This is a genomic window from Streptomyces sp. NPDC003691 (genome assembly GCF_053981115.1).
Window position 1 is genome coordinate 1 of the sequence record NZ_JBSFNQ010000063.1, and the last position, 43,853, is coordinate 43,853.

The following is a 43,853-nucleotide window of genomic DNA, read 5'->3' on the forward strand; positions in this document are numbered from 1 at the left end:
GTGGGTCAACCGGCGCTTCGCCTCCGGCCCCATGGGGACGGGCCCGTCGCGGCGGGGAGTGGTGGTGGAGTGCATCGTCTGCCCTTCCTCAGGCATCCGGCCGCCGCCGTCCCGTGGGGGGTCAGTGCGCGGAGCCGCCCGCCTGGTAGGCGTCCAGATGCTCACCGATGAGCGCGAGGATCTGCGGCACGCAGTCGTTGAGGTAGAAGTGCCCGCCGGGGAAGACCCGGAAGTCGAAGGCGCCCTTCGTGTGCTCCTCCCAGGCCCGGGCCTCCTCGATGGTCGACTTGGGGTCGGAGTCGCCGATCAGCGCCGTCACCGGGCAGGTCAGCTCACGCCCCGGACCGGGGTTGTAGGTCTCCGCGGCCCGGTAGTCGTTGCGGATCGCCGGAAGGATCATCCGCAGCACCTCCTCGTCGCCCAGGAGCGAGGTGTTGGTGCCGCTCAGCGCTTTGATCTCGGCTATCAGCCCGTCGTCGTCCCGCTGGTGCACGGTCTCCGCACGGAACCGGGACGGTGCCCGCCGGCCGGACACGAACACACCCGTCGGCACCACGCCCGCGGCCTCCAGCCGCAGCGCGACCTCGTAGCTCAGCGAGGCGCCCATGCTGTGGCCGAACACGGCCAGCGGCCGGTCCGTCCAGGGCAGTACCGCCTGGACGACGACATCGGCCAGCTCCTCGATCGTCCCGATACCGGGCTCGGCGAGCCGGTCCTGACGGCCCGGGTACTGGATCGCGATGACATCGGTCTTCGGCGACAGCGCCCGGGACACCGGGAAGAAGTAGCTGGCCGACCCGCCGGCGTGCGGCAGACAGAGCAGACGGGTCCGCGCGTCCGGCGCAGGGTGGTAACGCCGCACCCAGAGGTCGGAGGTGGAGGACATGGTCGAGGAGGTCCTTTCGCTCTGCGTCCGCCCCGCGGCGGAGTGCGCGCCGTGGACGGCGCCGGTCCGGCGCCGCCCCCGCGGGGGGAAGAGATCGCTGAACACCCCCCTCTCCCCAAACTGCCAGGCACGCAACCGCCCCGACAACCCCTGCCTTCCCCTAAGAAGTACCCTCCGGCGTGGCCCCCTGCGTGCCGCCCCCCTTGACGGCGAAGCCGTCCAGCAGCCCCGGCACCGCCTCGTCGGCGAAGCGCAGGCCCTCCGGCATCAGCACGTCCTTCACGTCGTACGCGCCCCGGCCGCCCGCCGTGGTGGCGGTGACCTTGCAGAGGCCCGAACGCCGGTGCCACGCCCACTGGGTGACCTTCCAGCCGATCACCCCGTCCCGGCGCAGCGCGATCGTCCGCCGCTTCATGGAACCGTGCCGGGTGACCAGATAGCGGCCGGTGATGCCGTGCCCGAGATTCCGGGCCGCGTCGAACGCGAACAGCGCCCCCGCGACATACACCACCAGCGCCGTGATCCAGCCGATGTGGATCAGCACGTCCGTCAGCAGCACCCCCAGGAAGACCAGCAGGCCCCCCAGGCCGGTACCGATGAAGAACGCCCACCGGAGCCGTCGCGACAGCGCGTGCCGGGTGTGCGGTACCAGCCGTACGGCGGCCGTCGGGTCCTCCTCCTCGCGCAGCACCGCCGCGGCCACCCGGTGCGCGTCCGCGATCGGGGCCGGGGGCAGCAGCGCACTGGTGTTGTAGATGCTGACCTCCTCCTCGACCGTGCCCGACCCGGTCGCCACCGCATAGGTGTACGCGCCGCCGCCCCAGCGCAGCAGCAGCGGCTCGGCGATCTCCACCCCGCGCAGCCGCTCCTCCTCCAGGGTCACCGACCGGGTGACGAAGAGCCCGCGGGCCGCCCGCAGCGCACCGTTGGGCTCCCGCAGCAGCCGGAAGTCCCACCACATCTCCACATAGAGGCCGAGTGAACCGACGGCCCCCACCAGCAGCACACCGAGAACACCCGCGGTGATCACGGGCAGCAGGTCGACCGTGCTCAGCCAGGAGAACAACTGCGGGATCAGTACGGTGTCGGGCTCGGCGCCGACGATGTCCAGCACCTCGTACGTGCCGCCCACCGCGCTCAACCCCAGGACCAGCGCCCACACCGAGAGGGGGGCGAACCGCAGCCACTTCCAGTCGATCACGGCCAGAGTGTCCCGGTCCTCGGCGGCGAGTGCAGTACGGCGTACCAGGTCCCGGCGCAGTACCTCCGAGTCCCGGACGTCCAGCGCGTCCAGGACGAGCACGGAGTTGTCCGTGGCACTGACCCGGTGCCCGGTGCCGACCTTGAGGGCCGAGATCCGGAACATCCGGTGCACCGGATTGGCCGAAATATCGACGCTGCGGACCCGGTGGCGCGGGATGGAGCGATGACTGCGGATCAGGACACCGGTCCGCAGCTCCAGCTTCTCCGGGGTGAGCCGGTAGCTGGTCTTGAACCAGCGGAACGCCTCGTACACCACGACGGCGAGCACGGGTACCGGCACCGAGACATGCAGCCACCAGGGCGCGTTGCGCCACCACATCACCGCGGCGGCGGTCACGACGATCAGTCCGCACCAGGTACCGGTCGCGCCGATGATCCGGGGGTTCAGTTTCCGCCAGGGGGGTTCGCCGCCCGTGGCCGGTACCGCGGTTTCCCGCTGCTCGTCCCGCTCGCCGCGTTCGCCGTTCTCGCTCGGTTCGTCCTGCCCGGCCGTGCTCTCGGGAGCGTCCGGGAGGTCGGCCCGGCCCGGGGCGCTCATGTCGCGTCCCCGGGGGTGGCCTGGGTGATCAGGGTCAGCTCCTCCGCCAGATCACGGGCCTGCTCATGCGCCAGACCGTCGATCCGCACCGCCCCGGCGGCGGACGCGGTGGTGACGATCAGCGTGGCCAGGCCGAACATCTGCTGGATGGGACCGCGTACGGTGTCGACCGTCTGGATCCGGGACAGGGGCGCGATCCGCCACTGCTGCCATACCCAGCCCGCCCGGGTGAAGACCGCGTCGCCGGTGGTCTCCCAGCGGTGCACGCGGTAGCGCCAGAACGGCATGACGGCCGTGTACAGCAGGCCCGGCACCCCGATGACGGCCGCCGAGAACAGCAGCCAGAAGCGGGCCGGGGTGATCAGCACCCCGAGCAGAACCAGGATCAGCACCGGCGGGAGCACGGTCACCAGCGCCTGTACGGCCCACCAGCCGATCGACCGCCGGTCCACCGTATGACTGGGCGGGCGCAGTTCCAGCCGGACCCCTGAAGGGCCGCCGGCGGGTGGTGAGGGGGATTCGGTCGTCGCGGATTCGGCCATCGTCAGCTCCGGGAACAGGTCGAACGGTCGGGCGATTGGGGGGACTCCACCGCGGAACGGCAGACCCGTGCGGCGCACGGACCGTCACAGAGGCCTTCCCCGGCGGTGGAGCGGGCTCGCATATGGCTATCACACCTATCACGGCACCCCTGTCCTCCTTGCCCCGCGGCCCAGGTTTCGATCTTCGTTGCGGCGGACCCCAGTTGGGGCTCCCACCGGCGGCAATGCCCCTCTGACTAGGGCGTATAGGGGGACGGCTAGGGGTTGGCCGGGACTGGGGCGGCTCGTAGCGTGCGAGTCGGTCGCATAGCACGGCGGATGCCGGAGCCGCGAGAAAACCACCCTTCGAACGGAGGTCCCAGTGGCTCACGTATCGCCAGTTGAGGCGTGGTCGGGAGCTGGGTGCACCATCGCGGTCGTGGGGGTGGCGTGCCGGTTGCCGTCCGCCCCCGACCCCGCCGGCTACTGGGCCCTGCTCCGCGACGGTACGAGCGCCATCGGCGACGCGCCCGCCGACCGCTGGGACTCCGCCGCGCCCGCTGCCCGGGGCGGCTTTCTGTCCGGCGTGGACCGTTTCGACCCGGCCTTCTTCGGGATCTCCGCGCGCGAGGCCATGGCCATGGACCCGCAGCAGCGACTCGTCCTCGAACTGGCCTGGGAGGCCCTGGAATCCACCGGGACCGCACCGGAGAGCCTCGCGGGCAGCCGGACCGGAGTCTTCATGGGCGCGATCTGGGACGACTACGCCGGTCTCGCCCACCGCCACGGCTCCACCGCCCTCAACGCCCACAGCCTCACCGGCCTCCAGCGCGGCGTCATCGCCAACCGCGTCTCCTACACCTTCGGCCTGCGCGGCCCCAGCCTGACCGTCGACTCCGGACAGTCGTCCTCGCTGGTCGCCGTCCACCAGGCCGTCGAGAGCCTGCGCAGCGGCGAGTCCGCCCTCGCCCTGGCGGGCGGCGTCAATCTGATCCTCGCCCCCCAGAGCACGGCGGCCCCGGCCCGCTTCGGCGGACTCTCCCCGGACGGTCTCTGCTACACCTTCGACGCCCGCGCCAACGGCTATGTCCGCGGCGAGGGCGGCGGTGTCGTCGTTCTGAAGACCCTGGACGCGGCGCGCGCCGACGGCGACCGGGTGCTGGCCGTGATCCGCGGCAGCGCGGTCAACAACGACGGCGGCGGCGAGAGCATCGGCGCGCCGCAGCAGTCGGCACAGGAAGACGTCATCCGTCTCGCCCACGAGCGGGCCGGAGTCACCCCCGACGAGGTGCAGTACGTCGAACTGCACGGCACCGGCACCAAGGCGGGGGACGCCGTCGAGGCCGCCGCCCTCGGCGCGGCCCTGGGCAACCGGCGCAGTGCGCCGCTTCCGGTCGGCTCGGCCAAGACCAACGTCGGCCACACCGAAGGCGCCGCGGGCATCACCGGCCTCATCAAGACGGTGCTCGCCATCCACCACCGGATGCTTCCCGCCACGCTGAACCACAAGACCCCCGGGGTACCGCTCGCCGAGCTGAACCTGACCGTCGTGACCGAACCCACCCCCTGGGGCGAGCCGGACGCACCCCTGGTGGCGGGCGTGTCCTCGTTCGGCGTCGGCGGCACCAACTGCCATGTGGTGCTCTCCTCGGTCCCGGCGGACTCGGTGCAGTCGGTGCAGTCGGAGCCGGTGGTGGCGCGGGTGGTGTTGCCGGTGGTTCCGGTGGTGGTGTCGGCGGGTTCGGCGGAGGGTCTGCGGGCTCAGGCGTCGCGGTTGCTGGAGCCGGTGGCTTCCGGTGCCGGGCTGCTGGACCTCGCCTATTCGCTGGGGACGACGCGGTCGGCGCTGGAGCACCGTGCGGTGCTGACGGTGGCGGACCGGGAGGAGCTGGTCGCGGAGCTGTCGGCGCTGGCCGAGGGCCGGTCGGGAGCGGTGCGCGGCACGGCCGGGCAGGGGCGGCTGGCGTTCCTGTTCAGCGGTCAGGGGAGTCAGCGGCTGGGGATGGGCCGGGAGTTGTACGAAACCTTCCCGGTGTACGCGGGGGCTTTCGATGCGGTGTGTGAGCGGTTCGAGCTGCCGCTGAGGGATGTGGTGTTCGGTGAAGGCGCCGAGAGGCTGAACCGTACGGAGTTCACGCAGGCGGCGTTGTTCGCGGTCGAGGTGGCGTTGTTCCGGCTGGTGGAGTCGTGGGGTGTGCGGCCGGACTTCCTGGCGGGTCATTCGGTGGGTGAGATCGCGGCCGCGCACGTGGCCGGGGTGTTGTCGCTGGAGGACGCGTGCACGCTGGTGGCCGCTCGCGGCAGGCTGATGCAGGCACTCCCCGAGGGCGGCGCGATGGTCGCCGTGGAAGCCTCGGAGGAGGAGGTACACCCGCACCTCACCGAAAACGGCGGTGTGGATATCGCGGCGGTCAACGGGCCGCGTTCGCTGGTCCTGTCGGGTGACGAGGACGCGGTTCTCGCGCTGGCCGGGCTGTGGAAGAACAAGCGCCTGCGGGTCAGCCACGCCTTCCACTCGCATCTGATGGACCCGATGCTGGCCGAGTTCCGCACGGTCGCGGAATCCCTGTCGTACAAGCCGACCGCTGTGCCCATCGCCGGTCAGCCCGTCCAAGTTGATGCCGAGTACTGGGTACGCCATGTCCGGGACGCGGTCCGTTTCCACGACGCCCTGGAGCAGCTCCGTACGGAAGGTGTCACGTCCTTCCTGGAGATCGGCCCCGACGGCATCCTGTCGGTCCTCGCCGACGGCGGTGTCCCGCTGCTGCGGCGCGACCGCCCCGAGGCCGGGTCCGCGGTCACCGCGCTGGCCCGCCTCCACACCACCGGCACCCCCGTCGACTGGGCCGCGTTCTTCGCGGGCACCGGCGCCCGCCGCGTCGACCTGCCCACCTACGCCTTCCAGCGCGAGCGCTACTGGTTCGACTCCGCGCCCGTTCCGTCGCGGCCCCGTGAGACCGCCGCTCAGCGCCTGTCCCGGCGCGAAGCCCTCGAACTCGTCCGTGCCAGGACCGCCGAGGTCCTCGGAGTCGAAAGCCCGGCCGCCGTTCCCACCGGCAAGACCTTCCGCAGCCTCGGTTTCACGTCCCTCATGGGCGTCGACCTCTGCGGACTCCTCGACCCCGTGCGCGCACTGCGCCTGCCGTCCTCCCTGATCTTCGACCACCCCACCCCCGAGGCCGTCGCCGAACTGCTCGCCGCCCGCGGCGGTGAATCCGCCGCGGAGCCCGCGCCGGAACCCGAGACGCCGGCCGGTGCCGATGAGCCGGTGGCGATTGTGGCGATGGCTTGCCGGCTTCCGGGTGGGGTGCGTTCGGCGGAGGATTTGTGGGAGTTGGTGGCGGGGGAGCGGGATGCCATTGGTGGGTTTCCGTCGGACCGTGGCTGGGATCTGGGGGAGCTTTATCACCCGGATCCGGATCGGGCGGGGACGACGTATGCGCGTGAGGGTGGTTTCCTTTACGACGCGGCGGAGTTCGATGCGGAGTTCTTCGGTATTTCACCGCGTGAGGCGCTGGCGATGGATCCGCAGCAGCGGTTGCTGCTGGAGACGTCGTGGGAGGCGTTCGAGCACGCCGGTCTCGACCCGGCGTCGCTGCGCGGCAGCCGTACCGGCGTCTTCGTCGGTGCCATGTCGCAGGAGTACGGCCCCCGGTTGCAGGACGCCCCCGACACACTGGGCGGCTATCTGCTGACCGGTACGACGGCCTCCGTGGCCTCCGGCCGGCTGGCGTACACCTTCGGCTTCGAGGGCCCGGCCGTCACGGTGGACACGGCGTGCTCGTCTTCGCTGGTGGCACTGCACTACGCGGTCCAGGCGCTGCGCCGGGGAGAGTGCGCGATGGCGCTGGCCGCCGGGATGGCGGTCATGGCCACCCCGGGGCTGCTGGTCGAATTCTCGCGGCAGCGCGGTCTCGCGGCCGACGGCCGGTGCAAGGCGTTCGCCGAGTCCGCGGACGGCACGGCGTGGGCCGAGGGTGTGGGCGTCCTGGTGCTGGAGAAGCTGTCGGACGCGCGCCGCAACGGTCACCAGGTGCTGGCGGTTGTACGCGGCTCCGCGGTGAATCAGGACGGTGCGTCGAACGGTCTGACCGCGCCGAACGGGCCTTCGCAGCAGCGGGTGATCCGCCAGGCCCTGGCGAACGCCGGTCTGGCGACGGCCGATGTCGATGTCGTGGAAGCCCATGGCACGGGTACGGCGCTGGGTGACCCCATCGAGGCACAGGCTCTTATCGCCACCTACGGCCAGGACCGCTCCCAGGACCGGCCGCTCCGCCTGGGCTCGCTGAAGTCCAATATCGGCCACACGCAGGCGGCGGCCGGTGTCGCGGGTGTCATCAAGATGGTGATGGCGATGCGGCACGGCGTGCTGCCCAAGACGCTGCATGTCGACAAGCCCTCGTCGCATGTGGACTGGTCGGCGGGTGCGGTGGAACTCCTGACGGAGGCACGGGACTGGACGGCTGAGGGTCCGCGCCGAGCCGCCGTCTCCTCCTTCGGTATCAGTGGCACCAACGCCCACGCCATCATCGAGGAAGTGCCTCGGGCCGAGAGCGAGCGTGCGGAGCCGGTGGTGCCGCCGATGGTTCCCATGGTGGTGTCGGCGGGCAGTACAGCGGCCTTGCGGGAGCAGGCGGAGCGGCTGCTGGGGGTGGATGCGCCGCTTGCGGATCTGGCGTTTTCGGCGGCGGTGTCGCGGGCCGCGCTGGAGCAGCGGGCTGTGGTGGTGGGCCGGGATTCGGAGGAGGTCCGGTCCGGGCTGCGGGCGCTGGCCGATGGGGTGTCGTCGGCGGGTGTCGTACAGGGCACTGCGGTGCCGGGGCGGCTGGCGTTCCTGTTCAGCGGTCAGGGCAGCCAGCGGCTCGGTATGGGCCGGGAGTTGTACGACACGTACCCGGTGTACGCGGGGGCCTTCGACGCCGTCTGCGACCGGTTCGAGCTGCCGCTGAAGGACGTGGTTTTCGGTGATGATGCCGACCGGCTGAACCGGACCGAGTTCACCCAGGCCGCGCTGTTCGCGGTCGAGGTGGCGCTGTACCGGCTGGTGGAGTCCTGGGGCGTCCGCCCCGACTTCCTGGCGGGCCACTCCGTCGGCGAGATCGCGGCGGCCCATATCGCCGGAGTGCTGTCCCTGGACGACGCGTGCACCCTGGTGGCCACCCGCGGCCGCCTGATGCAGGCCCTGCCCGAGGGTGGCGCGATGGTCGCCGTCGAGGCCTCGGAAGAGGACGTACGCCCGTATCTCACAGAGGGCGTGGACATCGCGGCGGTCAACGGCCCCCGGGCGATCGTGCTGTCGGGTGACCAGGACGCGGTTCTCGCGATCGCCTCGCGGTGGAAGAACAAGCGCCTGCGCGTCAGCCACGCCTTTCACTCGCACCTGATGGACCCCATGCTGGACGAGTTCCGCACGGTCGCCGAAGGGCTCTCGTACGCACCTGCCGATGTACCGATCGCCGGTCAGCCCGTCCAGGTCGACGCCGAGTACTGGGTACGGCACGTCCGGGACGCGGTCCGTTTCCACGACGCCCTGGAGCAGCTCCGTACGGAAGGTGTGACGTCCTTCCTGGAGATCGGCCCGGACAGCATCCTCTCCGCCCTCGCCGACGGCGGCGTCCCGCTGCTGCGGCGCGACCGCCCCGAAGCCGAGTCCGTGGTCACCGCGCTGGCCCGCCTCCACACCACCGGCACCCCCGTCGACTGGTCCGCGTTCTTCACGGGCACCGGCGCCCGCCGCACCGACCTGCCCACCTACGCCTTCCAGCGGCAGCGCTACTGGCTGAACCCGGCCCCCCGGCCCGTGGCCGACGAAGCGGACGCCCTCCGCTACAAGGTGTTGTGGCAGCCGGTCGAGGAGCGGCCCGCCGCACCGCTGTCCGGCACCTGGCTCGTTGTCGGCGAGCCCGGACCGTACGCCGCCGCGCTCGCCGCGGCCGGCGCCCGCGTCGTCACCGCGCCCGGGGACGGCGTCACGGCGGTACTGGCCGTCGACCCCGAGCCCGCGACCGTCACCGGCCTGCTGCGTGACACGTCCGGCGCGCGCATCTGGTGTCTCACCCACGGAGCCTGGGCGGCCGAGCCCCGTAAGGCCGCCGTCTGGGGCCTCGGCCTCGGCGCCGCCGTCGAACACCCCCGCCGGTGGGGCGGTCTGGTCGATATCGAAGGCCCCGTGGACGCCCGGACGCTCAGCCGTCTCCTCGCCGCCCTCGCGGGCGACGAGGACCAGGTGTCCATCCGGAGCACGGGAACGTACGGCAGACGTCTCGCCCGGGCGGGTGCGCCCCGGCCGGGCGCCTGGAGCCCGAGCGGTACCGCCCTGGTGACCGGCGGTACGGGCGCGCTCGGCGCGCATGTCGCCCGCTGGCTGGCCGCCGAGGGCGCCGAGCGCGTCGTGCTCGTCGGCAGACGGGGCGCGGACGCGCCGGGCGCGGCGGAGCTGGCCGCCGAACTCGGCTCCACCGTGACCTTTGCCGCCTGCGACACCACCGACCGCGAAGCCCTGGCCCGGCTCGTCGACGGGATCCCCGACCTGGGCGTCGTCGTCCATGCCGCGGGCGTCTCCGACACGGGCCCGATCGCGGAACTCACCGCTGAGCGCATCGATGCCGTACTGGCACCGAAGGCGGACACCGCCTGGTACCTCCATGAACTGACCCGCGACCGCGAGCTGTCGGCCTTTGTGATGTTCTCCTCGGGCGCGGGCATCTGGGGCAGCGGCGGACAGGGCGCCTACGGTGCCGCCAACGCCGTACTCGACGCACTCGCCGCCCACCGCCGGGCGCAGGGTCTGCCCGCCACGACCGTCGCGTGGGGTGCCTGGCAGGGCGCCGGAATGGCCGCCGATATCGCCGGAACCGACCGCTGGCAGCGGATGGGACTGCCGCCGTTCGAGCCCGGACTCGCGATCACCGCGCTGGGCCGGGCACTGGCGGCCGGGGAGTCCGCGGTCACCGTGGCCGATGTCGTATGGGAACGCTTCCTGCCCGCGTTCACCACCGCCCGCCCCAGCAGGCTGCTGTCCGCCTTCGCCCCGGCCGGGCCCGGCCCCGCGGCGGCGGACACCGCGTCCGGCGGGGACCCGGCCGGACTCGCCGGACGGCTCGCGGGGCTGCCCGAGGCGGAGCGGCACGCTCTGCTGCTCGGCCTGGTCCGCGAACACGCCGCCGCGGTCCTGGGACACGGCGCCGCCGACGCGATCCCCGCGGAACGCAGCTTCCGCGACCTGGGATTCGACTCGCTGGCCGCGGTCGAACTGACCGGACGGCTGGCCACCGCGGCCGGACTCCGGCTGCTCCCCAGCGCCGTCTTCGACCACCCGACTCCGATGGCCTTCGCGTCCTTCCTGCGCGAACAGGCACTCGGCACCACGGGCAAGGCCCTCGGCGCGGCCGCCGTCACCGCTTCCGGCTCCGGCTCCGAATCGGGCTCCGAGGACGGTGAGCCGGTGGCGATTGTGGCGATGGCTTGCCGGCTTCCGGGTGGGGTGCGTTCGGCGGAGGATTTGTGGGAGCTGGTGGCGGGGGAGCGGGATGCCATTGGTGGGTTTCCGTCGGACCGTGGGTGGGATCTGGGGGAGCTTTATCATCCGGATCCGGATCGGGCGGGGACGACGTATGCGCGTGAGGGTGGTTTCCTTTACGACGCGGCGGAGTTCGATGCGGAGTTCTTCGGTATTTCGCCGCGTGAGGCGCTGGCGATGGATCCGCAGCAGCGGTTGCTGCTGGAGACGTCGTGGGAGGCGTTCGAGCACGCCGGTCTCGACCCGGCGTCGCTGCGCGGCAGCCGTACCGGCGTCTTCGTCGGAATCTCCCCGCAGCAGTACGGGCCGCGCCTCCACGAGGCCCCGGCCGCGCTGGCGGGCTATCTGCTGACCGGCACGACCACCAGCGTGGCGTCCGGCCGGCTCTCCTACACCTACAACTTCGAAGGCCCCGCGCTCACGGTCGACACGGCGTGCTCGTCGTCGCTGGTGGCCACGCACTACGCGGCCCGTTCGCTGCGCTCCGGCGAGTGCTCCCTCGCGCTCGTCGGCGGTGTGACCGTGATGCCCGTGCCGGGACCGTTCGTCGAGTTCTCGCGGCAGCGCGGGCTTGCCGCGGACGGCCGGTGCAAGCCGTTCGCCGCCGCGGCCGACGGCACCGCGTGGGCCGAGGGCGTGGGCGTCCTGGTGCTGGAGAAGCTGTCGGACGCGCGCCGCAACGGGCACCCCGTACTGGCGGTCATCCGCGGCAGCGCGGTCAACCAGGACGGCGCGTCGAACGGCCTGACCGCGCCCAACGGCCTCGCCCAGCAGCGGGTGATCCGCCAGGCCCTGGCCAACGCCGGTCTGGCGGCGGCCGATGTCGACGCCGTCGAGGCGCACGGCACCGGCACGGCACTGGGTGACCCCATCGAGGCGCAGGCCCTGCTCGCCACCTACGGCCAGGACCGGCCGGAGGACCGGCCGCTCCGGCTGGGCTCGCTCAAGTCCCAGATCGGTCATGCCCAGGCGGCGGCCGGTGTCGCGGGTGTCATCAAGATGGTCATGGCGATGCGGAACGGCGTACTGCCGCGGACCCTGCACATCGACGAGCCGTCGCCGCATGTGGACTGGACGGCGGGCGCGGTGGAACTCCTCACCGAGGCACGGCCGTGGGAGGTGGCACGGCCCCGCAGGGCAGGCGTTTCTGCCTTCGGCGTCAGCGGAACGAACGCGCATCTGATTCTCGAAGAGGCCCCCGGGAACCCGTTGCCGGGACCCGAGACCGGACCCGAGGGGCCCGCGGCCGAGGGGTCCGCCGAGAAGACCCCGGCTGTGGCCCCGCTGATAGGCCCGGTACCGCTGGTGCTCTCCGCCCGTGGCGGAGCCGCGCTGCGGGACCAGGCACGACGGCTGATGTCCACGGTCGGCTCGGGTGCCGGGCTCACGGACATCGCGCACTCGCTCACGGCCCTGCGGGCCACGCACGACCACCGGGCGGTGGTCGTCGGCGCGGACGCCGGGGACCTGGCCGGGAAGCTGCGGGCGCTGGCCGACGGCGCGGAGACCACCGGTGTAGTGCACGGCACCGTTTCCGGTTCCGGAAAGCCGGTGTTCGTGTTCCCGGGGCAGGGTTCGCAGTGGGTGGGGATGGCTGCGGGGCTGTGGGAGTCGTCTCCCGCGTTCCGGGAGTCGATGACGGCTTGTGGTGAGGCGTTGAAGCCGTTTGTCGACTGGGAGCTTGAGGCGGTCCTCGGTGACGAGGAGGCCCTGAAGCGGGTCGATGTGGTCCAGCCGGTGTTGTGGGCCGTGATGGTGTCGCTGGCCGCTGTGTGGCGGTCGTGTGGGGTGGAGCCCGCCGCGGTGGTGGGGCATTCCCAGGGTGAGATCGCGGCTGCGGTGGTGGCGGGTGGTCTGTCGCTGGAGGACGGCGCCCGGGTCGTGGCCCTGCGCAGTCGGGCGATCATCAAGCTGGCGGGTCTGGGCGGGATGGTGTCCGTCCCGTTGTCCTTCACCGAGGTCGAAGAGCGGGTGGCCCGCTTCGAGGGCGTGTCCGTCGCCGCGGTCAACGGGCCGAACAGTGTGGTCGTGTCGGGTGATACGGCCGGTCTGGACGCGCTCCTCGCCGCCTGCGAGGCGGAGGGTGTACGGGCCCGGCGCATCGCCGTGGACTACGCCTCGCACTCCGCGCATGTCGAGGTGATCCGCGACGAGGTCCTGACTGCCCTGGGCCCCGCGGCTCCGCGCTCCTGCTCGGTGCCGTACTACTCCGCTCTGACCGGGAGCCGTATTGATACGTCGGGTCTGGATGCGGAGTACTGGTACGAGAACCTGCGGCGTACGGTGCGTTTCGAGGATGCGGTACGGGCGCTCCTGGCCGACGGTCACGGTGTGTTCGTCGAGTCCTCCGCGCACCCCGTCCTGGTCGTCGGGGTTCAGGAGACCATTGACGACCTGGGCTCGGACGCGGTCACGGTCGGTACCCTGCGCCGCAACGACGGCGGACCCGAGCGGCTGCTCGCCTCCCTTGCCGAAGCCTGGACCCATGGCGTCGGTGTCGACTGGCAGCGGCTGTTCCCCGAGGGACGCCGTACAGCCCTCCCCACCTACGCCTTCCAGCGCGAGCGCTACTGGCTCGACCCGGCCCCCGCCACCGCCGACAACGCCTTCTGGGATGCCGTCGAAAGCGGCGAACTCGCCATCGACGACGGTGCCCGGCAGGCCGTCCTCGGCTGGCGGGAGGGCCGCACCCGCCGCGCCGCCCTCGACTCCTGGCGCTACCGCGTCGACTGGAAGCCGCTGCCCGAGCCCGCCCGGGCCGAGCTGGCCGGTACCTGGCTGCTTGCCGTACCCGCCGGTCACGAGGACCACGAGACCACCCGCTTCGTCCGGCGTACCGTCACCGGACACGGCGGGACCTGCGTCGCGGTCACCGTCGACCCCGGCACCCCGGCCGGGACGCTCGCCCTCGCCCTGGACGACGACGGCGCCCGCGGGGTGATCTCGCTGCTGGCACTCGCCGGGGGACACCACGCCGGACAGCCCGTCGTACCGCGCGCCGTCGCCGACACCCTTGCTCTGGCCCAGGCGGCCCGCGCGCCCCTGTGGATCGTCACCACCGACCGTGACGACCCCGTGCAGGCGCAGGTCTGGGCGCTCGGCCGGGTCGCCGGACTGGAGCACGCCGAGCGCTGGGGCGGCCTTGTCGACCTGGCGGCCGGCCTCGACGACCGTACCGGCGCCCGGTTCGCGGCCGTACTCACCGGTGACGAGGACCAGGTCGCCGTGGCGGCCGACGGGATCCTCGGCAGGCGGCTGGTCCGCGCGCCCCTCGACGCCTCGGCCCCTGTCCGCGAGTGGCGGCCCCGCGGCACGGTCCTGGTGACCGGCGGCACGGGTGCGCTCGGCGGCCGGGTCGCCCGCTGGCTGGCCGCCGACGGAGCCGCACATCTGGTACTCGTCAGCCGCGGCGGCCCGGACGCCCCCGGCGCCGGTGAACTCGCCGCGGACCTGCGGGACCTCGGTGCCGAGGTGACGGTCGAAGCGTGCGACACCGCGGACCGGGAGGCCCTGGGCGCCCTGCTGGAGAAGCTGCCCGACCTCACGGCCGTCGTCCACGCCGCCGGGACGGCCCCCATCGCCCCCCTGGCGGAGACCGGGCCCGCGGAACTCGCCGAGGCCGCCCGGGCCAAGGTGCTGGGCGCCGTCAACCTCGACGAACTCCTCGGCGACCGGGAACTGGACGCCTTTGTGATGTTCTCCTCCGGGGCCGGTGTCTGGGGCAGCAGCGGACTCGCCGCCTACGGCCCGGCCAACGCCCATCTGGACGCACTCGCCCACCGGCGCCGCGCCCGCGGGCTGACCGCGACCTCCGTGGCCTGGGGCACCTGGGACGGCGGTATGGCCGCCGGCGAGACCGGGGAACTGCTGCACCGGCGCGGGATCCCCGCCATGGACCCGGAGCTCGCCCTGTCGGCCCTGCGGGCGGTCCTGGACCGCGACGAGACCGCGATTGTGGTCGCCGATATCGACTGGGCCAGGTTCGCCCCCCTCTTCACCCTGGCGCGGCACCGTCCGCTCATCGCCGACCTGCCCGAAGTCCGTGAACTGTCCGGCACCGGACCCGAAGCGGCCGCCGCGCCCCACGGAACCGCCGGAGCCGCCGAGTCGGGGGATGGTACGGGCGGACTGGCCGGGCGGCTGGCGGAGCTGCCGGCCGCCGAGGGGCTGAACCTCCTGGTGGAACTGGTCCGCTCCCACGCCGCCGCCGTGCTCGGGCACGCCACCACGGCCTCCGTGGAGCCGGACCGGGCACTGAAGGAGCTGGGCTTCGACTCGCTGACCGCCGTCGAACTCCGGAACCGCCTCAACACCGCCACCGGACTGAGGCTGCGCCCGACGATCGTGTTCGACCATCCGTCGCCGACGGCGCTCGCCGCCCATCTGCACGGCGAGCTGAAGCCCGCCGAAGCACCGGTGGAGGAGCGGCTCCTCGCCGACCTGGACCGGATGGAGGCCGGGCTCCGCGAGCCCATGGACGAGCGGCTCCGGGCCGAGATCGGCGCCCGGCTGCGGGACCTGCTGGCCGGGATCGGGACGGCGGACGCCCGCGGCGACGACCTGGAGTCGGCATCCGACGACGAACTGTTCGAGTTGCTCGACGACGAGCTCGGAATTGCGTGACGGTGAGGAGCCGAGCACACATGGAGAACGAGGCCAAACTCCGCGACTACCTCAAGCGGGCCACGGCGGACCTGCGCCAGACCCGCCGGCGCCTGCGTGAGCTGGAGGACCGGGGTCGCGAGCCCGTCGCGGTCGTCGGCATGGCATGCCGGTTCCCCGGTGGCGTCCGCACGCCCGACGACCTGTGGCGGCTGCTGGTCGACGAGGTGGACACGGTCAGCGGATTCCCCGCCGACCGCGGCTGGGACGTCGGGAACCTGGTCCACCCCGACCCGGACCACCCCGGCACGTCCACCGCCGCGGGCGGCTCGTTCCTGGACGGCGTCGGCGAGTTCGACGCGGGCTTCTTCGGCATCTCGCCCCGCGAAGCGCTGGCGATGGACCCCCAGCACCGGCTGCTGCTGGAAACCTCCTGGGAGGCGCTCGAAGGAGCCGGTATCGACCCGGCGGGCCTGCGGGGCAGCGATACCGGTGTCTACGTCGGCACCTACTACCAGGGCTACGGCTCCGACGCCTACTACGGAGCGGGCGGCAGCGCGATGCCCGAGTCCGTCGGCGGACACCTCACGATGGGGGGACTGGCGGCAGCCGCGTCCGGCCGGATCTCGTACGCCTTCGGCTTCGAAGGCCCCGCGGTCAGCATGGACACCGCCTGCTCCTCCTCCTCGGTCGCGGTCCACACCGCGATCCGCGCACTGCGCTCCGGCGAGTGCTCGCTCGCCCTGATCGGCGGCGCCGCGATCAACGCCACCCCCGCCGGGTTCATCGACTTCAGCCGGATGCGGGCGCTCTCCGACGACGGCCGGTGCAAGCCGTTCGCCGCCGCCGCCGACGGCACCGGCTGGGGCGAGGGCATCGGCGTACTCCTCGTGGAGCGGCTCTCCGACGCCCGCCGCAACGGGCACCCCGTGCTCGCCGTGATCCGCGGCACCGCGATCGGCCAGGACGGCGCGTCGAACGGCCTGACCGCGCCCAACGGCCTGGCCCAGCAGCGGGTCATCCGGCAGGCGCTGTCCGACGCCGGGCTGACCGCGGCCGATGTGGACGCCGTCGAGGCGCACGGCACGGGTACGACGCTGGGCGACCCCATCGAGGCCGAGGCGCTCCTCGCGACCTACGGCCAGGAGCGCTCCGAGGGCCGCCCGCTCTGGCTGGGCTCCATCAAGTCCAACATCGGCCACACGCAGGGCGCTTCCGGTATCGCGGGCGTCATCAAGGCGGTCCTGGCGCTGCGGCACGGAGTGCTGCCCAGGACCCTGCACATCGACGAGCCCAGCCCGCATGTGGACTGGACGACCGGCGCGGTGGAACTGCTGGCCGAGGCACGCCCGTGGCCCGAGACGGGGCGGCCCCGGCGGGCCGGGGTCTCCTCCTTCGGCGGCGCCGGGACGATCTCGCACCTGGTGCTGGAGCAGGCGCCGGAGGAGGACGAGCCGGCGGAGGCCGCAACGGGCGTCTCGCCCCTGGCACTGTCGGCCGGGGTGGTGCCGTGGGTGCTGTCGGGCCGTTCGGCGGAGGCCGTACGGGAGCAGGCCGGACGCCTGGCACCGGCGGTCGCGGGGCTGCCCGCGGCCGACGTCGGTACGACGCTCGCGTCGCGGTCGGTGTTCGAGCACCGGGCGGTGTTCTGGGGCGAGGGACTGGCGGCACTGGCGGCGGGACAGCCGTCGGGTGCGGTGGTCTCGGGTTCGGTGGTGCCGGGTGCGGGGAAGCCGGTGTTCGTGTTCCCGGGGCAGGGTTCGCAGTGGGTGGGGATGGCTGCGGGGCTGTGGGAGACCTCTCCTTCCTTCCGTGAGTCCATGACGGCTTGTGGTGAGGCGTTGAAGCCGTTTGTCGACTGGGAGCTTGAGGCGGTCCTCGGTGATGAGGAGGCCTTGAAGCGGGTCGATGTGGTGCAGCCGGTGCTGTGGGCGGTGATGGTGTCGCTGGCCGCTGTGTGGCGGTCGTGTGGTGTGGAGCCTGCCGCGGTGGTGGGTCATTCCCAGGGTGAGATCGCGGCTGCTGTGGTGGCGGGTGGTCTGTCGCTGGAGGACGGCGCCCGGGTTGTCGCGCTGCGCAGTCGGGCGATCATCAAGCTGGCGGGCCGCGGCGGGATGGTGTCCGTCCCGCTGTCCATCACCGATGTGGAGAAGCGCGTCAGCGGATTCGACGGTGTCTCCATTGCCGCGGTCAACGGGCCCAACAGCGTGGTCGTGTCCGGCGATACGGCCGGTCTGGACGCGCTCCTCGCCGCCTGCGAGGCAGAGGGTGTACGGGCCCGGCGCATCGCCGTGGACTACGCCTCGCACTCCGCGCATGTCGAGGTGATCCGGGACGAGGTGCTGAGCGCCCTGGGCCCCGTGGCTCCGCGCTCCTGCTCGGTGCCGTACTACTCCGCTCTGACCGGGGCCCGTATTGATACGTCGGGTCTGGATGCGGAGTACTGGTACGAGAACCTGCGGCGCACGGTGCGTTTCGAGGATGTCGTACGGGCGCTCCTGGCCGACGGTCACGGCGTGTTCGTGGAGTCCTCCGCGCACCCGGTCCTCGTCGTTGGGGTCCAGGAGACCATTGACGACCTGGGCTCGGACGCGGTCACGGTCGGTACCCTGCGCCGCAACGACGGCGGACCCGAGCGCCTGCTCGCCTCCCTCGCCGAAGCCTGGACCCACGGTGTCGGTGTCGACTGGCAGCGGCTGTTCCCCGAGGGCCGCCGTACCGCCCTCCCCACCTACGCCTTCCAGCGCGAGCGCTACTGGCTCGACCCGACCCCCGCCGGGACGGGGGATCTCGGCGCCCTCGGACTCGAAGCGACCGGGCATCCCCTGCTGGGCGCGGTGATCACCCCGGCCGACAGCGACGGCGCCGTCGTCCTCACCGGCCGGCTCCAGCCGTCCGCCCAGCCCTGGCTGGCCGAGCACATCGTCGGGGGTACGGCCCTGCTGCCCGGCACCGTGCTGCTCGATCTCGCCCTGCACGCGGGCGGAGTGACGGGCTGCGACCTCGTCGAGGAGCTGACTCTGGAGAGCCCGCTGGTGCTGCCCGAGCACGGCGGGGTCCGGATCCAGGTCACCGTCGGCGCCGCCGATTCCGCCGGGCGCCGCCCTCTCGCCCTGTACTCGCGTACCGAGGACGATACGGACTGGATCCGCCGCTGCGGCGGCACCCTGGCCTCCGGCGGCCCGCTCGCCGACCCCACCTCCGCGGCCGGGCTGGCCGTCTGGCCGCCCGCGGACGCCGAACCCCTGCCGGTCGACGGCCTCTACGAGCGGCTGGCGGACCAGGGCGTCGACTACGGGCCCGCCTTCCGCGGGCTGCACGCAGCCTGGCGGCGCGGCGACGACCTGTTCGCCGAGATCGCCGAACCCGCCACCGCCGTGTCCTCCGTACCGTCCGGCCCCGCCGGGAACGCCGGTTACAGCCTGCACCCCGTGCTGCTCGCCGCCGCGCTGAACACCCTCGCCGCCGACGGCGGCGAGGACGGCACTACCCGGATGCCGTTCCTGTGGTCCGGCGCCCGGCTGCACTCCCGGCGCGACGGGGGCCTCCGGGTCCGTCTCTCGCCCGCGGGCGACGACGCGGTGTCGCTGTTCGTCGCCGACGCGACCGGCATGCCCGTCGCCACCGTCGAATCGCTGCTGCTGCGCCCGGTCGCCGCGGCGGGCACCGGTGCCCTGGAGTCCCTCTACCGCATCGACTGGACCACCCTCGACGCGGCCGCGGAGCCCGTAGCGGCACCGGCCGGACAGTGGGCGGTGCTCGGGCCCGACGACGGGAAGGCCGGCACCCTGCTGGAGTCGGCCGGTGTGCCGGTGGCCCGCCACGCCGGGCTTGCCGAACTCGCCGCTGCCACTGACCCCACCGACCCCGCCACCGTGCCCGACACGGTCTTCCTGCCGATCCCCGACGCGTCCGCCGAGACGCCCGCCGAGGCGCCCGCCGCGACGTCCGGCGAGACGTCCGCCGCTGAACTGTCCGGAGTGGCCAGGACCCCCGTGACCACCGTCCTCGCCACCGTCCGGCAGTGGCTGGCCGACAAGCGGTTCAGCGACGCCAAGCTGGTCGTCACCGGCCGCGGCGCGAGCCACGACCCCGCGCAGTCCGCCGCGTGGGGCCTGGTCAGGGCCGCCCAGCAGGAGCACCCCGACCGGATCGTGCTGCTCGACATCGAGGACACCGCGGGCGATATCCCGTGGCGCGCCCTGCCCGCCGCGCTCCGCTCCGGCGAACCGGAGCTGGCCCTGCGGGAGGACACGATCGTCGCCCCCCGGCTCGGCCGCGTCACCGGAACCCCGGCCGGTGGAACCCCGGCCGGTGGGACCGCGGACACCGGAGTCCCGACCGGTGGAACCCCTGACTCCGGAGCCCCGTACCCCGCCGAACCGGTGCGGCTCACCGGCACCGTACTGATCACCGGAGCCGGTGGCGGACTCGGCATGGCCGTCGCCCGGCATCTGGTGAACGTCCACGGAGTCGGCGGTCTCGTTCTGGCGAGCCGCCGCGGCGGGGTGCACCCGCCGCTGGCCGCGCTCGCCGACGAGCTGCGCGCCCGGGGCGCCGAGGTCGCCGTACCCGCATGCGACGTCTCCGACCGGGAACAGCTCCGGGCCCTCCTCGACGGCATCCCCGCACTGACCGCCGTGGTGCACACCGCGGCCGTCCTCGACGACAGCGTCATCACCGGACTCACCGCCGAACAGCTCGACCGCGTCCTCGCCCCCAAGGCCGACGCGGCCGTCCACCTGCACGAACTCACCCGCGACCGGGGGCTCGACGCGTTCGTCCTGTACTCGTCGATCGCCGGACGGCTCAGCGGAGTCGGACAGGGCAGCTACACCGCGGCCAACGCCGCCATGGAAGCGGTCGCCGTCCGCCGCCGCGCCGAAGGACTGCCCGCCACCTCCCTCGCCTGGGGACTGTGGTCCGAAGCCGAGGGCATGGGCGGCCGGCTCGGCGAAGCGGCCCTCCGGCGCACCGCCCGGTCCGGGGTGGCCCCGCTGACCACCGCCGAGGGGCTGGCCCTCTTCGACGCGGCCCTGACCGCCGGGGAAACCGTGCTGCTGCCCGTCCGGCTGGACCCGGCGGCCCTGCGCGGACAGGCCAGGGCGGGCACCCTCCCGGCCGTGCTGTCCAAGCTCTTCCGCACCCCCCGGCGCGAACCGGGGCGGGCGGAGAGCGAAGCCCGCGCCCTGGCCGGCGCGAGCCGGGAGACCCTGGTCGGCCTCGTCCGCGCCCAGGTGGCCGCCGTACTCGGCTACCCGGGACCCGAATCCGTCGAGCCCACCCGGGTCTTCACCGAACTGGGCCTCGATTCCATCATCGCCGTACAGCTCCGCAACCGGCTCAACGCGGCCACCGGGCTGAAGCTGCCCGCGACACTGGTCTTCGACCACCCGACCCCGGAAGCCGTCGCCGCCGAACTCGCGGCCCGGCTCTCGCCCGGCGAAGCGGAGCGGGAGGACGACGAGCACCTGCGTACGGTGCTCGCCTCCCTGCCGGTCTCCAGGATCCGCGCGGCGGGTCTGCTGACACCCCTGCTGGCCCTGGCCGAAACCGCCCGGCCCGCCACCCCGGCCCCGGCCGAGGACAGCGCCGACATCGACGCGATGGACCTCGCCGACCTCGTCCAACTGGCCCTGGACGGAACCGAATCGTGAGTATGGAGCGCAAAGTGGCTACGTCCAACGAACAGGTCGTCCAGGCTCTCCGGGCCTCGCTGAAGGAGGCCGAGCGGCTCCGCAAGGAGAACGCCGAGCTGGCGGCCGCGGCCCATGAGCCGATCGCCGTGGTGGCGATCGGCTGCCGGTTCCCCGGCGGCGTCCGCTCGGCCGACGACCTCTGGGAGGTCGTCGCCGGGGGCCGGGACGTCATCACCGCGTTCCCCGACGACCGCGGCTGGGACCTGCCCTACGACCCCGACCCGGAGCGCCCCGGGGCCACGTACACGCGTCACGGCGGGTTCGTCCACGACGTGGCCGACTTCGACCCCGGCTTCTTCGAGATCTCGCCCCGCGAGGCGCTGGCCATGGACCCCCAGCAGCGGCTGCTGCTGGAGACGTCCTGGGAGGCCCTGGAGCGGGCCGGGGTGGACCCCGGATCGCTGCGCGGCAGCCGTACCGGCGTCTTCGTCGGCAGCGCGGGCGGCTTCTACGCCGACCTGCTCCGCCGCGACCCCGCCATCGGCGAGGGCTATCTCGCCATCGGCACCGCGGGCGCCGTGGTCTCGGGCCGGCTCTCCTACACCTTCGGCTTCGAGGGCCCCGCGCTCACCGTCGACACGGCCTGCTCGTCGTCGCTGGTGGCCATGCACTACGCGGCCCGTTCGCTGCGCTCCGGTGAGTGCTCCCTCGCGCTGGCGGGCGGTGTGACCGTGATGGCCACGCCCGATATCTTCACCGAGTTCTCCCGGCAGCGCGGGCTCGCCCCCGACGGCCGGGTGAAGGCGTTCTCGTCCTCCGCCGACGGCACCGGATTCGCCGAGGGCGCCGGAGTGCTGGTCCTGGAGAAGCTGTCCGACGCCCGCCGCAACGGCCACCCCGTCCTCGCGGTGATCCGCGGGTCGGCCATCAACCAGGACGGCGCGTCGAACGGGCTGACCGCGCCCAACGGCCCCTCGCAACGGCGCGTCATCCGGCAGGCGCTGTCCGACGCCGGGCTGACCGCGGCCGATGTCGACGTCGTCGAGGCGCACGGTACGGGTACGACGCTGGGCGACCCCATCGAGGCGCAGGCGCTGCTCGCGACGTACGGCCAGGACCGGCCGGAGGGCCGCCCGCTCTGGCTGGGCTCGGTGAAGTCCAACATCGGGCACACCCAGGCGGCCTCCGGTGTCGCGGGTGTCATCAAGATGGTCATGGCGATGCGGCACGGCGTGCTGCCGCGGACCCTCAATGTCACCGAACCCTCATCGCACGTCGACTGGTCGGCCGGTGATGTCGAACTGCTCACCGAGGCCCGCGAGTGGGGAGCCGAAGGGCTCCGCCGGGCCGGTGTCTCCTCCTTCGGCGTCAGCGGCACCAACGCCCATCTGATCCTGGAGCAGGTGCCCGCGGACGAGGCGCCGCAGGCCCGGAAGGCCGGGGCCGGGACGGCTCCGGTGTCGGGCGCGGTGCCGTGGGTGCTGTCGGGCCGTTCGCCGGAGGCGGTACGGGGACAGGCGGCGAAACTGCTGGAGCTGGTCACCGCGGACGCGACCGCCGCTGATGCCGCCGACGTGGGCTGGTCGCTGGCGACCTCGCGTTCGGTCTTCGAGCACCGGGCAGTGGTCGTCGGCGCGGACACCGAGGAGCTCACCGGGAAGCTGCGCGCGCTGGCCGACGGGGCGGAGGCCGCCGGCGTGGTGCGCGGGGCGGTCTCCGGCTCCGGCAAGCCGGTGTTCGTGTTCCCGGGGCAGGGTTCGCAGTGGGTGGGGATGGCGGCCGGGCTGTGGGAGACCTCTCCCGCGTTCCGGGAGTCCATGACCGCCTGCGGTGAAGCGCTGAAGCCGTTTGTCGACTGGGATCTCGAAACGGTCCTCGGCGACGAGGAGATGCTCCAGCGCGTCGATGTCGTCCAGCCGGTGCTGTGGGCCGTGATGGTGTCGCTGGCAGCCGTCTGGCGTTCCTGCGGGGTGGAGCCCGCCGCGGTGGTCGGTCACTCCCAGGGCGAGATCGCGGCGGCCGTCGTCGCCGGTGGCCTGTCGCTGGAGGACGGCGCCCGCGTCGTGGCCCTGCGCAGCCGGGCGATCATCAAGCTCGCCGGCCGCGGCGGAATGGTGTCCGTCCCGCTGTCCTTCACCGAGGTCGAAGAGCGGGTGGCCCGCTTCGAGGGCGTGTCCGTCGCCGCGGTCAACGGGCCCAACAGCGTGGTCGTCTCCGGCGATACGGCCGGTCTGGACGCGCTCCTCGCCGCCTGCGAGGAAGAGGGCGTACGGGCCCGGCGCATCGCCGTGGACTACGCGTCGCACTCCGCGCATGTCGAGGTCATCCGCGACGAGGTCCTGACCGCTCTCGGCCCCGTGGCTCCCCGGACGGGCTCGGTCCCGTACTACTCCGCCCTGACCGGCGGACTGCTGGACACCGCCGGACTGGACGCCGAGTACTGGTACGAGAACCTGCGCCGTACGGTCCGGTTCGAGGACGCCGTACGGGCCCTCCTGGCCGACGGCCACGGTGTGTTCGTCGAGTCCTCCGCGCACCCCGTCCTCGTCGTCGGGGTCCAGGAGACCATCGACGACGCCGGTGCGGACGCGGTCACCGTCGGCACCCTGCGCCGCAACGACGGCGGACCCGAACGCCTCCTCGCTTCCCTCGCCGAAGCCTGGACCCGGGGCGTCAAGGCCGACTGGCAGGCCCTCTTCGCGGGCACCGGCGCAGGCCGCGTGGACCTGCCCACCTACGCCTTCCAGGCCCAGCGGCTCTGGCCCGAGGTCCCCGCCGCCGCCGACACCTCCGACGGCGAGTTCTGGGCCGCCGTCGAAAGCGGCGAACTCGCCATCGACGACGGTGCCAAGCAGACAGTCCTCGGCTGGCGGCAGGGCCGCACGCTCCGCGCCGCCCTCGACTCCTGGCGCTACCGAGTCGACTGGAAGCCGCTGCCCGAGCCCGCCCGGGCCGAACCGGCCGGCACCTGGCTGCTCATCGGCGACGGCACCACCGAGGCCGCGGAATGGGCCGAGCGGCTCACCGGCGCCGGGGTGCAGGTCGTCCACGGCACCGCGGAGGCGCTCCCCGAGGGGCCGTTCGACGGCGTGGTGTCCCTCCTCGGCACCGCCGTCGGCACCCTGACCCTCGTCCAGGCGCTCGTACGCCACGGAGTCACCGCCCCGCTGTGGCTGGTCACCCGTGGCGCCGTCGACGCCGACGGGGCCGTGACCGACCCCGGGCAGGCCCAGGTCTGGGGCCTCGGCCGGGTCGTCGGCCTGGAGTACCCCGACCTCTGGGGCGGGCTGCTCGACCTGCCCGCCGAGCCCGGCGACACCGAGTGGACCCGGATCCTCGCCGCCCTCGCGGGCATCGGCCACGAGGACCAGCTCGCCGTCCGCACCTCCGGGCTGTACGCCCGCCGACTTGCCCGCGCCCCGCTGGCCGGCCGGGAGGCCGACCGCCCCTGGCAGCCCCGCGGCACCGTCCTGATCACCGGCGGCACCGGTGCGCTCGGCGCACATGTGGCCCGCAGGCTGGCCGCCGAGGGCGCGGAGCACCTGGTGCTCACCAGCCGCCGTGGCGCCGACGCCGAAGGCGCCGCCGAACTGTCGGCCGAGCTGACGGAGCTGGGCGCCCGGGTCACCATCGCGGCCTGCGACATCGCCGACCGCGACGCGGTCGCCGCCCTCCTCGACGGCCTCGACGTCAACGCCGTGTTCCACGCCGCCGGAGTGGCCCCCTCGGTGCCGCTCGCCGACACCACCCCCGAGTCCTTCGCCGCCACTCTCGCGGCCAAGGCCGACGGCGCCCGCCACCTCCACGACCTCCTCGACGGCACCGACCTCGACGCCTTCGTCCTGTTCTCCTCCAACGCCGGAGTGTGGGGCAGCGGCGGACAGTCCGCGTACGCCGCCGCCAACGCCTATCTCGACGCCCTCGCCTCCTGGCGCCGCGCCCAAGGGCTGCGCGCCACCTCCGTCGCCTGGGGCGCCTGGGCGGGCGGCGGTATCGCCTCCACCGGCGACGCCGAGGAGAACCTGCGCCGCCGCGGGGTCCGCGCCATGGACCCGGAACCGGCCGTCGCCGCCCTCCGGCAGGCCCTGGACCACGACGAGACCTTTGTCGCCGTCGCCGACGTCGACTGGGAGACCTTCGTCCCGACGTTCACGATCGCCCGGCACCGGCCGCTGATCGCGGACCTCCCGGACGTCCGCGAACTGCTCCGTACCGGCGGATCCGCCGACGAGCCCCGCTCCGAACTGGCCCGCCGGATCACCGGACTCGACACCGCCGGCCAGCTCGCGCTGATCACCGAGACCGTCCGCGCCCAAGCCGCCGCCGTCCTGGGCCATGAGTCGGCCGACGCCGTCGAACCCGCCCGCGCCTTCAAGGAGCTGGGCTTCGACTCGCTGACCGCCGTCGAACTCCGGAACCGGCTCAACGCCGCCACCGGCCTCAGGCTGCCCGCCACCCTCGTCTTCGACTACCCGACCGCGCAGACGCTCGCCGCGTTCGTCCGGACCGAGCTGGTGGGCGAGCCGGACCAGGACCCGGCGGGGGCCGCGAACACCGCCGACACCGCATCGGCGGGCATCGCCGACGAGCCCCTGGCCATCGTCGGAATGAGCTGCCGCTTCCCCGGCGGCGTGGAATCCCCCGAGGACCTGTGGCAGCTGGTCCGCGACGGCGTCGACGCCATCTCCCCCTTCCCGGTGGACCGCGGCTGGGACCTGGAGCGGCTCTACCATCCCGACCCGGACCAGCCCGGCACCAGCTACACCCGTGAGGGCGGCTTCCTCCACGACGCGGGCGAGTTCGACCCCGGATTCTTCGGGATCTCCCCCCGCGAGGCCCTGGCCATCGACCCCCAGCAGCGGCTGCTGCTCCAGGCGTCGTGGGAGGCGTTCGAACGCGCCGGAATCGACCCGGCGGCGCTGCGCGGCAGCCGTACCGGCGTTTTCGTCGGCGCCTCCGCCTCCGACTACGGCAGCGATGTCCGCCGGGCCCCCGAGGGGACCGAGGGCCATCTGCTGATGGGCAGCGCCGCGAGCGCCGTCTCCGGCCGGGTGTCCTACACCTTCGGCCTCGAAGGGCCCGCGGTCTCCGTGGACACCGCCTGCTCCTCCTCCCTGGTCGCCCTCCACCTCGCCTGCCAGTCCCTCCGGCAGGGCGAGTCGTCGATGGCCCTGGTCGGTGGTGTCCTCGTGATGTCCAGCCCCGCCGGAATCGTCGAGTTCAGCCGGCTCCGCGCACTCTCCCCGGACGGGCGCTGCCGTGCCTTCGGCGCCGGAGCGGACGGTACGGGCTTCGCCGAAGGCGTCGGCGTCCTGCTGGTCGAGCGGCTCTCGGACGCCCGGCGCAACGGCCACCAGGTCCTCGCGGTCGTTCGCGGCTCCGCCGTCAACCAGGACGGCGCGTCGAACGGGCTGACCGCGCCCAACGGCCCCGCGCAGCGGCGCGTCATCCGCCAGGCCCTGACCGCCGCCGGTCTCTCGGCCGCCGATGTCGATGTCGTCGAGGCCCATGGCACGGGTACGACGCTGGGCGACCCCATCGAGGCGCAGGCGCTGCTCGCCACCTACGGCAAGGACCGGCCGGAGGACCGGCCGCTCCGGCTGGGCTCCCTGAAGTCCAACATCGGCCACACCCAGGCCGCCGCCGGTGTCGCCGGTGTCATCAAGATGGTCATGGCCCTGCGCCACCGGGTGATGCCCAGGACCCTGCACGCGGAAGAGGCTTCGCCGCACGTCGACTGGTCGGCGGGCACGGTGGAGCTGCTGACCGAGGCCCGGGAGTGGACGGCCGCCGGGCCGCGCCGCGCCGGAGTGTCCTCCTTCGGCGGCAGCGGCACCAACGCCCATCTGATCCTCGAAGAGGCCCCCGAGGTTCCTGAGACCGCCGAGCCCGCCGACGCCCCGGACCCGGCCGCCGCCGGACCCGTCCCCCTGCTGCTGTCCGCCCGCGGCGGTGCCGCCCTGCGCGACCAGGCACGGAAGCTGACGGCCACCGTCGGCTCCGAAACCCCGCTGCTGGACATCGCCCACTCCCTCGCCGCCTTCCGCACCGCGCACGACCACCGCGCCGTTGTGGTCGGCGCCGACCGGGACACCCTGCTCGCCGGACTCGCGGCACTCGCCGCGGGCACCGAAGCCCCCGGCGTTGCCCTCGGCACCGCCGGACCCGGCACCAAGCCCGTCTTCGTGTTTCCGGGGCAGGGGTCGCAGTGGGTGGGGATGGCCGCGGGGTTGCTGGCGTCGGAGCCGGTGTTCCGGGACTCGGTGGCGGAGTGTGCGCGTGCTCTGGAGCCTTTCCTGGACTGGGATGTGACGGCGGCCCTGGACGATCCGGAGCTGTTGAAGCGGGTGGACGTGGTCCAGCCCGTGCTCTGGACGATGATGGTGTCCCTGGCCGCGGTCTGGCGTTCGTACGGGGTGGAGCCTGCCGCCGTGGTGGGCCATTCGCAGGGTGAGATCGCCGCTGCCGTGGTGGCGGGTGGTCTGTCGCTGGAGGACGGCGCCCGGATCGTAGCTTTGCGGAGCCAGGCGTGGCTGTCGCTGGCGGGCAAGGGCGGGATGGCGTCCGTCGCCCTGCCCGCCGCCGACGTACGGGAGCGGCTGGAGCGGTTCGGTGACGCGCTGTCCGTTGCCGCCGTCAACGGGCCTGCCGCCTGTGCGGTGGCGGGTGATCCGGCGGCGCTGGACGAGCTGGTGGCCGGGCTGGTCGCGGAGGGCCACCGGGCCCGCCGTATCGAAGGCATCGACACGGCCGGACACTCCGCCCAGGTCGACGCCCTGCGGGAGCGGCTGCTCGCCGATCTGGCGCCCGTCGCACCCCGCACCTCCGACATCCCCTTCTACTCCACGGTGACCGGCGGCCGGTTCGACACCGCCGGGCTCGACACCGGCTACTGGTACCGCAATATGCGCGAACCGGTCGAGTTCGAGGCCGCCGTACGGGCTCTCTCGGACGACGGCCACCGGCTCTTCGTGGAGACCTCGCCCCACCCCGTACTGGGCACCGCGATCCTCGGGACCGCGCTCGACGCGGTCACCGTCGGCACGCTCCGGCGGGACGAGGACGGCCCGGCCCGGCTGCTGACCGCGCTCGGCGAGGCCTGGACCCACGGCGTATCCGTGGACTGGCCGGGCCTGTTCGCCGGTACCGGCGCCCGCCGCGTGGACCTGCCCACGTACGCCTTCCAGAAGCAGCACTACTGGCTGGAGTCCCAGCCCGCCCTGGACACCGAGTTCTGGGCGGCCGTCGAGAGCGGTGAACTCGGCCTCGACGACGACGCCCTCCAGGCCGTCACCGCCTGGCGCGAAAGCCGGCAGAACACCTCCACCGCCGACTCCTGGCGGTACGGAATCGTCTGGAAGCCCGTCAGTGTGCCGCCTCCCGTCGCACTGGGCACCTGGCTGGTCGTCACCGCGCCCGGCACCGTCAGCCCGCTGCCCGGTGCGCCGACCCTGGAACTGACCGACGCCGACACCGACCGCGCGGTACTCGCCGAACGGCTCCGCGAAGCCGCCGACGGGCGCCCCCTGTCCGGCGTGCTGTCCCTCGCCGGAGCCGACGAGCGCACCCTGCCCGGCCACTCCACCGTCGCCTACGGCACCGCCCACACCGTCGCCCTCGTCCAGGCCCTCGGCGACGCCGGAATCGACAGCCCCCTGTGGGTCGCCACCCGCGGCGCGGTCGCCGTCGGCGACGAACGGATCAGCAGCCCCGTACAGGCCCAGCTCTGGGGCCTCGGGCGGGTCGCCGCGCAGGAGTACCCGCAGCGCTGGGGCGGTCTCGTCGACCTCCCCGAAACCCTCGACGACGATGCCGTCGCCAGACTGACCGCGGTCGTCTGCGGCGGCCCGGCGGGCGAGGACCAGGTGGCCGTACGCGCCGACGGAGTGCACGCCCGCCGTCTCGGCCGGGTCCCCGGCACCGCCACCCGCGACTGGAACCCCTCCGGCACCGTCCTGGTCACCGGCGGCACCGGCGCCGTCGGCGCCCGGATCGGCCGCTGGCTCGCCGCCAACGGCGCCACCCATGTCGTCCTCGTCAGCCGGAGCGGGCCCGCCGCCCCCGGCGCCGCCGAACTCGCCGACGACATCCGGGAACTGGGCGCCCGCGCCACCGTCGCGGCCTGCGACATCACCGACCGGGACGCCCTGGCGGAGCTGATCGACGACCTCGACGACCTCACCGCAGTCGTCCATGCCGCCGTCGTCCTCGACGACGGGGTGTTCGACGTCCTCGACCCGGCCCGCTTCGACCGGGTCCTGGCGCCCAAGGTGACCGCCGCCCGGCATCTGCACGACCTCACGGCCGGGCTCGACCTCTCCGCCTTCGTCTTCTTCTCCTCGGCCGCGGGCACCCTCGGCAACGGCGGCCAGGCCAACTACGCCGCCGCCAACGCCTACCTCGACGCCCTCGCCGAACAGCGCCGCGCCGACGGCCTCACCGCCACCTCCGTGGCCTGGGGCCCGTGGGGCGGCGGCGGCTCCGCCGACGGCGCCATCGGCGAACGGCTCAGCCGCCAGGGCGCCCCGGCCATGGACCCGGACACGGCGATCTCCGCCCTGCACCGGGCCCTGCGGCGCGACGACACGTTCGTCGCCGTCGTCGACATCCGCTGGGAGACCTTCGCCCCGGCCTTCACCGCCGCCCGGCGCAGCCCACTGCTCTCCGACCTCCCCGAGGTCCGGTCCCTGCCCGAACGGTCCTCGCTGGCAGAGCAGCTGGCCGGGCTCACCGGCACCGAGCGGGACAAGCTGCTGCTCGACCTGGTCCGCGGCCAGGCCGCCGCCGTACTCGGCTATCCGTCGGTCGACGCCGTCGAACCCGACCGGGCCTTCCGCGAGCTGGGCTTCGACTCGCTGACCGCCGTCGAGGTCCGCAACCGGCTCAGCGCCGCGGTCGGCCTCAAGCTGCCCGCGACCGTCGTCTTCGACTATCCGACCCCCCTGGCCCTCGCCCGCCATCTGCGGGACCGGGTCGGCGGCGAAACCGCCCCCGCCGCGCCCGCCGCCCTCGCGCCGGCCCCGGCGGCGGCGCCCGCCGCCGACGACCCGATCGCGATCGTCGCCATGGGCTGCCGCTTCCCCGGCGGCATCGAAACCCCCGAACAGCTCTGGGACCTGCTCGCCTCCGGCGGCGACGCGGTCGCCGGATTCCCCGAGGACCGCGGCTGGGACCTCGAGGCCCTCTACGACGCCGACCCCGACCAGGAAGGCACCACCTACGCCCGTGAGGGCGGCTTCCTCCACGACGCCACCGAGTTCGACCCCGCGTTCTTCGGCATCAGCCCCCGCGAGGCCCTCGCCATCGACCCCCAGCAGCGGCTGCTCCTGGAGGTCTCCTGGGAGGCCGTGGAGCGCGCCGGGATCGACCCGACCACCCTCCGCGGCACCCGCTCCGGCGTCTTCGTCGGCAACACCGGCCAGGCGTACAGCGCCCTGCTGGAGCGGAACCCCGAGGGCACCGAGGGCTATCTCCTCACCGGCAACACCTCCAGCGTGCTCTCCGGCCGCGTCGCCTACACCCTGGGCCTCGAAGGCCCGGCGATGACCGTCGACACGGCCTGCTCGTCCTCGCTGCTGGCCCTGCACCTGGCCGCCCAGTCCCTGCGCCGGGGCGAATGCGATCTGGCGCTCGCGGGCGGTGTGACGGTCATGTCCAGCCCCGGCGGGTTCGTCGAGTTCTCCCGCCAGCGCGGACTGGCCGCCGACGGCCGCTGCAAGGCGTTCGACGCGGCCGCCGACGGCACCGGATTCGCCGAAGGCGTCGGCATGGTCGTCGTCGAACGGCTCTCCGACGCCCACCGCAACGGCCACCCCGTCCTGGCGATCCTCCGCGGCTCCGCCGTCAACCAGGACGGCGCCTCCAACGGACTGACCGCCCCCAACGGCCCCGCGCAGCAGCGCGTCATCCGGCAGGCCCTCGCCGACGCCGGACTGACCGCGGCGGACGTCGACGCCGTCGAGGCGCACGGCACCGGCACCCGCCTCGGCGACCCCATCGAGGCCCAGGCCCTGCTCGCCACCTACGGGCAGCACCGGCCCGCGGACCGGCCGCTGCTGCTCGGCACCCTGAAGTCCAACATCGGCCACACCCTGGCCGCCGCCGGTATCGCCGGTGTCATGAAGGTCGTCCTGTCCCTCCAGAACGACCTGCTGCCGCGCTCCCTGCACATCAGCGAGCCGACGCCGCACGTCGACTGGTCCGAGGGCGACGTACGCCTGCTGACCGAGGCCGTGCCGTGGACCGGCGGCGACCGGCCCCGCCGGGCCGGTGTCTCGTCGTTCGGCATCAGCGGCACCAACGCACACGCCGTCATCGAGCAGGCGCCGCCCGCCCCGGAACTCCCTGCCCGCGGCCCGGCCGCCCCGCTGCTGCCGGTCGTACTCTCCGCCCGCGACGAGACCGCCCTGCGCGAGCAGGCCCGCAGGCTCAGGACCGCCACCGGCGGCCACGAGCCCGTCGACCTGGCGTACTCGCTGGCCACCACCCGTGCCGCCTTGGAGTACCGGGCCGTCGTCGTCGCCGAGGACGCCGACTCCCTCGCCGCCGGGCTCGACGCCGTCGCCGACGGCACCGAAGCCGCCTCCGTCGTCCGGGGCACGGCCCGCGGCACCGGCCTGCTCGCCGTCCTGTTCAGCGGACAGGGCAGCCAGCGCCTCGGCATGGGCCGCGAGCTGTACGACACGTACCCGGTGTACGCCGACGCCTTCGACGACGTGTGCGCGCGCTTCGAACTCCCCGTCAAGGACGTCGTCTTCGGCGATGACGCCGCGGTCCTGGAGCGCACCGAGTACACCCAGGCGGCGCTGTTCGCCGTCGAGGTCGCGCTCTACCGGCTGGTCGAGTCCTGGGGCGTCCGCCCCGACTACCTCGCCGGTCACTCGGTCGGTGAGATCGCGGCCGCGCACATCGCCGGAGTGCTGTCCCTGGACGACGCCTGCACCCTGGTGGCCGCCCGCGGACGGCTGATGCAGGCACTCCCCGAGGGCGGCGCGATGGTCGCCGTAGAAGCCTCCGAGGAGGACGTACGCCCGCACCTCGCCGAAACCGACGGTGTGGACATCGCCGCGGTCAACGGGCCGAAGGCAGTGGTCCTGTCCGGCGACGAGGACGCGGTGCTCGCGCTCGCCTCGCGGTGGAAGAACAAGCGCCTCCGCGTCAGCCACGCCTTCCACTCGCACCGCATGGACCCGATGCTGGCCGAGTTCCGCACGGTCGCGGAATCCCTGTCGTACGAGCGGGCCGTGATCCCGGTCGCGGGCCAGCCCGCACAGGTCGACGCCGAGTACTGGGTACGCCACGTCCGGGACGCCGTCCGCTTCCACGACGCCGTCCGCGTCCTCGCCGACGCCGGAGTCACCACCCATCTCGAACTCGGCCCCGACGGCATCCTGTCCGCCCTCGTCGGCGGAATCGCCGTGCTGCGCCGGAAGCGGCCCGAGCACACCACCCTGGTGACCGCGCTCGCCGCCCTCCACACCGCCGGAGCGGGCATCGACTGGGCCGCGTTCTACGCGGGCACCGGCGCCCGCCGCGTCGACCTGCCCACCTACGCCTTCCAGCGGCAGCGCTACTGGCCCGCCGCCGCCCCGGCCGCCGCGCCGGTGACCGGCGATGTCATCGAGGCCCGCTTCTGGGAGGCCGTCGAACGCGAGGACCTCACGGCGCTCGCCGCGACCCTCGACACCAGCGGTGACCAGCTCTCCGCGGTCCTCCCCGCCCTCTCCACCTGGCGCCGCCGGCGCCGGACCGAGACCGAGGTCGACTCCTGGCGCTACCGCGTCGAGTGGAAGCCCGCGACGGGTGCCGTGTCCCCGGCGCTCACCGGCACCTGGCTCCTCGTCGGCGCCGGATCCACCACGACGGCCGGTGAAGTCGAGCGGGCCCTCGTCCGCTGCGGCGCCACCGTGGTCCGCGCCGAAGGACCCGGCGAGCTGACCCGGGACCTCCTCGACGGCGTCACCGGAGTGCTCTCCCTCCTCGCCCTCGACGGCACACCCCACCCCGAGCGGCCCGACGTCCCCCGCGGACTCGCCGCCACCACCGAACTCCTCCGCGCCCTGGGCACGGCGGGCACCGAAGCCCCGCTGTGGGTCGCCACCCGCGGCGCCGTCGCGGTCAACCGCGCCGAGGCCGCCCGCCCCGGCCACGGCATCGACCCGGCGCAGGCCGCGGTCTGGGGCCTCGGCCAGGTCATCGGCCTGGAACAGCCCCGCCGCTGGGGCGGACTCCTGGACCTGCCCGAGAACATCGACGGCCGCGCCGCCACCCGGATCGGCGGTGTCCTGTCCGGACGCTCCGGCGAGGACCAGGCCGCCGTCCGCGCGTCGGGCGTGTTCCGGCGCAGGCTCGTCCGCGCCCCCCGCGGCGACACCGCCCCCGCCACCTCGTGGCGTCCTTCGGGAACGGTGCTGGTGACGGGTGGTACGGGTGCGCTGGGTGGTCATGTGGCGCGGTGGCTGGCGGGTGCGGGTGCGGAGCATCTGGTGCTGACCAGCCGCCGGGGCCTCGACGCCCCGGGGGCGGTGGAGCTGCGGGACGAACTCGTCTCGTCCGGTGTGCGGGTGTCGGTGCCGGCGTGCGATGTGTCGGACCGGGATGCGCTGGCCGCCCTGCTGGCCGAGCACCCGGTGGATGCGGTGTTCCATACGGCGGGTGTGCTGGACGACGGGGTGCTGGACGGTCTGACGCCGGAGCGGTTCGAGACCGTGTTCCGGGCGAAGGTACGGTCCGCCCTGAACCTCCACGAACTCGCCGGAGACCTCTCCGCCTTCGTCCTCTTCTCCTCGCTCGCCGGGATCATGGGCAATGCGGGCCAGGGCAACTACGCCGCCGCCAACGCCTATCTCGACGCCCTCGCCGAACAGCGCCGCGCCGCCGGACTCCCCGCCACCTCCGTGGCCTGGGGCGCCTGGGAAGGCGGGATGGCCGACGGCTCCGCGGCCGCCGAGCGGGTCCGCCGCGGCGGTATCCCGCCGATGGCCCCCGGGCTCGCCGTCGCCGCGCTCCAGCAGGCACTCGACCACCAGGACACCGTCCTCGCGGTCGCGGACATCGACTGGGACCGCACCCTGCCCGAGTTCTCCGCGTCCCGGCCCAATCCGCTGGTCGCCCATCTGGCGACCCCCGAGCCCACCACGGCCACCGCCCCCGTGGCGGCCCCCGCGGTCGAACGGCCCACCGGCGAACAGGACCTGCTCCAGCTCGTCCGCGGCCATGTCGCCGCCGTCCTCGGCCACGGCAGCCCCGACCTCGTCGACCCCGAGCGCGCCTTCCGCGACCTCGGCTTCGACTCACTCACCGCCGTCGAACTCCGCAACCGGCTCGGCGCCGCCACCGGCCGCACCCTGCCCGCGACCCTGGTCTTCGACCACCCCAGCCCGACCGCCCTCGCCCGCTTCCTCGGCGAAGGCGACGGCCACGGCCACGGAGACGGCAACGGCGACAACGGCCCCCGCACCGCACCCGGCACCCCCGCGCAGCGGACCACCAGCACGGCGGCCGCGGACGAACCGATCGCCATCATCGGCATGGCATGCCGCTTCCCCGGCGACGTCCGCTCGCCCGAGGACCTGTGGCAGCTCCTCGTCGACGGCCGCGACGCCGTCACCGCGTTCCCCGCCAACCGCGGCTGGGGCGACGTGACGGACTCCCACACCCACGAAGGGGCCTTCCTCCACGACGCGGACCGCTTCGACCCGGAGTTCTTCGGCATCTCGCCGCGCGAGGCCCTCGCCATGGACCCGCAGCAGCGCCTCCTCCTCGAAACCTCCTGGGAGGCGTTCGAACGGGCCGGAATCGACCCGGCCGCGCTCCGCGGCAGCCGTACCGGCGTCTTCGTCGGCACCAACGGCCAGGACTATGTGAACCTGCTGCTGCGCGCCACCGACGATGTCGAGGGCTTCCTCGGCACCGGCAACGCCGCCGCCGTGGTCTCCGGCCGGCTCTCGTACACCTTCGGCCTCGAAGGCCCGGCCGTCACCGTCGACACCGCCTGCTCGTCGTCGCTGGTCGCCCTCCACTGGGCCGCCCAGGCGCTGCGCTCCGGCGAATGCTCCCTCGCCCTCGCGGGCGGTGTGACGGTCATGTCGGGGCCCGCCGCGTTCACCGAGTTCAGCAAGCAGGGCGGACTCGCCGCCGACGGCCGGGTGAAGGCGTTCGCCGCCGCCGCCGACGGCACCGCCTGGGGCGAGGGCGCCGGACTGCTCCTCGTCGAGCGGCTCTCCGACGCCCGCCGCAACGGCCACCGCGTCCTCGCGGTGATCAGCGGCTCGGCCGTCAACCAGGACGGCGCCTCCAACGGACTCACCGCGCCCAACGGCCCCTCCCAGCAGCGGGTCATCCACCAGGCGCTGGACGCCGCCGGACTGACCCCCGCCGATGTCGGCGCCGTCGAGGCACACGGCACCGGCACCACCCTCGGCGACCCCATCGAGGCCCAGGCGCTCCTCGCGACCTACGGCAAGGACCGGCCCGGGGACCGGCCGCTGTTCCTCGGCGGCATCAAGTCCAATATCGGCCACACCCAGGCCGCCGCGGGCGTCGCGGGCGTCATCAAGATGGTCATGGCCATCCGGAACGGGATACTGCCCAGGACCCTCCATGTCGACGAGCCGTCGCCGCACGTCGACTGGACGGCCGGAGCCGTCGAGCTGCTGACCGAGGCCCGGGAGTGGGACTCCGAAGGACCCCGCCGGGCGGGCGTCTCCTCGTTCGGCATGAGCGGCACCAACGCCCATCTCATCGTCGAGCAGGCCCCCGACCCCACCACGTCCCTCGAGGCCCCCGACGGCCCCGACAGCACCACGACCCTTGAGGACGACGGCCCCGCCGGGGCCGTGCTGCCGCTGATCCCCGTCCCGGTCTCCGCCCGGAGCCGTACCGCGCTCCGCGACCAGGCCGCCCGGTTCGCCGCGGCCGGTCACGGCCCGCTCGACCTGGCGTACTCCGCGGCCACCACCCGCGGCGCGCTGGAACACCGTGCCGTGGTGCTGGCGTCCGACGAGGACACCCTCGCCCGCGGCCTGGCGACCGTCCTGGACGGCGGCGCCGTCGTCGGACAGGCCGCGAGCACCGGCCGTACGGCGTTCCTGTTCAGCGGACAGGGCAGCCAGCGCCTCGGCATGGGGCGTGAGCTGTACGAGACGTTCCCGGTCTACGCGGAGGCGTTCGACGCCGCCTGCGCCCGTCTGGACACCGGACTGGAGCGCCCGCTCGCCGAAGTGGTTTTCGGTGACGACGCCGAGCTGCTGAACCGGACCGAGTTCACGCAGGCCGCCCTGTTCGCGGTCGAGGTGGCGCTCTACCGGCTGGTGGAGTCGTGGGGCGTCCGCCCGGACTTCCTGGCGGGTCATTCGGTGGGTGAGATCGCGGCGGCCCATGTCGCCGGGATGCTGTCCCTGGACGACGCGTGCACCCTGGTCGCGGCCCGCGGCCGGCTGATGGGCGCGCTGCCCGAGGGCGGCGCGATGGTCGCCGTGGAAGCCTCGGAAGAGGACGTACGCCCGCTCCTGACCGATGGCGTCGACATCGCCGCCGTCAACGGGCCGCGCTCCGTGGTCCTCTCCGGCGACGAGGACGCGGTCCTCGCACTTGCCGCGCGGTGGAAGAACAAGCGGCTGAAGGTCAGCCACGCCTTCCACTCGCACCGCATGGACCCGATGCTGGACGAGTTCCGTACGGTCGCGGAGTCGCTGTCGTACGAGCGGGCCTCGGTGCCGGTCGCGGGCCGGCCCGCGCAGGTCGACGCCGAGTACTGGGTGAACCATGTCCGCGACGCGGTCCGTTTCCACGGTGCGCTGGAGTCCCTGCGCGCCGAAGGTGTGACGACCTTCCTGGAGATCGGCCCGGACGGCATCCTGTCCGCCCTCGCCGAAGGCGGCGTACCGCTGCTCCGCCGCGACCGCGCCGAGGTGGAGTCCGCGCTGACCGCGCTCGCCCGTCTCTATGTCGCGGGCACCGTTGTCGACTGGGAGGCACTCTTCGCGGGTACCGGCGCCCGCCGCGTCGACCTGCCCACCTATGCCTTCCAGCGCCGGTCCTACTGGCCCGAACTCGCCCCGGCGAGCGAGGACGCCGAGTTCTGGGCCGCCGTGGAGAACGGCGAACTCGCCGAGGTGCTGGAGCCGGTGCTGCCCGCGCTGACCGCGTGGCGCGAGCGCCGGAGCGAGAAGTCCGCCGTCGACGCCTGGCGCTACCGCGCCGACTGGGTCCGGCTGCCCGAGACCGCCGCCCCGGAACTGACCGGCCGCTGGCTGCTCCTGGCCCCGCCGAACGACAGCACCGGCTTTGCGGAGGCGCTGGCCGACGGGATCCGGGCGGCCGGTGCCGAGGTGACCACCGACCCGGCCGACACCGACGGTGTCACCGGAGTCCTCTCCCTGCTCGCCCTCGACGGCACCCCGCTGGAGACCGGGACGAGCCCCGCTCTCCACGCGACCCTGGAAGCCGTCCGGGCCGCCGTCGACGCCCCGCTCTGGGTCGTCACCCGCGGCGGGGTCTCCCTCGAAGGCACCCCCGACCCGGCGCAGGCCGCGGTCTGGGGCCTCGGCCGGGTGGCCGGTCTGGAACAGCCCGCCCGCTGGGGCGGCCTGGTGGACCTGCCCGCCGGCACCGAGACCGGCACCGAGACCGGCACCGGCTCCGGTACCGACTCCGCGACGGCTGGCCGGATCGTGTCCGGCCTCGTCACCGCCCTCGCCCTCGCCGGAACCTCCGGCGAGGACCAGCTCGCGGTCCGTGCCTCGGGCCTCTACGCCCGCAGGTTCGTCCGGGCCCGGGCGGCCGGTGACGGCACCGGATGGCGTCCTTCGGGGACGGTGCTGGTGACGGGTGGTACGGGTGCGCTGGGTGGTCATGTGGCGCGCTGGCTGGCGGGTGCGGGTGCGGAGCATCTGGTGCTGACCAGCCGCCGTGGCCTCGATGCCCCGGGCGCGGTGGAGCTGCGCGATGAACTCGTATCGTCGGGTGTGCGGGTGTCGGTGCCGGCGTGCGATGTGTCCGACCGTGACGCGCTGGCGGCTCTGCTGGCGGAGTATCCGGTGGATGCGGTGTTCCATACGGCTGGTGTGCTGGACGACGGGGTGCTGGACGGGCTGACGCCGGAGCGGTTCGAGACCGTGTTCCGGGCGAAGGTACGGTCCGCCCTGAACCTCCACGAACTTGCCGGAGACCTCTCCGCCTTCGTCCTGTTCTCGTCCACCGCGGGCTTCTTCGGCAGCTCCGGCCAGGGCAACTACGCCGCCGCCAATGCCTATCTCGACGCCCTCGCCGAGAGCCGCCGCGCCGCCGGACTCCCCGCCACCTCCGTGGCCTGGGGACCGTGGGCCCAGGGCGGTATGGCCGACGCCGTCGGCGCCAGGCTGCGCCGTACCGGAGTCCGCCCGATGCGCCCCGACCTCGCGGTCACCGCGCTCGGCCGGGCCCTGGAGCACGACGACGCCGTCCTCGCCGTCGCGGACATCGACTGGCCCCGCTTTGCCCCCGAGTTCGCCGCCGTCCGGCCCAACCGGCTGTTCGACGCCGTCCCCGAGGCCGCCGCTGCCGTCGCCGCACCCCCGCAGGACATGGCGGGCCGGATCGCCGCGATGACCCCGGCCGAACGCGACCGGGCCCTGCTCGACCTCGTACGCCGTCAGATCGCGGCCGTACTCGGCCACGACGGGCCGACCTCCGTCGCCCCCGACCGGGCCTTCGGCGACCTCGGCTTCGACTCGCTGACCGCCGTCGAACTCCGCAACGCCCTGGGCACCGCCACCGGGCTGCGCCTGCCCCCGACCCTCGCCTTCGACCACCCGACCCCGGCCGCGCTGGCCGCCTTCCTCGGCACCGAACTGACCGGCGCGCCCGACGACACCGCGGCGGTCGTCACCACCACCACGGCGGCGGTCGACGAGCCGATCGCCGTGATCGCGATGAGCTGCCGCTTCCCCGGCGGAGTCGCCTCGCCGGAGGAGCTGTGGGAGCTGCTGGCCTCCGGCGGCGACGCCGTCGGCCCGCTGCCCACCGACCGGGGCTGGGACGTGACCTTCGACGCCGACGGCGGCCGGGAGGGCACCATCGCGGCCCGCGCCGGTTCCTTCCTGGACGGCGTCGCCGACTTCGACCCCGCGTTCTTCGGGATCTCGCCGCGCGAGGCCCTGGCGCTCGACCCGCAGCAGCGCCTGCTCCTGGAAACCTCCTGGGAGGCGTTCGAGCGGGCCGGAATCGACCCGGCGGCACTCCGCGGCACCCCGGCCGGCGTGTTCATCGGCTCCAACGGCCAGGACTACGGCGCCGTGCTGATGAACGCCAAGGAGAGCACCGAGGGCTACGCGGGCACCGGCACGGCCGCCAGCGTCATCTCCGGCCGGCTGGCCTACACCTTCGGCCTGGAGGGCCCGACGGTCACCGTCGACACGGCCTGCTCCTCGTCCCTGGTCGCCCTGCACCTCGCCGCGCAGGCCCTGCGGCAGGGCGAATGCTCGCTGGCCCTCGTCGGCGGTGTGACCGTGATGACCACCCCGGCGGCCTTCGTCGAGTTCTCGCGGCAGCGGGGTCTCGCCGAGGACGGCCGCTGCAAGGCGTTCGCCGACGCGGCGGACGGCACCGGCTGGGGCGAGGGCGTCGGCATACTGCTCGTCGAGCGGCTCTCCGACGCGCGCCGCAACGGCCACCAGGTGCTCGCCGTCGTGCGCGGCAGCGCGGTGAACCAGGACGGTGCGTCGAACGGTCTGACCGCGCCCAACGGTCCTTCGCAGCAGCGGGTGATCCGTCAGGCCCTGGCCTCCGCGGGCCTGTCGGCCGCCGATGTCGACGCGGTCGAGGCGCACGGTACGGGCACCACCCTCGGTGACCCCATCGAGGCGCAGGCCCTGCTCGCCACCTACGGCCGGGACCGCTCCGGGGAACAGCCGCTCTGGCTGGGCTCGGTGAAGTCGAATATCGGCCACACGCAGGCCGCGGCCGGTGTCGCCGGGGTCATCAAGATGGTCATGGCGATGCGCGAAGGCGTGCTGCCGCGGACCCTGCACATCGACGAACCTTCGTCGCACGTGGACTGGGAGTCCGGTGCCGTACGCCTGCTGACCGAAGCCCGGGACTGGGCCGCGGACCGCACCCGCCGCGCGGGTGTCTCCTCGTTCGGTATGAGCGGCACCAACGCCCACGTCATCCTGGAGGAGGCCGCCGAAGAGCCGGTGGCCGCCACGGCCGGACGCGTCCTGCCGCCGCTGGTGCCGGTTCCGCTGTCCGCGGCGAGCGCCCCGGCGCTGGCCGCGCAGGCCGCGGCCCTGCGGCAGACGGCCGCCGCCGGAGGACTCGGCGATCTGGGCGACCTGGCGTACTCCCTGGCCACGACCCGCTCCGCGCTCGACCACCGGGCCGTTGTCATCGGCGGCGACCGGGACGCGGTCGCGGACGGACTGACCGCGATCGCCGAAGGCCGTCCCGGCCCGGTGACCGGTGTGGTGACCGGCGTGGTCGAGGACGGCCATCTGGCCTTCCTGTTCAGCGGACAGGGCAGCCAGCGGCTCGGTATGGGCCGGGAGCTGTACGACACGTATCCCGTCTACGCGGAGGCGTTCGACACCGTCTGCGCCCGCTTCGAACTCCCCGTGAAGGAGACCGTCTTCGGCGAGGACGCCGACCGGCTGAACCGGACCGAGTTCACCCAGGCCGCGCTGTTCGCGGTCGAGGTCGCGCTCTACCGGCTGGTGGAGTCGTGGGGTGTCCGCCCGGACTTCCTGGCGGGCCACTCCGTGGGTGAGATCGCGGCCGCGCATGCGGCCGGGGTGCTGTCCCTGGACGACGCCTGCACCCTGGTCGCGGCCCGCGGCCGGCTGATGGGCGCGCTGCCCGAGGGTGGCGCGATGGCCGCCGTGGAAGCCTCCGAGGAGGACGTACGCCCCCACCTGACCGATGGCATCGACATCGCGGCGGTCAACGGCCCGCGCTCGGTGGTCCTCTCCGGTGACGAGGACGCGGTCCTGGCCCTCGCGTCGCGGTGGAAGAACAAGCGGCTGAAGGTCAGCCACGCCTTCCACTCGCACCTCATGGACCCGATGCTGGACGAGTTCCGCACGGTCGCCGAGGTGCTCTCGTACGAGCGGGCCTCGGTGCCGGTCGCGGGCCTGCCCGCCCGGGTCGACGCCGAGTACTGGGTGAACCATGTCCGGGACGCGGTCCGTTTCCACGACGCCCTGGAGCGGCTTCGTACCGGAGGCGTGACGACGTTCCTGGAGATCGGCCCCGACGGCATCCTCTCCGCCCTCGCCGACGGCGGCGTCCCGCTGCTGCGGCGCGACCGCTCCGAAGCCGAGTCGGCGCTGACCGCGCTGGCCCGCCTCCACACCACCGGCACGCCCGTCGACTGGGCGGCGCTGGTGCCCGGCTCCCGCCGCATACCGCTGCCGACCTATCCGTTCCAGCGGCAGCGGTACTGGCCGGAGCAGACGGCCCGCACCGCCGGTGACTCCCGCTTCTGGACCGCCGTCGACACCGGCGAACTCGGTCTCGACGAGGCCGCTCTCGCCGCCGTCACCGCCTGGCGCGACCGGCAGCGGCAGGAAGCCGCGCACGAGGCATGGCGCTACCGCACCGACTGGAAGCCGCTCACCGCGGCCCCGGCCGCACTCCACGGCACCTGGCTCGTCCTGATCCCCGGCAGCGCCCACCGGCCCACCGCCGACACCGACCGCGCCTGGCTCGCCCGGGCCGCGGACGCCCTGCCGGACGCCCTCACCGTGACCGCCGACCGGATCGGCGCCCTGTCCGGCGGCGAGTTCGCCGGAGTGCTGTCGCTGCTCGCCCTGGGCGCGTACGACGATCCGCGCGGCGCGACCCTGGCCACCGCGGCAGCGGTCCGGGCCCTCGGTGACGCGGGCATCGGCGCCCCGCTGTGGATCGCCACCGCGGGCGCCGTGTCCACCGGCCGCTCCGACCGGGTCCGCGCCGCCGACCGCACCGCGGTCTGGGGGCTGGGCCGCGTCGTCGGCCTGGAGCACCCCGACCGCTGGGGCGGCCTGGTCGACCTGCCCGAACGCGCCGACGACCGGGCCGTCGCCCGGCTGGCGGCCGCGCTCGGCACCACGGACGAGGACCAGCTGGCCGTCCGGCCCTCCGGCATCCTGCTGCGCAGGCTCGCCCACCGGCCGTTCACCCGGGTCCACCGGACCTGGACCCCGCGCGGCACCGTCCTGATCACCGGCGGTACCGGCGGACTGGGCCTGCGGACCGCCGAGTGGCTCGCCGGGGCGGGCGCCGAGCACCTGGTGCTCGCGAGCCGCCGCGGCGGCGACGCCGAAGCCCTCGCCGCGCGCCTCGGCACCCGGGTCACCGTCGCGGCCTGCGATATGACCGACCGGGACGCGGTCGCCGCCCTGCTGGACTCGCTGCCCGGGCTCACCGCCGTGGTCCACGCCGCGGGTGTCGCGGCCACCCGGCCGCTGGCCGACAGCGACCCGGACGACCTCGCGGCCGTCATGGCCGCGAAGGTCCTCGGCGCGGCCCACCTCGACGAACTCCTCGGGGAGCGGGAGCGGGAACAGGGCCGGGAACTGGACGCGTTCGTGCTGTTCTCGTCCATCGCCGGAGTGTGGGGCAGCGGCGGACAGTCCGCGTACGCCGCCGCCAACGCCTACCTCGACGGACTCGCCGAGGACCGGCGCGCCCGCGGACTGGCCGCCACCGCCGTCGCCTGGGGCCCGTGGGCCGAGATCGGCATGGCTGCCGACCCGGAGGCCGGGGAGCTGCTGCGCCGCCGGGGCCTGCCCGCCCTGGCGCCCGCCGCGGCCGTCGCCGCCCTGCGGCGCGCCCTGGACGAGGACCTGACCCAGGTCACGGTCGCCGATGTCGACTGGGCGCGGTTCGCCCCGGCGTTCGCCGCCGCCAGGACCCGGCCCCTCATCGCCGACCTGCCCGAGGTCGTACGGCTGGGCGCCGCCGCGGACGGCGGCACCCCGGAGCTGGTGCACACCCTGCGCCCGCTGCCGGCCGCCGAACGCACCCGCACCCTGGTGGAGCTGGTCCGCGGCGAAGCCGCCGCCGTACTCGGCCACACCGGTACCGACGGCGTCACCGCCGGGAGGCCCTTCCGGGACCTCGGCTTCGACTCGCTGACCGCGGTCGAGCTGCGGAACCGGCTCGGCGCCGCCACCGGACTCACCCTGCCGACCACCCTGGTCTTCGACTATCCGACGGCGGAGGCCCTCGCCGGACTCCTCGGCACCGAACTCCTGGGCACCGAACTCCTGGGCACCGAAGGCACCGAAGGGGCCGAAGGCTCCACCGGCCCGCGGACCGCGGCCCTCCCGGCCGTGGCCGTCGCCGGTGCCGACGAGGACGACCCCGTCGTCATCATCGGTATGAGCTGCCGTTTCCCCGGCGGCGTCCGGTCGCCGCGGGACCTGTGGAACCTCGCCCTGGACGGTACGGACGCCATCACCGGTTTCCCCGCCGACCGCGGCTGGGACCTCGGCGGGCTCTACGACGCCGACCCCGAGTCCACCGGCACCTCCACCACCGCCGAGGGCGGCTTCGTCCACGACGCCGCCACCTTCGACGCCGCGTTCTTCGGGATCTCGCCCCGCGAGGCCCTCGCCATGGACCCGCAGCAGCGCCTCCTCCTCGAAGCCTCCTGGGAGGCGCTGGAGAATGCCGGGATCGACCCGGCGCGACTGCGCGGCACCCAGGCGGGCGTCTTCGTCGGAGTCTCTCCCTCCGGCTACGGGGCCGGGATCACCGAGGCGCCCGAGGGCACCGAGGGCTACTTCCTCACCGGCAGCGCCACCGCCGTGGCCTCCGGCCGGCTCTCCTACACCTTCGGTCTCGAAGGCCCGGCGGTCACCGTCGACACGGCCTGCTCGTCGTCGCTGGTCGCCCTGCACTACGCGGCCCAGTCGCTGCGCCA

Annotated in this window: 6 protein-coding genes; 3 read left to right on the top strand and 3 right to left on the bottom strand. The window is 73.8% G+C overall.

Features of this window, described 5'->3' with window-relative positions; all coding sequences use genetic code 11:
* Window positions 1-121 precede the first annotated feature (121 nt).
* The 3 genes from ACWDR0_RS25320 to ACWDR0_RS25330 form a co-directional block, all read right to left on the bottom strand.
* A complete protein-coding gene (locus tag ACWDR0_RS25320; protein WP_456354056.1) occupies window positions 122-886 on the bottom strand; it encodes a thioesterase II family protein in 765 nt (254 codons plus the stop codon).
* A gap of 160 nt (window positions 887-1,046) precedes the next feature.
* The gene (locus ACWDR0_RS25325) at window positions 1,047-2,687 is read right to left on the bottom strand and encodes a PH domain-containing protein (RefSeq protein WP_456354057.1); all 1,641 of its coding nucleotides are present in this window, start codon (window positions 2,685-2,687) and stop codon (window positions 1,047-1,049) included.
* Window positions 2,684-3,229: a PH domain-containing protein gene (locus ACWDR0_RS25330; RefSeq protein ID WP_456354058.1), complete on the bottom strand. Its 546-nt coding sequence runs from the start codon at window positions 3,227-3,229 to the stop codon at window positions 2,684-2,686. The genes ACWDR0_RS25325 and ACWDR0_RS25330 overlap by 4 nt, the downstream gene beginning before the upstream one ends.
* 418 nt (window positions 3,230-3,647) lie before the next feature.
* Between ACWDR0_RS25330 and ACWDR0_RS25335 the strand changes: the two genes are divergently transcribed.
* The 3 genes from ACWDR0_RS25335 to ACWDR0_RS25345 all read left to right on the top strand — a co-directional run.
* On the top strand, window positions 3,648-15,350 hold the full coding sequence (locus tag ACWDR0_RS25335; protein ID WP_456354059.1) for a type I polyketide synthase: 11,703 nt from the start codon (window positions 3,648-3,650) through the stop codon (window positions 15,348-15,350).
* Between the two features lie 20 nt (window positions 15,351-15,370).
* A complete protein-coding gene (locus ACWDR0_RS25340; RefSeq protein WP_456354060.1) occupies window positions 15,371-20,986 on the top strand; it encodes a type I polyketide synthase in 5,616 nt (1,871 codons plus the stop codon).
* Between the two features lie 14 nt (window positions 20,987-21,000).
* A partial coding sequence (locus ACWDR0_RS25345; RefSeq protein ID WP_456354061.1) for a type I polyketide synthase occupies window positions 21,001-43,853 on the top strand: 22,853 nt, incomplete at its 3' end.

Excerpts from the sequence above, each read along its gene's own strand:
- ACWDR0_RS25340 (WP_456354060.1), top strand. The coding sequence starts at position 15,371 with ATGGAGAACGAGGCCAAACTCCGCGACTACCTCAAGCGGGCCACGGCG.
- ACWDR0_RS25320 (WP_456354056.1), bottom strand. The coding sequence starts at position 886 with ATGTCCTCCACCTCCGACCTCTGGGTGCGGCGTTACCACCCTGCGCCG.
- ACWDR0_RS25325 (WP_456354057.1), bottom strand. The coding sequence starts at position 2,687 with ATGAGCGCCCCGGGCCGGGCCGACCTCCCGGACGCTCCCGAGAGCACG.
- ACWDR0_RS25330 (WP_456354058.1), bottom strand. The coding sequence starts at position 3,229 with ATGGCCGAATCCGCGACGACCGAATCCCCCTCACCACCCGCCGGCGGC.